Raw genomic sequence first — 56,104 nt, forward strand, 5'->3', positions numbered from 1 at the left:
CGGTGCCTCGGGCGGCGCCGTGGCGTGCATGGTCACGATGTCGTCGTTCACCTCGACGTGGATGTACACCGGCGACTGGCATTCGGCGACGCGCTCGTACATCTCCGGGTGGGCAGCTACCTCGTCGGACACGTCAGGGAGCTCGTCGGAGAACTCGAGCAGCAGGAGGAGACGATCGGACTCGGGGGTCTCCAGGAAACCGTCGCGGATCTCCGCGAGGGCGTCAGGAAGGTCGCTTGTGGTCATCCCTGTCATTGTCACATGTTCAGAGGGTGCCGGGCTCTGAGCCGGTGACGATCGGCACACGCACCGCGCTGCCCCACTCGGTCCAGGACCCGTCGTAGTTGCGCACGTTCTCGAAGCCCAGAAGGTGCCTGAGCACGAACCAGGTGTGGCTCGAGCGCTCACCGATGCGGCAGTACGCGACGACATCGTCCCCGTCCTTCAGCCCGGCCCCGTCGCGGTAGATCGCGTCAAGCTCGGCACGGCTGCGGAAGCCGCCGTCCTCGGCGACCGCCTTTGCCCACGGCACGCTCTGCGCGGTGGGGATGTGGCCGGCACGCAGCGCGCCCTCGTCGGGGTACGCGGGCGCCGTGGTGCGCTCACCGGTGTACTCCTCGGGAGAGCGGACGTCGATCAGCGGGCTGCCGATATGGGCGAGAACGTCTTCCTTGTACGCGCGGATGAGGGAGTCGTCGCGCTCGACGACGGGATACGCCGTGGCCGGACGGCTGGTCGCCTCACGCGTGAGCTCGCGTCCCTCCGCGATCCAACGGTCGCGTCCGCCGTCGAGCAGACGCACGTCCTCGTGACCGAAGAGGGAGAAGACCCAGAGGGCGTAGGCGGCCCACCAGTTGTTCTTGTCGCCGTAGATGACGACCGTGTCCGAGCGATCGATGCCCTTGCGGCTCAGCAGCTCGGCGAAGCCCTCGCCGTCGACGTAGTCGCGCACCACGGGGTCGTTGAGCTCGGTGTGCCAGTCGACCTTCACCGCTCCCGGGATGTGGCCGGTCTCATAGAGCAGGACGTCTTCATCGGACTCGACGACCACCAGGCCCGGCGTTCCCAGACGCTCCGCGAGCCACTGCGTGGTCACGAGGCGGCCCGGTTCGGCATACTCGGCGAACTTGGGGGAGGAGGAATCGAACTCGATGGCCATGGGATCTCCGAAGCGTTGAGCGGACGAGGGGGCGGTGGCAGACGGCGTAGTGTTGATCCGTCCCTTCGACGATAGATCCCCGCCGAGCACCCTGCGCCCGATTCGTAAGACTTCGACACAGGTGAGCACCTGATTCAGGACTGTGATGACCGACCAGACCAGCCGCACGGGAATCGTGCACCTCACCGAGCGTCAGCCGACCGTCAGCGGACCCGAGATGCTGGCGAGCCTGGTGCCGCCGCCGCAGTTCGACTCCGCGACGTTCGACAGCTACCGCGCTGATCCGGCCTATCCCTCGCAGGAGGAGGCGAAGGAGACGCTGATGCGCTTCGCCGGGCGCGGTACGCCCGCGAAGCGCGGCGGTCTGTTCAGCCGCGCGAAGAAGGAGCCTGAGCTCAAGCCCGGCGTCTACCTGGACGGCGGGTTCGGCGTGGGCAAGACGCACCTTCTGGCGTCGATCTACCACGCGATGCCTGCGCGTCGGAAGTACTTCGGCTCGTTCATCGAGTACACCGCGCTCGTCGGCGCGCTCGGGTACAAGAACACCGTCGATCTGCTCAAAGGTGCCGACCTGCTGTGCATCGATGAGTTCGAGCTGGACGATCCGGGCGACACGATGGTGATGACCCGTCTGCTGGGGGAGCTCGTGCCGACCGGCACCCGGCTCGCCGCGACCTCGAACACCCCGCCGAACGCCCTCGGCGAGGGACGCTTCGCCGCACAGGACTTCCTGCGGGAGATCCACGCCATGTCCGACAGCTTCCAGACGCTGCGCATCGACGGCGTCGACTTCCGCCAGCGCGCTCTCGACGGGCACGCGGTCGTGCTCGACGACGCGGCGTACGCGGACGCGGTCGAGAAGGCGGGCGCCGCCGGTGCGACATCCGATGATCGGTTCGACGATCTGATCCGCCACCTCGCACAGGTGCATCCGTCGCGGTACATCAGGCTCATCGACGGCGTCGCCCGCGTGGGGCTGCGCGGGGTGCGCCAGCTCACCGATCAGTCGGAGGCGCTGCGATTCGTGGCGTTCGTCGATCGGGTGTACGACGCGCAGATCCCGATCCTCGCCACGGGGCTCGGGCTCGACTCCGTCTTCTCCGACGAGATGCTCGCCGGCGGTTACCGCAAGAAGTACCTGCGCGCCATCTCTCGGCTCAACGCCCTCACACATTCTGCGTAAGCCCGCAGAATCGCGTAACGCGATGTTCACGGGCGGAGCCGCGCTGTAACCGCGGGGAAACAAACCTCACGCATTGACGAAACCGCAGGTCGTCACACTGAAGCTCTCAATTACTTCGGATGTGAGGTTTTCCTATGGATGCTCCCGGCAACATCTCGTGGGCGATCACCGCGACAGCTCTGGTCTTGCTCATGACGCCCGGCGTCGCCTTCTTCTATGGCGGTCTCGTCAAGGCGAAGAGCGTCGTCAGCATGATGATGATGAGCTTCGGCTCCATCGGACTCGTCGCCGTGCTGTGGATTCTCTTCGGGTTCTCGATGAGCGCCGTCGACAGCCCGACCGCCTTCGCGGGCAACCCCTTCGCCGACATCGGGCTCTCGAGCCTGGCTGCGGGTGAGGGCTCGAACGTCGCGCTCCTGGGAGTCGCCTACGGCGCCACCTTCGCCATCATCACCGTGGCGCTGATCTCCGGAGCTATCGCGGATCGTGCGAAGTTCGGCAGCTGGCTGATCTTCGCCGGCATCTTCGCGACCGTCGGCTACTTCCCGGTCGCCGCGTGGGTCTGGGGCGGTGGCTGGATCATGAACCTCGGCACCACGCTCTTCGGCGAGGACAGCGGCATCGGTGTGATCGACTACGCCGGAGGTACCGCCGTGCACATCAACGCGGGCGCCGCGGCCCTCGCCCTCGCGCTGGTGCTCGGCAAGCGCATCGGCTTCCAGAAGGGCATCCTGAAGCCCCACAACGTGCCTCTGACGCTCCTCGGCGCCGCGCTGCTGTGGTTCGGCTGGTTCGGCTTCAACGCCGGCGCGGAGTGGCTCGCGGAGGACATGGGCGGGGTCGGCCTCATCGGTCTGAACACCCTGGGCGCGACCGCTGCCGCCATCCTCGGCTGGATCCTCGTGGAGAAGATCAAGGACGGCAAGCCCACCTCGGTCGGCGCCGCCTCCGGTGCGGTCGCCGGTCTGGTCGCGATCACCCCGGCGTGCGCCAACCTGACGCCGGGCTGGGCTCTGCTGCTGGGCGCACTCGCCGGAGTCGTGTGCGCACTCGCGATCGAGCTGAAGTTCCGTCTCGGCTTCGACGACTCCCTCGACGTCGTCGGCATCCACCTCGTCGGTGGTCTGATCGGAACGGTGTACCTGGGCTTCTTCGCCACCGAGACCGGCCTCTTCGTCGGCGGCGACGCCCGTCAGCTCGCGGTGCAGCTGATTGCCGCGCTCGGAGTGCTGATCTACTCCTTCGTGGTCGCCTTCATCATCGGATTCGCGATCGAGAAGACGATCGGATTCCGTGTCACGAACGAGGACGAGATCGCCGGTGTCGACCAGGTCGTGCACGGCGAGGAGGGCTACGCACTCGCCGACGCGTGATCTGCGGTTAGGGTGACCGTGTGAGCAAGACCAACGGCATCCTGGCAGCACTCGCGGAGATTCTGCTCAAGTCAGTGGGCTCCGGCCGGGCGTCTCGGACAACAGATCCGAGACGCCCGGACGCGCGTCTGCGCACCCCGCAGGAGACCTCCGCCCCCGCCGGCACCGAGACCGCCCGCATCGATCCGGACCGGATCAGAGATCTGAGGGTCGACTATGCGCCGCAGCGGGACGGTGCCCCGGATGCCGGCGAGATCGTCTGGACCTGGGTGCCCTACGAGGAGAACGATGGGCGCGGCAAAGACCGTCCCGTGCTCGTGATCGGTCGGCAGTCAGCGGATCGCGTGTACGCGGTGCGGATGACCAGCAAGCCGCACGACGGGGAGCAGGACTACCTCTCGATCGGGACCGGGGCCTGGGACTCTCAGGGACGCGAGTCCTGGGTCGACATCGAGCAGCTGTACAGCGTCCACGAACGCGGACTGCGACGGGAAGCGGCGGTCCTCGATCGCGGCCGCTACGACCGCGTCGGAACGGCTCTCACGCGGCGCTACGGCTGGTCCGTCGCGGGCTGAGCATCGGGAAAGCCTGCAGCACCATATCGACGAGCTCGGCCAGCGGGCGTGTGAGCGGGTCGGTCGCGGGGAGCCCGGTGCGCAGCTCGATCTCGTCGATCGCGGTGGCCAGCTGCTCTGTCGAGAGGTTCTCGTGGTTGACGGTCACACCGATCACCGTCGTGTCGGCGAACGCCTCGATCAGGGCGATCTCGCTCGTCACGGTGGGCATCGCGACCATGGGGAAGTCGCCGAGGACCTTGCGTCCGGGGGCGTGCTGCACGATCACGCCTGCGGGCTGGCTGCCGCGGAGGATGTGCGCGGAGGTGATGTAGGCGGGATGGCTGAGTGCGCCTTGTCCTTCCACGATGATCACATCCGGGTTCTCGCCCTCGAACGCCGCGACGACCTGATTCTCGACCTCGCCGGAGCAGAACTGCGGAACGAGGGCGTCGAGGGCGACACCGTAGCGCCCGCCCTGGATGATCGTGGTCTGTCCGGTGCCGACCATCACAGCGTGCACGCCGCGCTCATTGAGCGCCCGCACGAGGATCGTCGCCGTGGTGCGCTTGCCGATCGCTCCGTCGGTGCCCAGGATCGTGATGCGCGGGCAGGTCACGTCGAAGATGCGACCGGAGAAGAGGTGGAGATCCTTCTTGTCCCGCGGGCGACGGATGTCGGTGATCGTGACCTGGGCGAGAAGCGCCGCGGCGACGAACTCGGCGTCGTCGGTGAGGAACTCGTGCAGGCCGTTGATGATGTGCATTCCGCGGGCGATGCCGTCCAAAAGCACGGTGCGCTGATCGGCTGAGAGCAGGCCGTCGGCGGGAGCGACGCCGCAGATCAGGTAATCGGGGACGTGCCCGGCGTGCGCGATCGCGGTGGGGAGGCCGTCGAGGATCGGGATGTCGTTCACCCGTCCGTCCAGAAGCATCCCGGCATCCGCTCCCGCGTGGGTGCTGTCGATGACGCTGAGGATCTCGTACTTCTCGGAGTGGCGGACCAGGCCGTTGGCGGTCTTGCCGTCCTGCTCGCCGAACTGGCCTTCGCAGTACACGATCGCGGTCGTCCCCGAGGGGAGGCCGATCGGGGCGGCCCAGTCGTGCGCGGGGTCGATGAAAGAGGGAACGGACGGGGTGGGCATGATGCTCCTCGGGCTCGCACAGAGGAGGCGACGGAGAACGAAATGACCGATGAGGCCCGTTGGTCGACGAGAAGTCTTCCCTGATGCCGGCAAGATACCGGCACCCTCACCGTAGCAGTGGTGTCTGGGACCGGGCCGCGAAGATCCGGGGCGATCGACCGCGGTGTCCCCCCCCCCCGGTGCTCGGTGGGCCGCCGGGAGGCGCGTGAGGAGCAATCCGATCCGCATCGGGCTTCGAACCAGTGGTGAGTCGCGCACCGCGGCGCCACACAAGGAGGAATCATGCGTTTCATCCCCACCAAGGTCCATGGAGTTCTCGACTACATCGTCGGCGTCGCCCTGATCGCCGCGCCCTGGCTGTTCGGCTTCGCCGGCATGGGGGGAGCAGCGGTGATCATCCCGATCGTCCTCGGCATCGGTCTCATCGTGTACAGCCTGTTCACGAAGTACGAATGGGGTCCTTTCGGATTCATCCCGATGCCCGTCCACCTGGTCTTCGACATCGTCGCCAGCCTCTTCCTCGCACTCTCGCCGTGGATCTTCGGATTCGCGGGTGAGGCGCCGAACGTCTGGCTTCCGCACGTCGTGGTGGGTGCCGCGGTCATCGTCGTGGTGCTGTTCTCGCAGCCGCAGCCTGCGACCACCCGGGGTCGGGCCGCCACAGCCTGATCCTTCCCGAGACGCGGTGCCGGGTGACTGGACTTCCCGAAGCAGTCGCCCGGCATCGTCATGTCACAGCTCGGGTGCCGCGGCGTCGATACCGCGCAATGCTCCGCTCAGCCAGCGTCCGTACAGCGGCCACGGCTCGCCCTCTTCCTGGAGGGCAGCGACGTGCGCCCGCAGCTCATCCGTCCAGGTGAACCACTCACCGCCCTCACGGATCGCGGCGAACTCGCGATGTCGCTGCTGTTCGACGGCGCGACCGCCGCGCTCGAAGGCCAGGAGCTCGTCGTGCCTGATGCTGGCCAGCCGCTGTCGCGGACGCCGGCTCGTGCCGATCTTCACGCGACGGTCGAATCGGATGTAGTACACGACGTCGACACGGGGGAGGGGGAGGTCGGGATCGGGGGCGTCGCCGACGCGCCATCCGCAGGAGGCGCAGCACCACGAGCCCTCCGTGCGTACTCCCCGTGTGCCTCCGCAGAGCGCGCAGGGGCCGGGGAGAAGTTGATTCGTCGACACCGTGGCAGGCTACGCGGCCCCTCGGACACACGCCTCTTCTGCGCCGCGCGCAGCGCGTCTAGTGTCGAACGCAAGGCGAGGGAACGGTGATGAGGACGACGCGGCGAGGGTTGAGGGCATCGGCCGCGTTGTGCGCCGCCGGGATCGCTCTCGTCGCGTGCGCGCCGACACCACCTGCTCCGCCTTCGCCGACGCTGTCCGAGGGGTCCGTCAGCATCTCCCCGGAGCAGAGGAAGACGATCGTGCAGGGCTTGGAAGCCCCCTGGTCCATCGCGTTCTCCGGGAGCACCGCGTTGCTCAGCGAACGCGACACCGCCCGCATCGTCGAGGTCTCGGATGCAGGTGAGACGCGCGAGGTCGGCGTGATCGAGGGCGTCGAGCCGCGCGGGGAGGGCGGCCTGCTCGGTATCGCCGTGCACGAGGGCGACCTGTACGCGTACTCGACGGCCGCCGACGAGAACAGGGTGCAACGATTCGTCCTCTCGGGCGCACCGGGGTCGATGGAGATCGGTGAGCCCGAGACGATCCTCTCCAGCCTCCCCGCCGCCGGAAATCACAACGGCGGCCGCATCGCATTCGGCCCTGACGGGATGCTCTACGTGACGGTCGGCGACGCCGGCGATCGTGAAGGCGCTCAGGATCTCGGATCTCTCGCGGGGAAGATCCTCCGCGTCACACCGGATGGGCGCGTGCCCGAGGACAACCCCTTCGAGGGCTCGCCCGTCTACAGCCTGGGCCACCGCAACCCGCAGGGGCTGGCGTGGGACGAAGAGGGAACCCTCTACGCGAGCGAGTTCGGTCAGGACACCTGGGATGAACTCAACGTGATCGAGCCGGGCGGCAACTACGGATGGCCGAGGGTGGAAGGCATCGCTGGTCGTGCGGATTTCATCGATCCGGTGCAGCAGTGGGCTCCCGGCATCGCGAGTCCGAGTGGCATCGCGATCACCGCGGGGTCGATCTTCATCGCGAACCTCCGCGGAGAGCGGATCCGACAGGTGCCGCTCTCTGACCTCCGCGCCTCCGGCGAGTTCCTCGTCGGGTCGCTCGGGAGGCTTCGGGACGTCGCGGTCGCACCGGACGGGGCGCTGTGGGTGCTGACGAACAACACCGACGGTCGGGGAGACGCGGACGAAGGCGACGACCGCGTCGTGCGTACCCCTGTCGGGTAGCGCGACGGCAGGTCGACCGGCAGACGCGCGCGAGGGAACCGGGAGGTCTGCGGCCCGGGGCGGTGGAGGAAAAGAAAAGAACCCCCGAGTGGATCGGAGGTTCTGTGGTGGGCGATACCGGACTCGAACCGATGACCTCTTCCGTGTGAAGGAAGCGCGCTACCAACTGCGCCAATCGCCCATACCCGCGGGGTACGTCAACCGATACTACCGGACGCTCAGAGGCCCTGTGGACCACTCGGCGAGACACGCGCGAGATTCGCTGCCGGTTTGGCGGAGTGCGGATCTTCGGCTAATGTTTCATGAGTGCCCGGGACAACCGGGAACGAAATGCGGATGTAGCGCAGTTGGTAGCGCACAACCTTGCCAAGGTTGGGGTCGCGAGTTCGAGTCTCGTCATCCGCTCGAGTGCAGGAGATCTTCTTCGGAAGATCTTCCGCACGTGGGGTCAATCCACACGGTGGCGTGGCCGAGCGGCTAGGCACCGGCCTGCAAAGCCGTTTACACGGGTTCGAATCCCGTCGCCACCTCACGGGAAAACTGAATAGCCCCAACGGGCGCGATTGGCGCAGCGGTAGCGCGCTTCCCTGACACGGAAGAGGTCACTGGTTCGATCCCAGTATCGCGCACAGACAGAAACCCCCGGTTCTCCGGGGGTTTTTTCGTGCCTGGAGTGCGACCGGGAGGATGCGATCCGTATCGGCCGGGGTTACTGTGGGGCGATCCGCGAAGATGCGGACCCACGCCAAGGAGATCGATCATGGGATCGCTTCGATACTCGATCAATATCACGCTCGACGGCTGCTGCGATCACGAGGCCGGCGCCGCGCCGGATGAGGAGTCGATGCGGTACTGGACCGCGGAGATGGAGCGCGCCGACGCCCTGCTCTTGGGCCGGGTGACCTACGAGATGATGGAATCCGCGTGGCGCAAGCCCGCGACGGGTGTCTGGCCGGACGGGATGAGCGCGTGGGAGATCCCCTTCGCCGAGGCCATCCACGGGGCGAAGAAGTACGTCGTGTCGAGCACGCTGAGCGAGGTCGACTGGAACGCGGAGCTGGTTCGCGACGACCTCGAGCGTGCGGTTCGACGTCTCATCCTCGAGTCCCGCGGAACGGTGTGGGTGGGCGGCGTCACGCTTCCCGCGGCGTTGGCCGACCTGGGATTGATCGACGAGTACGAGTTCGTCGTCCAGCCGGTGATCGCCGGACACGGGCCCGCGCTCCTCTCCGGTCTGCGCGAGCGCATCCCGCTCGAGCTCATCGGCCGCCAGGAGTTCCGTTCCGGCTCGATCGCCCTGCGATATCGACCCGTACGGGAACAGGTGCGGTGACGGCTCGTCCGCCGCAGGTGGTGTCCTGACCGTGCCCGGCCGGCGCCGGGCACGGTCGGAGTCTCAGTCGAGGAGGGTCTCGCCGATGAATCCGCCCTCAGCGCACCCGGGTGGGATCGCGAAGACGGCCGACCCGATCGGAACCGTCCACTCGTTGAGCAGGTCGAGTTCGTCGAGTCTGCGCTGCATCGGGACGAACTGCCGCTCGACATCGGCTTGAAACGAGACGAAGATCAGGCCGGACTCCGACACCTCGGTGCCGACAGGTCGCTCGTCGTAGTTGTACGCGCGGCGGAAGATGTGTTCCTTCCCCTCGCCGCGGGCGCGTCGGATGTGTGCGAACGGCGCGATCACGGGGAAGCCGATCGCCGTCGTCGCCTCGAAATCGGGTTCGTCGAACTCCTCGGTCCCGGTCAGCGGGGCGCCGTTGGCGAGCGTCCTCCCCACGGATGCGTCGCGTCCGCTGCGATCCAGTCGGTCCCACTTGTCGAGATCCATGCGGATGCGGCGGATCACCATCCCGGTGCCTCCGGCGAGCCATCCGTCTGCGCTCCACACGACCTCGTCGAACTGCTCCGTGCCCGGTTCCGGGTTGGTCGTGCCGTCCACCTGCCCGAAGAGGTTGCGCATCGTCGTGCCGGGGCGTTCTGTGCCATGGGCCCGGCGGAAGCCCTGCTGTGTCCACCGGATGCTCGCGAAGCCGCGGGCGTCCTTGAGGAGCATCCGCGTCGCGTGGGCGACGGTCAGCGGATCGTCTCCGGCGACCTGCACGAGAAGGTCGCCGTCCGAGAATTCGGGCCGCAGCTGATCCACACGGAAAGCCGGAAGGGGAGCGAGCCAGGAGGGTCCTGCTCCGGCGGCTCGTGCGACGAGCCCTGGACCGAACCCGAAGGTGATCGTGAGCCGCGCCGGGGAGAGGGCGAGCTCCGGCTCGGAGTCGGCGAGGGCCGGCAGCCCCTGCGTCAGACGAGCCGCGTCGTCCGTCAGGATGCGCATCAGGCGGGTGAGGCCGTCTCGGTCGACATCCTCGCGGAGATCGAGGCCGAGGAAGACGCCGTGGGCCTGTGCTGCGGTATCGACACCGGCCTGGTGGACTCCGAAGAACGGCACTGTGAGCTCACCGTTCATCGGGGCGGAGACCGGTTTCGCTGCGCTCTCCTGGCGGTTCAGGGCGAGGTCCACTCCCACAGCCGCGACCGCGCCGACTCCGGCGACAGCGCCTCCGAGGAGGAACTGCCGCCGGGTCGACCCGGCGCGGCGGGAGCGGGCGCCCTCAAGGGGCGCCGACATCAGTGATCCATACCCTCGTGCTCTTCGCCGCCCTCGTAGTTCTCGTTCGCGCCGGAGTAGTCCTTGACGGGAGCGGTGAACTCGTACGTGGAGTCGTCGGAGAACGTGAGAGTGAAGGTGACGTCGCTGCCCGCGGCGAGAGGACCGGACAGTCCCATCAGCATGATGTGGTTCGCTCCCGGCTCCAGGGCGAGCTTCCCACCGGCGGGGATGACGAATCCGCCGTCCTTCTCGCGCATGACCATCTCGCCGGCTTCGTTCTCGACCGTCTCGTGCAGCTCGATCATGTCGGAGGCCTCGGACGTGACGGAGACGACCGTCACGTCGTCGTCACCGCTGTTGAGGAGGGTGCCGAAAGCGGCGGACATGCCCTCGTCCGCCGCCTTCACCCACGCATCCTCGATGGTGACGGTCTCGCCTGCGGGGCGGGACGCGGACGCGGAGGTGCTGCTCTCCGGCGTGCACCCGGTGAGCGCGAGCAGGGAGACCGCGATCACAGCGGCGAGGCGGGGGAGGTTCTTGGTGGTGTTCACAATGGTGCCTTTCACAGGTCATCTGCCGCGGATCCGCCGTCGTGTGGCGGAGCGGCTGCCGTCCGAGGACGACGAAGGAATCGAATGAGGACGAGGGCGAGGACGGCCGCGGCCGCTCCACCCGCGCCGATGAGCAGCACCCTGAGGGCGCCGCCCGAATCTGCTGCGATCTGATCCTGCTGTTCTGCCGAGGCCGAGGGGGTCGCTGTCGAGCCGCCGGAGGTGGGGCTCTGAAGCGGTTCGGCGTCGCCGATCGTGAAGGGGATGACCCCGGCGATCGGATGACCGTCTTCCGACACGACCTGCCAGCGCACCTGGTAGCCGGCGGTCGGCATTCCCGGTTCGAGCGCGGCGGTGACCGTGCGCCCGGCGACTGTCGCATCGCCGGAGACCCAGTCCTTACCTGACGCGTCCACGACCAGGACGACGGCCCCGGTCAGTGACTCATCGAGCACCAGGAGCTCGCCGGAGAACGTCATGGCGATGCTCTCCGGCGCGGCAGCCAACTGCTCATCGGCGGCCGGCGTGCTGGACATCAGTTGGTCGTGGGCGGACGCGGGCGTGGCGATCGCGAGGGTCGCGACCGTCGCCAACACCAACCCGGCCGCAATCCTGCGGACAGGGGACATGGGAATGGCCTCTCATCAGACGTCGCGTGCGCGACGTTCATGCAAGCGTTCAGAAACCCGCGCGCATCGATGGCGCACGGCGGTGACGCACCACAGGACCGGTCGAGCCGGTACAGGGCGCGGATCAGATCGCAGCGGAGAGAGGCGGAGCGCGACCCCTGAGGGTGGCGAGGAGGACGAGGCCCACGGCGCGCTCGAGATCGAACCGACCGCGCAGGCGGCCGGCGACCGGGGCGACCGGAAGCACGAGGACGTGATCGACGCGGCGACGCAGCCAGCGGACCACCTGCACGGCGAGATCGCGGAGGGCGAAGACCAGGCGCTCGCCCCGATGAAGCGCGGCGACCGTCAGAAGTGCGGCGATCGCGTGTCCGAGCCACATGGACGCATCGGCGGTGACGGCCTCGGGGACACCGGCCGTCGCCGGGATCACCAGGGGCGCCCCATGCACGTGCGGGGTGGCGACGCCGGACGGCGTGACGGTGCCGAGCACGAACAGCGTGTGGAACAGGAACTGGCTGACCGCGACGGAGATGCTCAAGCGGATCAGTGACAGAGAACGACCGGCGAGCAGCACGCAGACCATGAACGAGAACACCCACGGGACGGCGATGCCGAGCGCTCCGGGCATCTGCCCGCCGCCCGAGACGTGACCTGCGAGAGCGACGAAGATCGCCAGTGACGAAGCAGCGAAGCCGCGAACGACGGCTGGCTTCCTGGAATCGGTCACGACTCCAGTCTGGCATGGACGGCGTCGGCGACTCGATTCGTCCATCCGGTCGTGGGCGCCGCTCTCGTCAGCCGCGTCCTGTGCGCGGTGCGCGCTTGACCTGCTCGTAGGCGGCGAGCGCGACCTTCCGCGTCTCGGCCAGGTCCACGATCGGCTCGGTGGGGGCATCGGCGGCCCAGCGCGAGATGTAGAGGCTCTGCGGGTCGAACTTCTTCGCCTGGAGCTCGGGGTTGAACACGCGGAAGTAGGGCGCAGCGTCGGCTCCGGAGCCGGCGACCCACTGCCAGTTGAAGGGGTTGTTGGCCTCGTCGGCGTCGACGAGCGTGTCCCAGAACCACTCCTCTCCGAGGCGCCAGTCGATGAGCAGGTTCTTCACGAGGAAGGATGCCACCACCATGCGGACCCGGTTGTGCATGTAGCCGGTGCGCCAGAGCTCACGCATGCCGGCATCCACGAGGGGAACGCCCGTCTCTCCGTGCTGCCACGCGTCCAGGTGGGCGGGGTTCAACGGCGGCCAGGGGAAGGCGTCGAACTCCGGCCGCAGATTCTCGCTCGCGAGATCGGGGGAGTGGTACAGCGTGTGCCAGGCGAACTCGCGCCAGCCGACCTCGGAGAGGAATCCACCGGCGCCTTCGACGCCGACCGCCTCGTGCCAGACCGTGAACGGGCTGATCTCTCCCCATCGGAGGTGGGGGGAGAGCAACGAGGTGGCCCCGGCGGACGGTTCGTCCCGCGCGCGGTCGTATGACGGAAGGTCATGCTCGAGGAAGTCCTTCAGCCGCTGTCGCGCGGCGGGTTCTCCCGGCTCCCACGTCTCGCGCAGCCCCTCGGCCCAGTCAGGGGTCGTGGGCAGGAGATTCCAGTCGTCGAGCGTGTCCGATGGCGGCATGTGCGTCGGACCGAGGATCGACCGAGGCTCGGGCAGAGGGGAACGCGGCGCCGGCAGCGCGAGGCAGGCCCGCCAGAACGGCGTGAACACGGAGTAGTGCGTGCCGCCTCCGGTTCTGACCGTCCAGGGCTCGTGGAGGAGCGAGCCGGCGAAGGAGGCGACCTCGAGTCCATCGGCCCGGAGCGAGCTTTTCAGCGCCGAGTCGACTTCGCGCTCCGGACCCCCGTACCGGCGGTTCCAGAACACGGCACCCGCTCCGACTTCGGTCACCGTTTCGCGGACGAGGCGCTCGGCCGGGCCGCGACGCAGCACGAGGGCACCACCACGGTCGCGGAGACGCTCGTCGAGAGAGGCCAGCGAATGGTGCAGCCACCAGCGGGCTGCGCCGCCGATGGCACGGATGCCCGGCGACTCCTCGTCGAAGACGTACAGGGCGATGACCGGTTCTCCTCGGTCGATCGCTGCCCGCAGTGCGGGGTTGTCTGCGAGTCGGAGGTCATCGCGGAACCACACGATCGAGGGGGACGTCATGGGACCATTCTCCTGGAATGCGTGGTCATGGTGGGTCGCTCAGCCCCGACGGCGGTTGCCACGACGCGGGGCGTCGCCGCCCGTCGACCACAGCGCCCACAGCACGAGGAGCGGCTGCAGGAACAGCCTGCCGAAACGCCGGGCATCCGTGTCGAGTCCCGGCGTCGAGCGCCGGGTTCGCCACTGGTGGATGTTCCCCGGCATCACGGCGACGAAGAAGGCCGCGGTCGCCCAGCCGATGCGGCGGCGCTCCTTCGGCAGGGCGAGCAGTCCGGCGGCGAGCGCGGCTTCGGCGGCACCGGATGCGATCACGATCGTGTCCTTGTCGAGCCTGGTGAGGCGCGTGGCCCAGTCCGGCACCACCACGCGGAATCCCCGGGTGCTCAGGAAGTGGCCGACTCCGATCGCGCCGAGCGCGATCGCCAGGATCCATCGTGCGACTGCTCTGTCCATCCGTTCACGTTACGTGATGTTCGCCTGCTCGCCGCTTCCGCCGCCTCACCTGCGCGGGGACACGTCATTGGGTGGCGGACATCCGTGTGCGCTCCCAGGAGCGGAACTCGTCGACGATCCTCGGGGCGTGGGTGTGATGGAGGTAGTGCTCTCCGTCGAGCGGCACCACCGTGCCGTCGGCGACCGCCTCGGCCTGCTCCTCGTGCAACCGCAGCCACGTGGGGACGGACGGGTTGTCGGCGACGACGAACAGCAGCAGGGGGAGATCCTCAGGAAAGCTCGTGCCGAGCGCATCCTCGAAGTTCGCCGGAAGCAGAGACATCGCATTCAGGTAGGTGGGGCTCAACGTGTTCCGGTCGGTGAGCAGGGCGATCTGCTCCCGTGCCCTCGCGGAGTAGACGGATTCGTCGTAGCCCGTGCCACGGAAGGAGGCGATGAGTCGAACCAGTCCCAGGTTCTTCGCGGCACCGAAGAGTCCGACCGGCAGCTCGGTGTCCGAGCCGGGCTGGCCGGGCACGCTGCTGTCGATGCCCACGAACGCCCTGACCTCATCGGGATAGCGGTTCGCGAACTGGATGCCGTAGATGCCGGCGATGGAGTGTCCCATCAGGACGTAATCGTCGACGCCGAGCTCCTGCAGGGCGGCGTGCGTCTCCGTCACGATGTTGTCGGTGGTGCGGGCGCGGTCCGTGCCGTCGCTCAGCCCGTAGCCGAACGGCTCCACCACGATGACGCGATGATCGCGCGCGAGATCGGTGACGAGCGGCTCGAAGTCGAGCACGGGCGATGCGGTGCCGAACCCCGGCAGGAGCACGATGTCCTCTGGACCCTCACCGGTGATCATGACGTTCATGTCGTGCCCGTCCACGGTGACCTTCTGGCCGTAGGGCTCGATGCGATCCTGTTCGATCGTGGTGGCCACCGCATTGCCGACGGTGGTGGCCGTCAGACCGAGCGCGATCACGGCCACGACGGATGTGAGCGCGACGAGCACCCTCTTGACTGGCTTCTTCATGCCGACCCCTCTCGGCGCACGCGATGTGCGCCCTCATCCAGCGTGCCGTCTGGCATCCGTCCGCGCGTCGCCCTACCGCGGACACTCGTGTACTGCGAGCGCAGTACACGCAGCTCATCCCGTCGGGGGATCCCCGTGCCAGCGTCGCGAGGAATACTGGTGTGATGTCGGCACCTCGTCCTCCGCGAATCCCGGCGCCGGTCGGCGACGCGATCGCCGTGGTCGTGGTGGTCCTGTTCGCCGTGTCCCCGTTCCCGGACGACGCTTTCCGTGCGAGCGGCTGGATGCTCGTCACAGCCCTCGTCCCCGCGGCCGCGATGCTCTTCCGTCGCCGGTTCCCCCTTGCCATGCTCGCTCTCAGCCTGCTGTGCGCGGTGGTCCTGGCGCTCACGGGCGTCATGTCGCCGAGCGCGCTCATCGCCACCGCGATCAGCGCCTACGCCGTCGTGGACCGCCGTGGACGACTCGTCGGGATCATCGCGGTGAGCGCGGCGACGGTGCTCGTCTTCTTCGTCAGCGCGGTCCCGCTCGGCGGAGACCTCCTCGATGCCCGCGCGCTGCAGTTCGTCTTCATCATCGCCCTCGCCGGGGCGCTGGGAGACGCGGCCAGGTCGCGACGCGAGTTCGTGCGCGCCATGACGGAACGAGCGGAACGCGCCGAGCAGGGGCGAGATACGGAAGCACGGCGTCGGGTCGCGGAGGAACGGGTGCGCATCGCCAGGGACCTCCACGACGTCGTCGCCCATCAGATCTCGGTCATCAGTCTCAATGCAGGCGTCGCGTCGTCCGCATTGGAGGTCCGTCCAGAGCGTGCGCGCGAGGCCCTGACGACCATCCGACGTTCCTCCCGTACCGTGCTCGCCGACATCGGCGGACTGATGGCGCTGCTGCGCTCCGACGATCCGGACGACGTGCGCGACCTGCGCCCGCAGGTCGGGCTGGCCGGTCTCGATGGGCTGGTCAGGCGGTTTCGCGAGGCGGGGCTCGACGTCGATCTGGACGATGATCTCGACCGACCCGCCCTGTCGCCGGCCAGTGATCACGTCGCCTACCTCGTGGTCCTCGAAGGTCTGACGAATGCGCACAAGCATGGGGCGGACGGCTCGGCGCGCGTTCGTCTCCGGGTGGAGGACGATGCGCTCCGCCTCGTCGTCGTCAATCAGACGCCTGCGCAACCGGGCTCCGTGTCGGATGCCGGTGGCCACGGGCTGCGCGGGCTGCGCGAGCGGGTCGTCGCCGTCCGCGGAGACGTGCAGGCCGGCACCGCCGACGGCGCGTTCCGTCTGGACGTTCGGATCCCCCTCGAGGGAGGCGCACGATGATCCGGGTGCTCGTCGTCGATGACCAGCCGCTGGTGCGGCAGGCCGTGAGCGACATCCTCGCCGACGGCGGCATCGAGGTGGTCGGCGAGGCGGCGAACGGGCGGGAGGCGGTCTCCGCGGTGAGCCGATGGATGCCGGACGTCGTCGTGATGGACATCAGGATGCCGGAGCTCGACGGCATCGCCGCTACCGCGCAGATCATGAGCGCGCCGCTGGCCACGGCGCCGCGCGTGCTCATCCTGACGACCTTCGAGGAGGACGACTACGTCGAGGCCGCCCTCCGTGCCGGCGCCAGCGGGTTCATCGGCAAAGGTGCGGAGCCGGAGGACATCGTCGGTGCCGTGCGAGTGGTGCATCGCGGAGAGGCGCTCCTGTCATCGGCGGCGACGCGGTCGCTGATCGAACGCTCGGTGCTGCCACAGCATCCACGCGCCGAGGCCTGGAACAGCGAGCCGTTGCGCCAGCTCACGGAACGCGAACGGGAAGTGCTGCTCCTCGTGGCGGGCGGAGCTTCGAATCAGGACATCGCGGACGACCTCGTGATCTCACCGCACACGGCGAAGACCCATGTGAATCGCATCATGTCGAAGCTGCAGGCGCGCGATCGGGCGCAGCTCGTGATCGACGCCTACGAGTCGGGAATCGTGATCGCGTCGGGCGGAGCCGATCGCCGGGGCTGAACCCGCCGGAGAGGCACATCCGTGCCGGTGATCTTCGCCCGTGTGGCGGTCAGGAGGGCCCTGCCGGGCGAGTAACCTGGTACCGACCCAGATGGAGAGTTTCTGTGCCTGAAAACGCCCGGCCGAATGACGGCTTCGCCCTGTTCACTGACCGAAACGTCGTCGCGATGCGCGTCAACGGCGATCTCAAGGATCTCGCCACGACCGTGACCGACACCGACGTGATCGAACCGGTCACGATCGACAGCGCGGATGGGTTGAGCATTCTCCGTCACTCCGCTGCCCACGTGCTGGCTCAAGCCGTACAGCGCATCAACCCGCAGGCGAACCTCGGCATCGGTCCGCCCATCACCGACGGGTTCTATTACGACTTCGGCGTCGAGACCCCGTTCACGCCCGAGGACATCAAGGCCATCAGCAAGGAGATGCAGCGCATCGTCCGCGAGGGCCAGCGTTTCGTCCGCCGTGTCGTCACCGACGAGGAGGCTCGTGCCGAGCTCGCGAACGAGCCGTTCAAGCTCGAGCTCATCGGGCTCAAGGGCGCCCAGGAGGCCGCCGAGGGCGCGTCCGTCGAGGTCGGCGAGGGTGAGCTGACGATCTACGACAACACCACCCGCGACGGCGAGGTCGTCTGGAAGGACCTCTGCCGCGGTCCGCACCTGCCGAACACGCGCATGATCGGCAACGGCTGGGACCTCACCCGCATCGCCGCCGCGTACTGGCGCGGCAGTGAGAAGAACCCGCAGCTGCAGCGCATCTACGGCACGGCCTGGCCGACCAAGGAAGAGCTGCGCGCCTATCAGGAGCGCATCGCCGAGGCGGAGCGCCGCGACCACCGCAAGCTCGGTGCCGAGATGGACCTGTTCTCCTTCCCGGACGAGATCGGCTCCGGACTCGCGGTGTTCCATCCCAAGGGCGGCATCATCCGCTACGAGATCGAGGAGAACCTGCGCAAGCACCTGCTGCGCAACGGGTACGACCTCGTGAACAGCCCGCACATCACGAAGAAGGATCTCTTCATGACGTCGGGTCACCTGCAGACCTATGCAGACGGCATGTTCCCGCCGATGCACCTCGACGAGGTCGTCGATGAGGAGGGCAACGTCACCCGGCAGGGGCAGGACTACTACCTGAAGCCGATGAACTGCCCGTTCCACAACCTCATCTTCCGTTCGCGCGGGCGCTCCTACCGCGAGCTGCCGCTGCGACTGGCCGAGTTCGGCACGGTCTACCGCTACGAGAAGAGCGGCACGCTGTCCGGCCTGACCCGCGTGCGCGGCCTGACGCAGGACGACGCGCACATCTACGTCGCTCAGGACCAGGTCAAGGAAGAGCTCACCACCAACCTGAACCTCGTCCTCGACCTGCTCCGCGACTACGGACTCAACGACTTCTACCTCGAGCTGTCGACGAACGAAGAGGGCAACCCGAAGTTCCTCGGCGAGCCGGAACAGTGGTCGACGGCGATCGACACGCTGCGTGAGGTTGCGATCGAGTCCGGGCTCGAACTGGTCGCCGACCCCGGCGGAGCGGCCTTCTACGGTCCCAAGATCTCCGTGCAGGCGCGTGACGCGATCGGCCGCACCTGGCAGATGTCGACGATCCAGCTCGACTTCAACCAGCCGGACCGGTTCGAACTGGAGTACACCGGTCCCGACGGCCAGAAGCACCGGCCGGTCATGATCCACCGTGCACTCCTCGGCTCCGTCGAGCGGTTCTTCGCGATCCTCCTCGAGCACTACGCCGGCGACTTCCCGCTCTGGCTCGCACCCAGCCAGGTGGTGGGTGTGCCGGTCGCGGAGCAGTACGGCGACTATCTGGACGACGTCATCGCGCAGCTGCGCGCGGCGGGGGTCCGGGCCGATGTCGACCACTCGGACGACCGCATGCAGAAGAAGATCCGCACCCATACGACGGCGAAGGTCCCCGTCATCCTCATCGTCGGGGAGCAGGATCGTGCCGCGGGGACCGTGTCGTTCCGCTTCCGCGACGGCACACAGGAGAACGGTGTCCCGGTCGAGGATGCGGTGCGTCGTATCGGCGCCGCCATCGCGTCCCACGCGCTCGTGCTGAAGGCAGGGGATCTGGCGTGACCGAGGGGGCGCAGCCGCTGGAGGATGCCGGAGTGCTCGCAGGAGTCCCGGACGAGTTCCAGCGGCTGTGGACCCCGCACCGGATGGCGTACATCCAGGCAGGGCCAGAGCCGCTTCGCGAGGAGTGCCCGTTCTGCGAGGCGCCGAAGTTCCCGGATGCGGAGCGGCTGGTCGTCGCCCGGGGAGAGACGGCCTACGTGCTGCTGAACCTCTTCCCCTACAACTCGGGACATCTGCTCGTCTGCCCCTACCGCCACATCGCCACCTACGACCAGGCCACGGCTGAGGAGGTCGCCGAGATCGGCGCGCTGACGCAGACGGCCATGCGGGTGCTGCGCGAGGTGTCACGCTGCGACGGCTTCAACCTCGGGATGAACCAGGGTGCGGTGGCCGGAGCGGGCGTCGACGCCCATCTGCATCAGCACGTGGTACCGCGCTGGACGTCGGATGCGAACTTCTTCCCGATCATCGCGAAGACCAAGGCGCTTCCGCAGCTCCTCGGCGAGGTGCGCGAGGCCGTCGCGGCGGCCTGGCCGGAATCCGGCAGCTGAGACCGACAGCCCCGCTCGCCCGACAGGCCAGGGGCCGTCGGGCGAGCGGTGAGCGAGCCGACGGGGTTCAGCGCACCTGACGTGCCGTGAACTGCATCCGCGGGTGGGCGTAGAACTCCTGGGCCTCGACGAGCTGCAGTTCGCGCTCACCGGATTCGAGCGTCGCCTTGAGCAGGTCGTACACACTGGACGCCGTGCGCTCGAGAGCGATCTTCGCGCTTCCGGTCTCGACGTAGTGTGCGGTGAACAACGCTGCGGTCACATCGCCGGAGCCGTTCGCCTTCATCGGCAGGTGCGGGGTCTGCACGACCCACGCGCCGTCGTCGTCGGCGGCGAGCATCTCGATCGTGCCCTCTTCGCGGTCGGGGCGTTCGACACTCGTCACGAGCACGGTGCGTGGACCCATGGCGCGTGCGAGATCGACAGAGGCGAGGGTGGACTCCAGCGTGTCCGGCTCGGTGTCGGTGAGGAAGCCGAGTTCGAACTGGTTCGGCGTGATGATGTCGGCCACCGGGACGACGCGCTCCCGCAGCAGCACCGGGATGGCGGGTGCGACGAAGCAGCCGGACTTCGCGTTGCCCATGACGGGATCGCACGCGTAGACGGCGTTCGGGTTTGCGGCCTTGACCCGTGCGACGGCGTCGATGATGACGTCGCCGATGCCCTCACCACCCTGGTAGCCGCTGAGGACCGCGTCGATCCGGTCGAACACGCCGCGCTCCTCGATTCCCGTGATGACCTCGCGCACGTCGTCGGGCGCGATCAGCGGGCCGCGCCAGGCGCCGTAGCCGGTGTGGTTGGAGAATGTCACGGTGTAGACCGGGAGCACCTCGACGCCGATGCGCTGCAGCGGGAACACGGCGGCGGAGTTGCCGACGTGCCCGTAGGCGACGGCTGACTGGATGGAGAGGATCTTCATTCTCCGGCTCTTTCGTTCTGGGCGGGCCGATGCCCGCCGTGGATGGTCATCGCCCCGCGGCGACGAGATCTGCGACCAGGGACTCGGCCTCGTCCTCGGAGAGGTCGTGCACGGTCAGGCGCAGGTGGTGCGAGGGCTCGGCCTTCTCGTCGAGGGCGAAGTCGTCTCCGGTGCGGGCGAGCCACCCGCGCCGCATGAGCCGATCGGCGACGGCGCGTGCGGGCTGGCGGAACCGCACCCACAGGCTCAACCCGTCGGATGCCGTGGCCTCGATGCCGTTCGCGCGCAGCCGGGCGGCGAATGCGGCGTTCCGCTGCGCGTAGTGCGCCGCGGCAGAGGCGACTTCTGCCCGCACCGTCTCGTCGGTGAGCTGGGTGAGGGCGAGACGCTGCAGGAGGTGGCTGACCCAGGTGGTGCCGGGGCTCAGCCGCATCGCGAGGCGCTCGGCGGTCTCGGCGTCGGTCGCCGCGATGGCCAGGCACATATCGGGTCCCAGGAACTTCGACACGGAGCGCACGAGAGCGAACCGTCGGTGGTCCGGCCCGATGAGCGACTCGTACGGCCGCTGCGAGAGCATCGAGAAGTGATCGTCCTCGATGATCAGGACGTAGGGATGGTCGGCGAGCACGCCGCGCAGTTCAGCGGCCCGGGATGCGGTGAGGCTCGCTCCGGTCGGATTCTGTGCCCGTGGCGTGCAGATGATGGCGCGGACTCCGGCCGCCAGCGCGGAACGCAGGCCGTCGACCGTCATCCCCTCGGCATCGACGGGCACGGGAATCGCGCGGTACCCGCCGAGTCGTACCGTATGGATGCTCGCCAGGAAGCAGGGGTCTTCCAGCGCGACGGCGTCATCGCGCATCAGGGCCTGCGCCAGCAGGCGCTCGACCGCATCGACCGCGCCGCTCGTGATCGTGATCCGGAAGTCGTGTTCCGCGAGATCGCGGGTGATCCACCGGCTCGACCACTGCTCGAGGCCTTCGTCGATCACGGGTTCGCCGTAGAGCACCGGACGCGATGCGATGGTCATCAGCGCGGGCGCAGGGTCGGGGATGAGCCGTGGATCCGGGTTCCCGGTGCCGATGTCGCGGAGCACCGTGTCGGAGGCGTACCCCTCCTGCGCCACCGCTTCGAGGCCGGCGACGACGGTGCCCGCGCGGCCGCGAGAGATCACCAGACCCGCCTGGGCGAGCTGTCGATAGGCCGCGACGGCGGTGTTCCGGTTCACGCCCAGCGTGGCCGCGAGCTCCCGCACCGGGGGGAGGACTGCACCGGCGTGGAGGATTCCGCGATCGCGCAGGGAACGCACGCTGTCGGCGATGTCCGATGCGGTGGTGCCTGTGATCTGGTCGCTCATGGTCCTCCTCAGCGATTCTAGGTCGAATCGGACAGTGCTATGTTTGACCTAGATCAAAACCGACTTCGGTGCATCCGACAGGAGTTCCCCATGGCAGAGCAGACAACCACCGGATCCTCGCGCGTCAAGCGCGGACTCGCCGAGATGCTCAAGGGCGGCGTCATCATGGACGTCGTCACGGCAGAGCAGGCGAAGATCGCCGAAGACGCCGGCGCCGTCGCCGTCATGGCGCTCGAGCGCGTGCCGGCCGACATCCGTGCGCAGGGCGGCGTCTCGCGCATGAGCGATCCCGACATGATCGACAGCATCATCGACGCGGTGTCGATCCCCGTCATGGCAAAGGCCCGCATCGGGCACTTCGTCGAGGCGCAGGTCCTGCAGGAGCTCGGCGTCGACTACATCGACGAGTCCGAGGTGCTCTCGCCCGCCGACTACGTGAACCACATCGACAAGTACGGCTTCACTGTGCCGTTCGTGTGCGGTGCGACCAACCTCGGCGAGGCGCTGCGTCGCATCAATGAGGGCGCGGCCATGATCCGCTCCAAGGGTGAGGCCGGTACCGGTGATGTCTCGGAGGCGATGAAGCACATCCGCAAGATCCGCGGCGAGATCGCCGCGCTCACCGCGCTGCCCAAGGACGAGCTGTTCGTCGCAGCCAAGGATCTGCAGGCACCCTACGAGCTCGTGGCCGAGATCGCCGAGACCGGAAAGCTCCCCGTCGTGCTGTTCGTGGCCGGCGGAGTCGCGACCCCTGCGGATGCGGCGATGATGATGCAGCTCGGCGCCGACGGCGTGTTCGTCGGATCCGGGATCTTCAAGTCGGGCAACCCCGCCGAGCGCGCGAAGGCGATCGTCAAGGCGACGACCTTCTTCGACGACGCCAAGGTCATCGCCGAGGTCTCGCGGGGTCTCGGCGAGGCCATGGTCGGCATCAATGTCAGCGACCTCCCGGCACCGCACCGCCTCGCCGAGCGTGGCTGGTAGCACTCGGGTCGGTGTCCTCGCGCTGCAGGGCGACGTGCGCGAGCACGCCGCCCTGCTCACGGGCCTCGGCGCCGACGTGGTTCTGGTGCGTCGTCCCGACGAGCTGTCGTCGGTGGGTGGCCTCGTGATCCCGGGTGGAGAGTCGAGCGTGATCGACAAGCTCTCCCGTATCTTCGGGATGCAGCAGCCGATCCGCGACGCGATCGCGGCAGGGATGCCGGTGCTCGGCACCTGTGCGGGACTGATCATGCTCGCCGATGACATCGTCGATGCGATCGACGGGCAGGAATCGTTCGGCGGGCTCGACGTCGTCGTCCGCCGCAATGCCTTCGGACGTCAGGTGGAGTCCTTCGAGGCCGAGCTCGACGTCCCCGCTCTCGGTGTGGAGCCCGTGTCTGCGGCGTTCATCCGCGGCCCCGTGGTCGAGTCGGTCGGTCCGCGTGCCCAGGTGCTGGCGGCGTTGCCGGACGGTCGCGTCGTCGCGGTGGAGCAGGGAGAACTGCTCGGGCTGAGCTTCCATCCCGAGATCACGGGCGAGAAGCGCTTCCATGAGCGCTTCCTCGCGCGGGTCGAAGCGCGCCGACGCGCGATGGTGACACCGCGCGTCTGATCAGAGCAGCGTGGCGAGCCAGTGCAGCGCCGGAACCGCCTGCGCGCGCTGGAAAGCGCGAAGGCCAGGGAGCTGCGGAATCTCCGGCTGTGCCTGTTGGTACCAGAGGAACGACGCGAACGCGGAGATCACGGGGAGCAACTCGGTCTGCGACGGCGCATCGTGGTCTTCGAAGACAGCCCACGCCTCTTCGCAGGTCGGCCCACCCGACGCCTCGATGCTCGGCAGCAGACAGGGCAGGTCGACCCACGCAGCACCCCGGCGCGCATGCGGCCAGTCGAGCAGGTGCGCTCGTGCGCCGCGGATGAGGATGTTGTCTGCGCGCACGTCGTCATGCACGATGACGTCGCCGTGCAGGGCGTCGCCGAGGTGCTCCTCGATCCGCAGGAGCTGCGGCATCCGCGCCGGCAGCTCGTGGGGCAGAGCGTCGAGGAGACGCGGATCCGCGGCGATCTCCGCCCACCGGGTGAAGCCGGGGATCATGCGGTCTTCCGCTCGCGGCATCTCCGACGGCGCGGCGGTGGTCGAGAGCGTTCGCAGAGACTCAGCCACGGCGTGCAGATCTTCGACCGTCCATGGTCGACCGGGGTGGTGTCCATCGATCGCCTCGATGACGAGTGCGGCACCCGCGGCGTCGTCGAAGGCGGCGAGGAGGCGCGGAGCGACCGAGGACGGCAGCTGGACGAGCGTGCGCATCTCCTCGCGGAGGAAGTGCAGCGAGTCCGCGTGCCAGTCGGCACCGCAGGCCTTGACGAAGGCATGACCCGCCGTGGTCGTCACGACGCCCGCATAGGAGGCGCTGAAGCCGCCGTGAGCGGGCCGGTCGGTCACGAAGTCGCCTCCGAGCGCCCTGACGATCTGTGCGCGCAACGACGGAGGAAGCGCCGTCCATGCGGGCCGGAGGCGATCAGCTCCTGTGTTCATCGTGCGGTGCCCTCGGAGTCGGGATCGTTCCGGCGGTGCGAGAGCAGCCAGTGGTAGAACTCGGGGTTCGCGTACGTCTCGGTCCAGGAATCGTGACCGACGCCCGCATATCGCGTGAACCGCACGTCGGCGTCCAGCGACCGGAGCTCGGTCACGATCTGCTCGGTGGCGGAGATCGGCACGACGTCGTCGGCGTCGCCGTGGAACGCCCAGACGGGCAGGCTGCGCACAGGCGCGGCGCTCTGCATCCACAGTCCGCCGCAGATCGGTGCGATCGCGGCGAACCGCTCGGGATAGCGCACCGCCAGGCTCCAGGTCCCGAACCCGCCCATGCTGAGTCCGGTCACCGATATGCGCGCCGGGTCGATGCGGTGCGCTGCGACGACCTCGTCGAGCAGTGCGGACAGCGTCGAGACCTCGGCGACCCACTGACTCGACTCCGCGCACTGGGGCGTGACGAGGACGAAGGGGAACTCGCGGCCGGCATCCGCCAGCATCGGGGGGCCGTGCACGGCGGCGAGATCGATGTCGGAACCTCGTTCTCCGGCACCGTGCAGGAACAGCACGAGGGGCCAGAGCTTCTCCCGATCGGCGTCGTAGTCCTCCGGCAGATGGACCAGGTAGCGCAAGGCGTCGGCCGGTGTCGGCTCGCCGTCGCGCACCTGCGAGGAGAGCCGTGCAGGAGCGATGTGTCGTGATCTGCGCATTCCTCCATCCTGCGCCACCCGCGCCGTTCGATAGAATGGACGACGCGCTGAGCGCGAGCTCACGCGGATACGACGAGCGGAGACTTATGTCCGGGCATTCCAAGTGGGCGACCACGAAGCACAAGAAGGCCATCATCGACTCCAGGCGCGCGAAGTCCTGGGCCAAGCTCATCAAGAACATCGAGGTCGCCGCGAAGCTCGGCGGGCCTGACCTGGCGGGCAACCCGACGCTCTTCGACGCGGTGCAGAAGGCGAAGAAGACCTCTGTCCCGAAGGACAACATCGATCGCGCGGTGAAGCGCGGCGCAGGTATCGGCGGCGAGGCCGTCGAGTACCTCTCGATCATGTACGAAGGCTACGGTCCCAACGGTGTCGCGCTCATGATCGAGTGTCTGACCGACAACAAGAACCGCGCGGCCGCCGAGGTGCGCACGGCTCTCAGTCGCAACGGCGGCACGCTGGCCGACCCCGGCAGCGTGGCCTACAACTTCAGCCGCAAGGGCGTCATCGTCGTCGGCTCCGAGGGCACCTCTGAGGACGACGTCATGATGGCGGCGCTCGAGGCGGGTGCCGAGGAGATCGAGCCGCACGCCGAGGGCTTCGAGGTCATCACCGAGGCGACCGACCTCGTGGCCGTGCGCAGCGCGCTCCAGGAAGCGGGGATCGACTACGAATCGGCCGACGTCGAGTTCGTCCCGAACCTCAAGGTCGAGATCGACGCCGACACGGCGCGCAAGATCTTCCGTCTGATCGACGCCCTGGAAGACAGCGAAGACGTGCAGAACGTGTTCACCAACTTCGATCTGACCCCCGAGGTCCAGGCCGAACTGGAGAACGACGAGGCGTAGGCGCGCCGAGCGGCCGGTGTCGGTCCTGCGGCTTAGCCTGGGGGAGTGACCTCCTCTCTGCGTGTGCTCGGCATCGATCCGGGGCTCACGCGGTGCGGTGTCGGCGTGGTCGACGTCGACGGCTCGCGCCGCGGGACTCTGGTGCACGTCGGTGTGATCAGGTCATCGCCGGACACGGAGATCGGCGATCGTCTCTCGATCGTCGCCGCCGGGATCCGCGCCGTGATCGCCGAGCATCGTCCGCACGCGGTGGCCGTCGAGCGCGTGTTCGCCCAGCAGAACACGCACTCGGTCATGGGAACGGCGCAGGCCAGCGGCGTCGCGCTGCTGATCGCCTCCGAGTCCGGCTTGCCCGCTGCGACCCACACTCCGAGCGAGGTCAAGGCGGCTGTCACGGGATACGGCGCAGCCGACAAGCGACAGGTGCAGACCATGATCGCGCGCATCCTGCGCCTGGACGAGTTGCCGCAGCCGGCCGATGCCGCCGACGCCCTGGCGATCGCCCTCTGTCACGCGTGGCGCCGCGGCGGAGCCGCATCATCTTCCGGCCAGGCGGCGCTGACTCCCGCACAGCGCGCCTGGGCCGATGCCGAGAAGCGTGTCGGTCGAACATACTTACGAGCGACACCGTAGGCTGAGGGGATGATCTCCTCTCTGCACGGTGTCGTCCTGCATGCGACATCCGATCAGGTCGTCATCGACGTGGGCGGGGTCGGATTCGCCGTCGCCGTCCCCGCTGACGTCGCGCACACAGCGGTCGTGGGGGAGAAGCTCCTGCTGCACACCAGCCTCATCGTGCGGGAGGACTCCCTGTCGCTGTTCGGATTCGCCGACCGGGGGGAGCTGGAGATCTTCGGACTTCTCATCAGCGTCACCGGCGTCGGTCCGAAGTCGGCGCTGGGCGTGCTCTCGCACCTCACTGCCGATCAGATCGCCGAAGCGGTCACGGCCGAGGACGACGCCCCGTTCCGGCGCGTCTCCGGCATCGGGCCCAAGACGGCCAAGCTCATCGTCCTGCAGCTCGCCGGTAAGGTGCAGGCCTTCGCGGCGCCGTCGAAGCCGGCCGCCGCGGGCGGAACCGACGTCGTGACGCAGGTGGCCGCAGCGCTTGTCGGCCTCGGCTGGTCCGAGAAGGTCGCCGCGGAAGCCGCGGCCCAGACGGCGGCAGAGGCCACGGATGCGGAGCGCGCATCGGTCGCCTCGCTCCTGCGACGCACGCTCGCCCTCCTCGGCCCGGCCCAGGGGGGACAAGCGCGTGTCTGACCATCTCGACGCCAGCGAGCCGTCCGACGAGACCGAGCTCGCGATCGAGGGCGCGCTGCGTCCGACCAGCCTGGGGGAGTTCGTCGGACAGCAGAAGGTCCGCGGTCAGCTGCAGCTCCTCCTCGAGGCCGCACGCATCCAGAGCCGCCCGGCCGACCACATCCTGCTGGCCGGGCCTCCGGGGCTCGGCAAGACGACGCTCGCGATGATCGTGGCACACGAGAGCGAGCGTCCACTGCGTCTGTCCAGTGGTCCGGCGATCCAGCACGCCGGAGACCTCGCCGCTCTGCTGTCGAGCCTGGTGCCAGGCGAAGTCCTGTTCATCGATGAGATCCACCGGATGGCGCGCTCCGCGGAGGAGATGCTCTACCTCGCGATGGAGGACTACCGCATCGACATCATGGTGGGCAAGGGTGCGGGGGCGACGAGCATCCCGCTCGAGCTCTCGCCGTTCACCCTCGTCGGCGCGACGACGCGCTCCGGTCTGCTGCCGAACCCCCTGCGTGATCGCTTCGGTTTCACGGGGCACCTGGAGTTCTATGAGGAGTCCGAGCTCGAACAGGTGATCGCCCGCTCGGCGGCCGTACTCGGTGTCGATCTGCCGACGGATTCGCTCTCCGAGATCGCCCGCCGCTCGCGCGGCACACCACGCATCGCCAACCGCCTGCTCCGCCGTGTGCGTGACTACGCCCTGGTGCACACGGGGGGAGTGGCGACCATCCGAGAGGTCCGTGCGGCGCTGGAGCTCTACGACGTCGATCCGATCGGCCTCGACCGCCTGGACCGTGCCGTGCTGGAAGCCCTGGTGCGTCGATTCCGTGGGGGCCCGGTCGGGCTCAGCACACTCGCGGTGGCGGTCGGCGAGGAGGCCGAGACGGTGGAGAGCGTGGTCGAGCCCTACCTCGTGCGCATCGGGTTCCTCGGACGCACTCCCCGTGGCCGTGTCGCGATGCCGGAGGCGTACGCGCATCTGGGCGTCGCTCATCCGGACGGGATGCTTACGTTGGATGACCTATAATCGCTGGAGACTTCCCGGTTACCTTCGCGCGCCCAAAGGCTGGAGCGTGCACCTGAGAAAGGCGCTTCCCCCATGCCCATGGAATTCCTGCTCTTCGGCCTTCTTGCCGTCCTCCTCGTCTTCATGATCTTCAACACGCGCAAGCGCACGAAGCAGATGAAGGCAGAGCAGGAGGAGAAGGCCACCAAGACTGTTCCGGGCGCCAAGGTGCTCCTGCAGGGTGGCATCTACGGGACGATCGTCGCGTACGACCCCGAGGACCTCGACACGCCGGCGCTGGTCGAGATCGCTCCCGGCACCATCATCGACGTCCACAGCCAGGCCATCCTGCGCGTCGTCGAGCCCAAGGACGCCGTCGTCGACGCGTCGGCCGATGAGATCGTCGAGGAGCAGGTCGCCGACGAGTCGATCGCTCCGGCCGTCGAGACTCCCGAGGAGACCCGCGCCCGCCTCGAGCGCGACGCCGACGACAAGTAAGCCCGGGGCCGACGCGGCCGCTCGGATCTCCGTCCTTCCAGAAAGCTGAACACACGTGGCTTCATCCTCTCCCGTCCGTCACGCCTGGCGGGTCCTTCTCGGCCTGCTCCTCGTGACGGGCGTGCTCTTCGGCATCAACGCGCTGGGCGTGTACGTCTTCAAGGACAGCAACGGGGAGGCCGCGAGCTCGTGGTCGCCTGAGCTGGCCCTCGACCTCCAGGGCGGCACGCAGATCGTCCTGAGCGCGGAGACCGAGGACGGCGCCGCCCCCTCGACCGAGCAGCTCGATCAGGCCGCGGCGATCATCCGTCAGCGCGTCGACGCCTCGGGTGTCGCCGAGGCCGACATCACCACCGAGGGCGGACAGAACATCGTCGTCCAGATCCCGGGTGAGGCCGATGCGCAGACGCGGGAGCGGATCCAGTCGAGCGCTCAGCTCGAGTTCCGCCCCGTTCTGTACACCACGGCGGCGACCAACGAGTTCGTCGGCGAGGACGGCAACTCCACGCCGTATCCGAGCCCGGACCCGGGGCTCAACTCGACTCCGACGGCCGAGCCGACCGATGCGAGCGACCTCTCCTGGGTCACGGACAAGCTGGCCGCGGAGTTCCAGGCGTACGACTGCGCGAACCCCGACAACAACGCCGCGAAGGCGCCGAAGGATCAGCCGCTCATCGCTTGCTCGGCGGACGGGACGGCGAAGTACATCCTCGGACCTGCCGAACTCGACGGCACGGCCATCACGGATGCCTCGGCCGGTCGCGATCCGAAGTCGGGTGCGTGGCTCGTCCAGCTCACGATGAACGGCGACGGGGCCGATGCCTTCGGCAAGGTCAGCACCCGTCTGAACCAGAACCGCATCGACGGGCTCACGCCGCGCGATCAGTTCGCGTTCGTGCTCGACGGCAACGTGATCAGCGCGCCGCGCATGAACGGCCAGATCCTCGACGGCAAGCCGAGCATCTCGGGCAGCTTCACACAGGAGTCCGCGACCACCCTCGCAGACCAGCTCAAGTTCGGTGCTCTTCCGCTCAGCTTCACGGTGCAGAGCTCCGACACGATCTCGGCCACGCTGGGCACTCAGCAGCTGCAGATCGGTCTGATCGCCGGACTCATCGGTCTCGCGTTGGTGGCGATCTACTCGCTGATCGTCTATCGCGCGCTCGGGTCGGTGATCATCGCGTCGATCGCGGTGATGGCGATCCTCACCTACATCATCATCTGCATCCTGGCGTGGCGCATCGGCTTCCGCCTGTCGCTCGCCGGTGTCGCCGGTCTGATCGTCTCCATCGGTTTCACGGCCGACTCATTCATCGTGTACTTCGAGCGAATACGAGACGAACTCCGTGATGGAAAGTCGATCACCTCTGCGGTGGAAGACGGCTGGGGTCGCGCCAAGCGCACGATCTACATCTCGAAGTCCATCAACATCCTCGCGGCGCTCGTGCTCTACATCCTGGCCGACGCCACGGTGAAGGGCTTCGCGTTCACGCTCGGCCTCACGACGCTCATTGACGTGTTCATCTTCGTGATCTTCACGCATCCCGTGATGCAGTTGCTCGCACGCACGCGGTTCTTCGGCGGAGGCCACAAGCTCTCCGGTCTCGACCCCGAGGCTTTGGGCGCCGTGTACCGCAGTCGCTCGCAGTATCGCGAGGTGACCACGGCATCCGCAGGGCGGGGCGCAAAGAACGCCCGCTCCCGCGGTGAGGCGGATCGCAGACAGACCATCGCCGAACGCAAGCGCGCCGAGGCCCTCGCGGGTGACAGACCCACCAACGCCGGAAGTGAGGGAGATGCCTGATGCCTTCCATGAATGAGTTCGGCAACAACCTCTACTCGGGGAAGACCTCTTTCCCGTTCGTCGGCAAGCGGCGTCTGTGGTTCATCATCGCGATCGTTCTCGTGGTCGGATCGGCACTCGTGCCCCTGATCCGCCCTATCCAGTTCTCGATCGAGTTCACCGGGGGATCGCAGTTCACCGTCCAGGCGCCGGACAGCGTCGAACAGGACACCGCGACCACCGCGGTGCAGTCGGTCGTGCCCGGAGCGGCGACGAAGGTCGTCGTGGTCAACGGCACGGACATCCGCGTCCAGACCGACCAGATGAGCGCCGCGGAGACCCAGCAGGTCGGCGAGGCGCTGGCGAAGGCCTACAGCGTCGAGCCGTCTGCCGTCACCTCCTCCTTCATCGGCCCGGCCTGGGGCGAGAACGTCACGAAGCAGTCGCTGTGGGGTCTTGCGATCTTCCTGGCGCTGACCTTCCTGATCCTCGCGATCTACTTCCGCACGTGGAAGATGTCGGCCGCGGCCATCATCGGTCTGCTCGACGTGCTCGTGATCACGGTGGGCGTCTACGCGCTGGCCGGCTTCGAGATCTCGCCCGCGGCGGTGATCGGCTTCCTGACGATCCTCGCGTACTCGCTGTACGACACCACGGTCGTGTTCGACAAGATCCGGGAGAACACCACGGAGGACGGGGAGAAGTCCGCCCGTCTGTTCGGTGAATCGGTGAACCTCGCCGTGAACCAGACGCTGGTGCGCTCCATCAACACCTCGGTCGTCGCAGCGCTGCCGGTCGGCGCCGTGCTCTTCATCGGCGCTTTCTGGCTCGGTGCGGAGTCGCTCACCGACATCTCGCTGTCGATCTTCGTCGGCATCCTGGTGGCGACCTACTCGACGCTCTTCGTGGCTGCTCCGCTCTACTCGCTGTTCCGCGAGAACGAGCCGCAGCTCAAGGCACGCGACGCCCGCATCCGCGAGAGCCGCAGCAAGGCGTCGGTCGAGGTCTGACCGGTCGGCTCAGCGGGAGCTCGTCCCGCCCAGCACGCGTAGGATGAACTGATCGGGAGGTGAGTTGATGGCGGAACCGCAGACGTCATCGCAGGGCTCGAGTCTGCGACGGCTGGTTCCCCGCATCTTCTCCCGCGCGTCCAGGATCAACGACCTCGACAACCTGATCCGCACGGTGCGCGCGAATCACCCCAAGGGTGACTTCTCGGTCATCGAGAGGGCCTACGCGGTCGCCAAGGAGAAGCACGAGGGCCAGAAGCGCCAGAGCGGCGAGCCGTACATCACGCACCCGCTCGCGGTCGCGCAGATCCTCGCGGAGCTCGGCCTCGGACCGCGGGCGATCGCGGCCGCACTGCTGCACGACACGGTCGAGGACACGGGGTATGCGCTGACCGACCTCACCGCCGAGTTCGGCGACGAGGTCGCGATGCTCGTCGACGGCGTCACCAAACTCGACAAGGTCAAGTACGGCGAGAGCGCTCAGGCCGAGACCGTCCGCAAGATGATCGTCGCGATGTCGAAAGACATCCGGGTGCTGTTGATCAAGCTCGCCGACCGTCTCCACAATGCGCGCACCTGGGGTTTCGTCCCGCCCGAGAAGGCGGCGAAGAAGGCCAAGGAGACGCTGGAGATCTACGCGCCGCTGGCCAATCGCCTCGGTATCCAGGCGATCAAGTCGGAGCTCGAGGATCTCTCCTTCGCGGTGCTGCACCCGAAGATCTACAACGAGATCCACAGCCTCATCGCCCAGCGCACCCCGCAGCGCGAGAAGTACCTGACCCAGGTCGTCGAGGAGATCGACGAGGATCTGCGCGATCTCCGCATCCGCGGCAAGGTGGTCGGTCGACCGAAGCAGCTCTACTCGGTGTACCAGAAGATGGTCATCCGCGGTCGCGAGTTCGACGACATCTACGACCTGATCGGCATCCGGGTACTCGTCGCCTCGGTGCGCGACTGCTACGCCGTGCTCGGTGCGATCCACGCGCGCTGGACTCCGCTGCCCGGCCGGTTCAAGGACTACATCGCGACGCCCAAGTTCAACCTCTACCAGTCGCTGCACACCACCGTGATCGGTCCCGCCGGCCGCACGGTCGAGATCCAGATCCGCACGCACGAGATGCACCAGCAGGCCGAGTACGGTGTCGCGGCGCACTGGATGTACAAGGAGCGGATGAACGGCGGCGGCAAGACCGAGGTGCGCGCCTCCGACACCGACATGGCGTGGCTCGCGCACATCTCCGACTGGCAGGCGGAGACCGCCGACCCGGGTGAGTTCCTGGAGTCGCTCCGGTTCGAGATCGGGGCGAAGGAGGTCTACGTCTTCACCCCGAAGGGCCGCGTGATCGGACTCCCGTCGGGTGCGACACCGGTGGACTTCGCGTACGCGGTGCACACCGAGATCGGCCACCGCACGATGGGTGCGAAGGTCAACGGTCGTCTGGTGCCGCTGGAGTCCGAGCTCAAGAGCGGCGACGTCGTCGAGGTGTTCACCTCGAAGAACCCTGACGCAGGTCCCAGTCAGGACTGGCTCGGTTTCGTCGCGAGCACCCGCGCCCGCAACAAGATCCGCGGATGGTTCACGAAGGAGCGCCGCGAGGAGGCGATCGAGCAGGGCAAGGAGGCCATCGCTCGTGCGATGCGTCGACAGAATCTGCCGCTGCAGCGTCTGATGAGTCATGACTCGTTCACGGAAGTGGCGCGGGGCATGCACTACGAGGACGTGTCCGCACTCTACGCCGCCGTCGGTGAGGGTCACGTCTCCACCCAGTCGGTGCTGGAGAAGGTCACCGCTCTCGTGGCGGCGAGCGACCCCACGACGGGTGCCATCGATCTGCCTGGCAGCGCTCCGAGCCGCGAGCCACGATCCGGGGACTCCGGTGTGCTTGTTCGTGGAGCCAACGACATCCTGGTGAAGCTGGCCAAGTGCTGCACACCCGTTCCCGGGGATCAGATCGTCGGTTTCGTGACCCGTGGCAGCGGCGTCTCGGTGCATCGTGCCGACTGTGTGAACGTCAAGGCCCTCGGCAGCGAGCAGGACCGGTTCGTCGAGGTGTCCTGGGCGCCGACCACCAAGAGCGTGTTCCGCGTGCAGATCCAGGTCGAGGCCCTCGACCGCTCCGGGCTCCTCTCGGACGTCACCCGCGTTCTGAGCGAGCACCACGTCAACATCCTCTCGGCGACGGTCACGACCACCGATGAGCGCCTGGCGTTGAGTCGCTTCGTGTTCGAGATGGGTGACGCCGTTCACCTGGACCGTGTGCTCAACGCGGTGCGCCGGATCGATGCCGTCTACGACGTGTACCGCGTCACCTCTTCTTGAGCGAGAGTCGCTCCAGCACGGCCATTCCGACGCGACTGCCGGGAACACGGCTCATGTCGCGCAACGCGTCTCCCGCGGCCTCGGGCGCCTCGGGGAACACGATGGCGAGTCGGTCCATCCACGTGAGCACTCGGGGGTCGCGGTGCAGCGTCGTGGCGAGGTCGAGCATCGTCCGCATCGGCGTCGAGACCAGGACTCCGCCGATCCGCTGAAGGTCGGACGACGGCACCACCGTGTCGTGGAAGACGAGTCGTGAACTGGTGACGGCTCTGATGCGCCTCTCGACGCAGCGCCTGATGTGATGCACGGCGGGCGGGGCGTCACCGGCGCCGTGTATCCAGGCGGCGGTCGGACCCGAGGCTGCGGTTCCCGGCCGCACCAGAGTGGCGATCGCGCTGGCTCTGACATCGGGCCCCTCGATGAGGTCAGCGGGGACGTAGGCGTCGCCCACCTCGACCACATGACCGTCGATCCGCGCGGCGCTCAGCTCCGACTGGCTCAACCGCTCACCGGGGACATAGAGAAAGGCGGGGTGCATCACGCCAGTCTGGCGCAGTGCACCCCGCCTCCTCAGAGCTCGCGGGTGAGCTGTGGAGAACGGATCAGCTGCCGAGGGCGCTCAGCCAGGCGCGTCGCGCTTCGAGTGCGTCGGAGGCGGCCTTGGCGGCCTTCTTGTCGCCCGCCTTCTCCGCCGCGGCGACCTCGGCCTCGAGCTTCTCGATCGCCTCGAGCAGCTGCGAACTCATGTCGTTCGCGCGTGCCTTGGTCTCGGGGTTGTTCTTCTTCCAGTCCACGTCTTCGCGGCCCTTCAGAGCCTGTTCGATCGCGCGGAGCTTGTCATCGAGTGCACGCTCCTTCTCCCGGGGGAAGACGCGGCCGATCTCGTCCCACTGCCGCTGGATGCGCGTGAGAAGTGCACGGGCGCGCTTGATGTTCGACTCATCCGCGACGGCCTTCGCCTCTTCGAGGAGAGCTTCGCGAGCCTCGATCTTCGGAGCGGAGTCCGCCTCCTCCGCAGCGGCCTGCTCGGCACGCGCGGCGTAGAGCGCGTCGCCGGCGGCCTTGAAGCGCGCCCAGAGGGCATCGTCGGCCTTGCGTCCGGCGCGCCCGGATGCCTTCCACTCGTCGAGGAGGTTGCGATACGCGGGGATGCCGTCCGTGCCACGGGGGGCGAGTGCCTCGGCGCGTTCGACCAGACGGGTCTTCGCGTCGCGCGCTGCCTTGTGCGCATCGTCGAGCTCGGAGTAGAACGCACGGCGCTGCTTGTCGACGATCGCACGGGCGTCGCGGAACCGCTTCCAGAGCTGCTGGGAGATCCCCTTCGACAGGCGCGGTCCGTTCTGCTGCTGCGCCTGCCAAGCGTCGAACAGCTCGCCGAGCTCGGCGGTGACCTGCTTCCACTGCACCTTGCTGAGGTCGCGGGCGGCGATCTCCTCGGCGCGCTCGACGAGGATCGTGCGTTCGGCTATCGCCTTGTCGACGAGTTCCTTGGCCTGCTGCGCCTCCTGCTCGGTCGCTTCCGACAACGACGAGGTGAGCGCGTTGAGCCGATCGCGCAGTCCTGCGAGATCGCCGACGGCGGCGGCGTCGGTCGCCTCCTCGATCAGGTGCGCAGCCTGCTTGGCCAGGTCGCCAGCAGAAGCTCCGCCTGCCTGGTGGCGCTGCTCGAGCGTCTGCACCTTGAAGGCGATGTCGTCGAACTTGCGGACGAAGTAGGCGAGGGCCTCGTCGGGAGTGCCGTCGGGGTACTGGCCGACGACGCGCCAGGCATCGCCCTCCTTGACCTCGACGGTGCCGTCTTCGGACACACGACCCCATTCGGCGGAGGTCGAGGATGCGGCCGGCACCGATGCGACGGGCGCGACGGCGGCCGGTGACGGCGCCTTTCGCGGCATCGGCATCGGCACGGCGGGGGGTCCGGGGACGGGGGGAGTCGGCTTCGTGGGCTCGTTGGCAGACACGTGATTCTCCTTGCGCGGTCGGGCCGCGGGAGGCGGAAAGGACGAGGCTCAGCCTAGTACGCCGGAGCACCGCGGGTGAGGCCCCGACTTCTCGCGTGACCGTTACCGTTTCGTGACGAGAACGTTCGATCCGGGGAGCACTCCTCGTCATCTGCAGGTAACACGATCCTCCTATCGTCGCCAGGACGACAGCCTTCCGGTCGACAGGAGCAGCATGAAGGACACCACATCGCCGCCGAGCGACATCCTGGTCGTCGGAGCGGGGATGGCGGCGCACCGCTTCGTCGAGAGTCTGCTCCGCGACCCCGGTGCGGCTGTGCGGGTCACCGTGATCGGCGATGAAACCCACGGTCCGTACGACAGGTCCGCCCTGGTCGGAGTCCTCTCCGGGCGCGATGCCGCGGAGCTTCGGCTCGATCGCTCCGTCTTCCGCGACGACCGCGTGCGCCTTGTCCGTGATGATCGTGTGCTGCACATCGACAGGTCGGCACGCGCGGCCCGTACGCGCGCACGACGCACGTACCCGTACGACGTGCTGGTGCTGGCGACGGGGTCTTTCGCAGCGCGTCCGGTCGTGTCGGGAGGTCGTCTTCCCGGGTGCTTCGTCCTGCGCACGATCGAGGATGCGGAATCGGTGCGGGAGTTCGTCGACGCCCGATCCCGCAGCCTCGGTCGTCCGCTGCGCGGCGTCGTGATCGGAGGGGGACTGCACGGCGTCGAGACCGCCCTCGCGCTCGACGAGGCGGGTGTGGGCACGACTCTCGTGCAGTATGCGGACCGCCTGCTGCCGGCGCTGTTGGACACGGACGGCGCCGCGGTGCTGCAGGAGGGCCTCGAAGCGCGCGGCATCGCTGTGCGGACCCGAACCAGGACGACCCGACTCGACGCCGACGACTCGGGTGCGGTCACGGCGCTGGAGTTCCAGGACGGCTCCTTCCAACGCGCCGATGTCGTGGTCTTCACCGTCGGCGTGCGGGCACGGGACGAACTCGCGCGCAACGCCGGGCTCGACGTGCACCCGCTCGGCGGCGTGATCGTCGACGACACTTGCGCCACGTCCGATCCGCGCATCCTCGCGATCGGAGAGGTCGCGAACTTCGACGGGCGCGGCATCGATGCGGCACCAGCAGCGCGCGCCATGGCGGAAGCGGCGGCGTCGCAGCTGTGCGGGGGAGCGGAACGCTTCGTCGGGCACGTGGACGGCGTGCACCACACCGTCGCCGGAATCGACGTCGTGAGCTTCGGGGAGTCGCAGCCCTGCACCGCAGACCGGATCGAGGTCGTCACCGAGCGTCGTCGTGGCGCAGGCGTGTACCGCAAGGTCGTTCTCACGGACGACGCGCGCACGCTCCTCGGCGCGGTTCTGGTGGGCGACACGAGCGGTCATGCCTCGCTTCGCCGGCTCGTCGGTGTCGGACCACGGGGGCAGCTGGCGGCCGAGCTCTGCCGGGCGACGCACGAAGACGACGCCCCGGTCTGCGTCCACATCGGCATGTCACAGCGAGCGCTTCTCACGGCGCTCCGAGGGGAGGGGCTGCTCACGTTCAGCGGCGTCGGCGCGCGATTCGGCCGGGAGCCGGGGTGCGAGCGGTGCACACTGGCCGTGGCTCGCGCCCTCACTTCGCTCGCCGGAGAGCCGGTCCCGCAGCACACGCCTCACCGGCAGGGAGAGGGCGAGCAGCCGGAGGAGCACGTCCGAGCCGACACGACCCGTGCCGTGGTCTCGCCGGTGTCAGGAGGAGCCCTCACGCCCGAGCAGCTCATCGGCATCGGGCGCATCGCGCAGGATCTCGGCCTGCACCCGCGGATCATCCGCTCCCGGATCGAGTTGCAGGGAGTGGGTCGGAGCCAGCTCCCCGTGCTCCGGGACCGGCTGAGCGCTGCGGGGCTCGAATGCCGCACGCCCCTCCTCGACAGCGGAATGCGGATCTCCGAGGAGCCTCTGCCGCTGACGGAAGAGCACGCTTCGGCTGCACGGAGGGGATCCGACGAGCCGCACCGGGGCCGAGGCGCGACCGGGGCGATCGCATGGGGCGAGCGACAACGCGACGGTGCGCGGCATCGCTGTTCCCCGCGCCGTGCGGACAGCCCCGCATGAGGGCCGGGCGTTCGGGGGCGCGCCCGGTCCTCGCAGGATGCAGGATCATCGTCTCGGTCGACACCAGGGCCGCGGGCGCCTCACTCGTCGCGAGTCGTGCGGCCGGCATCGACGACCTCGATCGTGCACTCCGCACGGCGGGAGCGGATGTGACGCGGGTGCCAGGGCGTCGTGCAGCGGCTCCGTCTCCGGCTGTGCTTCGCCGTGCCGTGCATCGCGCGGGCTTCGGCGGTGCCGACGCGGTGCTCTTCACCGCGTCCGCCGCCTCATGGGTCGGGGCGGCGGTGAGCACAGGGACCCTGGACGCGAATCGCCGAAGAGCCGAAGCGGGGCGGTTGCTCCTGATCGCGATGGACGAGGAGGAGGTGGGTCGGCTTCGGGCTGCCCGCCTGCCCGTGCGATACGTCGCGCCGTCGGCGCCCGGAGGACTGACGGGCTGCGTCCTGTCGCACTATCGAAGCGGTGCACGATCGCTTCTCACCGAGGTCGGGCGTCTCGACGTGCGCAGCGGTGGTGTGCTGCTCGACGGGCGCTTCATCCCCCTGCCCCGTGGAGCTGCCGGAGTGATCGATGCTCTCTTCCTCGCCCGTGGTCGGGTGCTGTCGAGGGCGGAGTTGGCGAGGATGCTCCCCGGCGGCGAACGCAGCGGTCATGCGGTGGAGGCCGCCGTGGCCCGACTGCGTGAGGCGCTGGGCTCGATAGACCTCGTCCAGACGGTCGTCAAGCGGGGCTATCGCCTCGCCGTGATCGATCCGTGAGCCGGGGAGGACGACGAGCGCAGCGGTGGAGGGAGCTGCCGATCACTCGGCTGGCGCGTCCGAGGGGACGGGTTCGGGGGTCTCCGTCGGCGCCTCGGTCGGAGCGGTGGATGGTTCGACCGAGGGCGTGGGGGTGGGTTCCGGTTCCGGGGCCGTGACCTGGGCGTGCACGACCTGGCTGCCGATCGCCGCGACCACGATGAGACCGCCGACGACGGCGGCGATCGTGTTGTCGCGCACACGACGGCGGATCTGCCCCTCGTGCCACTGGGTGCGCGCGGCGTGCAGTCGTGCGCGCTCCGCCGACGTGCGCGACTGTGCGTTCTTCGAACCGCGTGCGGCCATGCCCTGGTCTCCCATCCGGACGCCGCTCCACGGCGTCGCCTGAGAGCCTACCGGGAGGGCACAGGTTCGCCGAAGTGTCGGAGACCGCCGTTAGCCTGGGATGATGACGTCCCCTGCCGCGCTGCTCTCCGGGCAGACGCCCCTCGCCGTGCGCATGCGCCCTGTTTCCCTCGCCGAGGTCGCCGGGCAGCGTCATCTGCTGCGCGCCGGCTCTCCGATCGTCGCCCTCGCCGATCCCGAGGCGACCGCGCCCGGGGCCGTGTCGATCATCCTGTGGGGCCCGCCGGGCACAGGGAAGACGACGCTCGCGCAGGCCATCGCCCGCTCGTCGGGTCGTCGCTTCGTCGAGCTCTCCGCGATCACCGCCGGGGTGAAGGACGTGCGCGAGGTCATGCAGGAGGCCGTGACGCAGCGCGACCTCTACGGGCAGACGACGATCCTCTTCCTCGATGAGATCCATCGGTTCACGAAGGCGCAGCAGGACGCGCTCCTTCCCGGTGTCGAGAACGGCTGGGTGATCCTGATCGCCGCGACCACCGAGAACCCGTCGTTCTCGGTGATCTCGCCGCTGCTCTCGCGTTCGCTGCTGCTGACGCTGCAACCCCTCACCGACGACGACATCGGTCTGCTCGTCGACAGGGCGGTGACCGACGCCCGCGGCCTCAACGGAGCAGTCGCCCTCAGCGACGAGGCCCGGTCAGCCCTCGTCCGGCTCGCTTCGGGCGATGCCCGTCGTGCCCTCACGGGGCTGGAGGCAGGCGCCGCGGTCGCGCTGTCCCACGCGACGGCCGCGGAGGCGGACGCCGACGACGCGGACGAGATTCAGGGTGTGCCAGAGGTGTCCGCCGACGACATCTCGCAGGCTGTCGACAAGGCGCTGCTGCGCTACGACCGACAAGGCGACGAGCACTACGACGTCATCAGCGCGTTCATCAAGTCGATCAGGGGGTCCGACCCCGATGCCGCGCTGCACTATCTCGCCCGCATGATCGAGGCGGGGGAGGACCCACGCTTCATCGCACGGCGTCTGGTGATCTCCGCGTCCGAAGACGTCGGCCTCGCCGACCCGCAGGCACTCGCGATCGCGGTCGCCGCCGCCGACGCCGTGGCGTTCATCGGCATGCCGGAGGGACGCATCCCTCTCGCTGAGGCAACGGTCTACCTGGCGACCACCGCCAAGTCGAATGCGGCCTACGTGGGCATCGACGCGGCCATCGCCGACATCCGTGCCGGCGGTTTCGGTCGGGTGCCGCTGCACCTGCGGGATGCGCACTACCCGGGGGCCAAGCGCCTCGGGCACGGTCGGGGATACGTCTACTCGCACGACAGCGAGTTCGGGATCGTGCCGCAGCAGTATCTGCCGGACGAACTCGACGGGCGGCACTACTACGAGCCGAAGAATCTCGGGGCCGAGCGCGACATCGGCGCCCGTCTCGAGCGCATCCGCCGCATCCTCGGCGACCGCTGATCGCGCCGATCCGGCGGATGAGGGCGATCTGTTAGACTTGAGCGGCTCGAAACCGAGTTTTCGGGCATCTCCTCGTTCACACCCCACCTTGCTGGCGCCCCGGCGTGCGCTCCAAGGCAGAACGCGGACGATACGTCCGTGAGTCGTGAAAGACGCGACCACGTCATCGGAAGGAACACTTCGTGACCACGAAGTCCCAGGACCGCCGCAAGGTGCGTCTCAGCCGCGCCCTCGGCGTCGCTCTCACCCCGAAGGCCGCCCGCTACCTCGAGAAGCGTCCCTACGCTCCGGGCGAGCACGGCCGCACCAAGCGCAAGGCAGACAGCGACTACGCCGTCCGTCTGCGTGAGAAGCAGCGTCTTCGCGAGCAGTACGGCATCCGCGAGAAGCAGATGCGCAACACCTTCAACGAGGCTCGTCGTCAGGACGGTCTGACCGGTGAGAACCTGGTCGAGCTGCTCGAGATGCGTCTCGACGCTCTCGTCGTGCGTTCGGGCTTCGCCCGCACCACCGCGCAGGCTCGCCAGCTCGTCGTGCACCGTCACATCCTGGTCGACGGACAGCTCGTCGACCGCCCGTCGTTCCGCGTGAAGCCGGGTCAGCTCATCCACGTCAAGGCCAAGAGCGAGGGCACCGAGCCCTTCCAGGTGGCAGCAGCCGGCGGTCACGCCGAGGTTCTGCCCCCCGTTCCGGGCTACCTCGAGGTCGAGCTCGACAAGCTCCAGTCGCGTCTGGTTCGTCGTCCGAAGCGCGCCGAGGTCCCCGTGACCTGTGAAGTGCAGCTCGTCGTCGAGTACTACGCAGCTCGCTGATCCAGCGATAGAGCAATCAGACAGGAGGCGTCGGGATTCCCGACGCCTCCTGTCGTTTCCGCATACGATGGTGACACCGCGCCTTCGCGGATCAAGGGCAAGGATGACGTCATGAAGAGCATGCAGTGGTTCCTGATCGGTGTGATCGGTGGCTTCGTCGCCGCGCACTTCATGAACAAGGACCCCCGCGGCCACGACATCCTCGCCGAGGTCGATGCCCGCATCAACGGGTTCACCGCGATCATCGGCGACGCCTACCGCGAGCAGGAGGCACGGCTCACGGAGCCGGGCAAGAACTGAACCATCGCCGCGCTTCGGCGCAGCATCTTCACGCAAGGACACCCGGCACCCCATGAAAACTGCGGAGATCGCGCAGCGTTACCTCGACTTCTTCGAGAAGAACGACCACCTCATCGTCCCCTCTGCCTCCCTGGTCAGCGACGACCCGTCTCTGCTGTTCACGGTGGCCGGCATGGTGCCGATGATCCCGTATCTCACCGGCGTCGTGCCTGCGCCTCACCCGCGCATCGCCGACGTGCAGAAGTGCATCCGCACCAACGACATCGAAGAGGTGGGGCGCACGGCGCGCCATGGCACGTTCTTCCAGATGCTGGGGAACTGGTCGTTCGGCGACTACTTCAAGGAAGGCGCGATCCGGTACGCCTGGGAGCTGCTCACCAGCTCCGAGTCGGACGGCGGCCTCGGCTTCGATGAGAAGGACCTCTGGGTCACGGTCTACGAGACCGACGACGAGGCCGAAGCGATCTGGCGCGACATCATCGGTTTGAAGCCCGAGCGCATCCAGCGCCTCGGACGCGCCGACAACTACTGGAACACCGGCCAGCCCGGGCCCGGCGGACCCGACTCGGAGATCTTCTTCGACCGAGGTCCCGCGTATGGCAAGGACGGCGGTCCCGCCGTCGACGACTCGAGGTTCCTGGAGATCTGGAACCTCGTGTTCATGCAGGACTTCATCGAGAACATCCGCGGCAAGACGGAGTTCGACATCGTCGGCGAGCTGCCGATGAAGAACATCGACACCGGCATGGGTCTCGAGCGCGTCGCGTTCATCAAGCAGGGCGTCGAGAACATGTACGAGTCGGACCAGGTGCGTCCGGTGCTGGACCGCGCGATCGAGCTGTCCGGCCGCTCCTACGGCGCCCAGCACGAGGACGACGTGCGCTTCCGCGTGGTCGCCGACCATGTGCGCTCCTCGCTCATGCTCCTCTCCGATGGTGTGCGCCCCTCCAACGAAGGTCGCGGCTACATCCTGCGCCGTCTGATGCGCCGCACGGTCAGGGCGATGCGTCTGCTCGGTGTCGACGAGCCCGTGTTCCCCGAGCTGTTCGCCGCCTCGCGCGACGCGATGAAGTCGGCATACCCGGTGCTCGAGAAGGACTGGTCCGTCCTGTCGTCGTCCGCCTTCGCCGAGGAGGAGACGTTCCGTCGCACTCTCGTCGCCGGTTCGACGATCCTCGACCTCGCGCTCGACGAGACCAGGAAGAGCGGCGGGAAGACGCTCAGCGGACCCGAGGCCTTCCTGCTGCACGACACCTACGGCTTCCCGATCGACCTCACCCTCGAGGTCGCAGAGGAAGCGGGCCTCGATGTCGACCGTGCCGCTTTCGACACGCTCATGCAGGAACAGCGTCAGCGTGCCAAGGACGACGCCCGCAACCGCAAGCGGCAGCTCGCCGACGTGTCGGTCTACCGTGAGCTGCGTGCCCTGGGCGAGACCGAATTCGACGGCTACACCGCGCTGGAGGTCGAGTCGCGTGTGCTCGGGCTCCTCGTCGACGGTGCTCCGGTGCGCAGCGCATCCGAGGGCCAGATCGCCGAGGTCGTGCTCGCCGAGACGACGCTGTACGCGGAGTCCGGTGGACAGGTGGCCGACAAGGGCACCATCGTCGGTCCCGGTTACGCGCTCGAGGTGATCGATGTGCAGAAGCCGGTCCCCGGCCTGATCAGCCACACCGTCGAGGTCACGCGCGGAACCGTCGCCGTCGACGACATCGCCACGACGGTCGTGGACGCCGCCAACCGCCGTGCCGCGCGTCAGGCGCACTCGGCCACGCACCTCGTGCACGCCGCACTCCGTGACACGCTCGGTCCGACCGCCACGCAGGCGGGCTCTTTGAACCGCGCCGGCTACATGCGCTTCGACTTCTCCTGGTCGCAGGCCCTCTCGGCCGACACCCGCAGCGAGATCGAGGAGATCACGAACCGCGCGGTGCAGGACTCCCTCGAGGTGACCACGCGCATCGTCTCGCTCGACGAGGCCAAGGAAGCCGGAGCAATGGCTCTGTTCGGCGAGAAGTACGGCGACGTCGTGCGCATGGTCGACATCGGCGGCCCTTGGTCGCGAGAGCTCTGCGCCGGCACGCACGTGAGCACGAGCGCGGAGATCGGTCTGGTGAGCCTGGTCGGAGAGTCCTCCGTCGGAGCCTCCAACCGACGCATCGAAGCGCTCGTCGGTGCTGATGCCTTCCGCGAGCTGGCGGCGGAGCGGGCGATCGTCTCGCAGCTGACCAGCTCGCTGAAGACCCCGCGTGAGCAGCTTCCCGAGCGCATCGCCGATCTCACGGCGAGCCTGAAGGCGGCGGAGAAGCGCATCGCGCAGTTCGAGGCGAAGGAGCGCGCCGGACAGGTTCCCTCCATCGTCGAGGCGGCGACGCGCGTCGGAGCGTTCCGCCTCGCGGCGCAGAACCTCGGCGATGTCGCCTCCGCGGATGATGTGCGCGACCTCGTGAACGGCGTCCGCGATCGACTGGGTTCGGATGCTGCGGTCGTGGCATTGGGTGCCGTGGTCAACGGGCGTCCGGTCGTGGTCGTGGCCACCAACGATGCGGCACGCACGGCGGGCGCGAAGGCAGGGGCGCTGGCGAAGCGCGCCGCAGGCGTGCTCGGTGGCGGTGGCGGCGGTCGCGACGACGTCGCGCAGGGTGGTGGCGCGGATGCCGCGGCCCTTCCCGCGGCGCTCGAGGCCATCTCACAGGAGATGCACAGCGCGTGAGCGGCTTCCGCCGCGGTGTGCGGCTCGGCATCGATGTCGGCAGGGCGAGAGTCGGTGTCGCGCGCTGCGACCCTGACGGGATGCTCGCCGTCCCGGTCGAGACCGTGCCGCGGGATGACCTATCGATCGATCGCCTCGTGCAGATCGCGGGGGAGTACGACCCCCTGGAATTCGTGGTCGGCCTCCCCGTGAACATGCAGGGTGCCGACACGGCATCGACCATGGATGCGCGGGAGTTCGCCGCTGCCCTTCACGCGAGAAGCGGTGTTCCCGTACGGCTGGTGGACGAGCGTCTCAGCACCGTGAGCGCCCACGCCGCTCTGCGTAGCTCGGGGAGATCTCAGAAGAACTCTCGTAGCATTGTGGATCAGGTCGCCGCCGTGGTGCTTCTGCAGCAGGCGATCGACATGGAGAAGAGCACCGGAAACCCGGCCGGTGCCACCATCTCGCCCGACGAGGAGCACGCCTGACGATGTCTGAACGCGACAGCGCCACCCCCCGGAACGACCCCGATTCCCGCCTGGGCGACCTGTTCGGGAATCTGCCCGATCCCACGAGACAGATCCCGACCGTCGACACCAGCGCCCCGGCGCCGGGGTCGCGCCGCGCCGCTCGTGAGGCCGCTGCCGGCGAGGGGAGCGCGACACCGGCCAGGGGAACGGACGGCACACCCGCTGAGCCTTCGCCCGTTCCGGTGCGTGCCTCGGCCGACGACGCGGTCGCCTCGGACGCGGACGGTCCCTCTCCGACCCCGGTGCGCGCATCGGCCGACGCCGCAGACACCCCGACCCGCGCCATGCCGCAGGTCGCGCCCGCAGCCATGCCGGCGCCCGCGACCGCTGCCCCGGAACCGGTGATCGGCGGCGGACTCGACGATCTCTTCGCTCCGCACGACGACCACGTCGAGGCGAAGCCGAAGAAGAAGAAGCGCCGCAAGGGATGCCTGATCGCACTGATCATCGTGCTCGCGGTCTTCGGTGGCATCGCCGCAGGTGGCGCCTGGGCATGGAGCACCTACGGCGACAAGATCAGCGACGCCCTGGGGTGGGGCGAGTCGAAGGACTACGAGCCGGGGCTCGCGAACGGTGAGGCTCTCGTCACCATCAAGCAGGGCGACACGGGTGGGCCGGTGTCCACCGCGCTCTACGAAGCCGGTGTGACGAAGACCGAAGACGTCTTCTACGACTACATCGTCGACGAGAACCTCGCGGTCACGTTCTATCCGGGCGTGTACCGGCTGCAGAAGAAGATGACGGCGGAGGCTGCGCTCGCGGCTCTCAAGGACGATGCCAACAAGATGGCGAACGCCGTCTCGGTCGCCGAGGGTGGCACGATCGTGTCGTCGCTGCCCGACATGGCGGAGACTCTCGGGCTTCCGCTGGCCGACTTCGAGGCGGCCGTCCAGGATCCCATGGCCTATGGCGTCGACGCGCCGAGCCTGGAGGGCTGGCTCTTCCCCGCGGTCTACGAGTTCGATCCGGGAGTCACCGCGCCCCAGGTCATCCAGCGCATGGTCGATCGCACCCGCGAGTCGCTGAGTGCGGCCGGTGTGCCCGACGCCGACGCCGAACGCATCCTGACGATCGCCTCCATCATCCAGCGCGAGGGGCGTCTCGAGGACTTCCCGAAGGTGTCGCGGGTCATCCAGAACCGTCTCGACATCGACATGAAGCTGCAGATGGATTCCACCGCGCAGTACGGGTACGGTTCCCTGCACGAAGGCGTCGTGTCCAGCTCCAAGGAAGCGCTCGAAGACGACAACGACTGGAACACCTACGTGCGCACCGGTCTTCCCGCGACACCGATCGCCAGCCCGAGCGATGCCGCCATCAAGGCGGCGATGCAGCCCGCAGACGGTCCGTGGCTGTACTTCGTCACGATCAACCTCGCCACGGGGGAGACGCTGTTCACTCAGACCCTGGCCGAGCACGAGCAGGGGATCGAGAAGTGGCGCGAGTGGTGCCGGGCGAACCCCGATGGCGGCTGCTGAGACGGTGACGCGCTCTCGATTGGCGGTCTGGGGCGACCCGATCGCGCATTCCAAGTCCCCGGATCTGCATGCCGCCGCCTACCGCGTGCTCGGACTCGGCTGGGAGTACGGGCGACGCCAGGTGTCGGCCGACGACTTCGCGCCGGTGTTCGCTCAGCTGGACGACACCTGGCGCGGTCTCTCGCTGACGATGCCGCTGAAGGAACAGGCATTCCGTGCCGCGGCGACGCGGGATCGTCACGCGGAGCTCACCGGTGCCGTCAACACGCTGCTGATGGGGGAGCACCCCGCCGGGTTCAACACCGATGTGGGCGGGATCGTCGACGCCCTCGCCGAAGCGCAGGTCACCGACGTCGACCGCGTGCGGATCCTCGGCGCCGGGGCCACCGCGGCGTCGGCGCTGGTCGCCGCGTCCGAGATCGGCGCGACGCGCGCCGATGTGCGGGCTCGGCGACCCGCGCCCGCGGCGGCACTGGCGGAGCTGGGGGAGAAGCTCGGCATGGTCGTCGACGTCCGATCCTTCGACGCGTCGTCGGAGACCGTCGAGCTGACCTTGGCGACCCTGCCCAGCGGCACCATGCTCCCCGCCGAGACGGCGACGGCCCTCGCTGCACAGGGCGGGGTGCTCTTCGACGCCGCCTACGCGCCGTGGCCGTCTGCCCTCGCAGCGCGATGGGCCGACGGCAGCACGATCTCCGGACTCGGGATGCTGCTGCACCAGGCGGTGCGTCAGATCCGCATCTTCCTGCACGGTGACCCCACCGCCGAACTGCCGGATGAAGCCGCCGTGATCGCGGCCATGCGCGCCGCCATCTGACTCGATCGGCGTCGACGACGAAACGCGGCGCGGCGGGGGTGTGAACCCGTGGGAGACTGGAGCAATGCTCCGCGTGCTCACGGCCGGCGAATCGCACGGCCCAGAACTCATCGCCGTCATGGAGGGTCTGCCCTCCGGCGTCCCTGTGTCCTCCGAGGCCATCCAGGCCGACCTCGCTCGCCGCAAGCTCGGCTACGGCCGAGGCTCGCGGATGAAGTTCGAGCAGGACGAGCTGACGATCTCCGGCGGTGTGCGCCACGGCAAGAGTCTCGGCAGCCCGATCGCCCTGCGCATCGGCAACACCGAGTGGCCGAAGTGGATCGAGGTCATGAACCCCGAGCCGGTCGAGCTCACCGACAGGTCCCGCGGACGCAGCGCTCCTCTCACGCGCCCGCGCCCGGGGCACGCCGACCTCGTGGGCATGCAGAAGTACGACTTCGACGAGGCACGTCCGATCCTCGAGCGTGCGAGCGCCCGTGAGACGGCGGCCCGCGTGGCTCTCGGCGCGATCGCCCGCTCGTTCCTCGGCGAACTCGGCATCCGCCTCGTCAGCCACACGCTCTCGATCGGTCCGGTACGCGTGCCCGAAGGCTCGCCGCTGCCCACCCCGGACGACGTGGACGCGCTCGACGCCGATCCGTTGCGCTGCTTCGACGCAGCCACCTCCGCACTGATGGTCGCCGAGGTCGACGATGCGAAGAAGGACGGCGACACGCTCGGTGGTATCGTCGAGGTACTCGCCTACGGGCTGCCCCCGGGGCTCGGCTCGCACGTGCACTGGGACCGCCGCCTCGATGCACGTCTCGCGCAAGCGCTCATGAGCATCCAGGCGATCAAGGGCGTCGAGGTCGGCGACGGCTTCGAGACCACGCGTCGTCGCGGTTCCGCGGCGCACGACGAGCTCTTCGCCACCGCCGACGGCATCACCCGCGGCTCCGACAGGGCCGGCGGGACCGAGGGCGGCATGTCGACCGGCACCGTGCTGCGTGTGCGCGCCGGGATGAAGCCGATCGCCACCGTCCCGCATGCCCTGCGCACGATCGACGTCGCCACCGGAGACGACGCCACGGCCCACCATCAGCGCTCCGACGTGTGCGCCGTGCCGGCAGCCGGCGTCGTCGCCGAAGCGATGGTCGCAGTCGAGGTGGCCAACGCCGTGCTGGAGAAGTTCGGCGGCGACAGCATCCGCGAGACCCGTCGCAACCTCGACGGCTACCTGGCCGGCATCCCGGCCGAGCTACGCACGACACCCGCGTCCGAGGCGGCGCTCATCGCGCATGACGAGCGCGGCTGATCCGCTGACGCTGGTGCTGGTGGGCCCGATGGCCGCCGGCAAGACCAGCGTCGGAAGACGCGTCGCGCGTCGGCTCGGCGTCGCCTTCATCGACACCGACAAGCGCATCGTCGCCGCGCACGGGTCCATCCCCGCCATCTTCGAGGAGCACGGGGAGGCGCACTTCCGCGACCTCGAGCGCGCCGCCGTCGCCGAGGCGCTGTCCGAGGGCGGAGTGATCTCCCTCGGCGGTGGTGCCGTGACGGAGGCGGCCACGCGGGAGCTGCTCACGGAGCATCCGGTCGTGTTCCTGACCGTCAGTCCCGATGCGGTCGCCGACCGGCTGCGGGGCAGCAACCGCCCGCTGCTGGCGGGAGAGGATCCGCTGGAGCGCTGGAAGAAGGTCTTCGAGGAGCGTCGGGGGTGGTACGCCGAGGTGTCATCGGCGACCTTCGACACCTCACGTCGTCCGATGCAGAAGATCGCGGACGAGATCGTGGCATGGAGGAGAGAGCAGCGATGAGCACGACGACCATCAACGTCACCGGAAACGACGCCTACGACATCACGATCGGACGGGGGATCCTCGACCGGGTCTCCGCCGCCGTCGCGCCGGGGGTGCGCAAGATCCTCGTCGTGCACCCGCCGACGCTCGCCGCGCGAGCCGCGGAACTGCGCGATCGTCTTCTCGCCGACACCTCCGACGGGCCGCGCGATGTGCTGCTCGCCGAGATCCCGGATGCGGAGCAGGGCAAGCGCATCGAAGTCGCCGCGTTCTGCTGGCAGGTCATGGGTCAGGCTGATTTCACACGCAGCGACGCGGTCATCGGGTACGGCGGCGGCTCTGTCACCGACCTCGCCGGCTTCGTCGCGGCCACCTGGCTTCGCGGCGTGCAGCTCATCCAGGTGCCGACCACGGTGCTCGGACTCGTCGACGCCGCCGTCGGAGGCAAGACCGGGGTGAACACGGCCGAGGGGAAGAACCTCGTCGGCGCGTTCTGGGCGCCGCGTGCGGTGATCGGCGACCTCGACGAGCTCGCCAGCCTGAGCCCGAACGAGGCGACGGCGGGCTTCGCCGAGGTCGTGAAGGCCGGGTTCATCTGGGCCCCGGAGATCCTCGACATCATCGAAGCAGACCCTGCTCGCGCTGTGGACCCGACGACCGATGAGTTCCGTCGCGCCATCGAGCTCGCGATCGACATGAAGGCCAAGGTCGTGTCCGACGACTTCCGCGAGGCCGGCCTTCGCGAGATCCTCAACTACGGCCATACGCTCGGGCACGCGATCGAGCACGCCGAAAGGTACCGCTGGCGTCACGGTGCCGCCATCTCGGTCGGCATGCTGTACGCCGCAGAGCTCTCCCGCCTCGCCGGCCGGTTGTCCGACGACGCGGCCGAGCGCCACCGCACCGTCCTCGAGTCCTTGGGTCTTCCCACCTCGTACCGTGCCGGTGCCTGGCCGCAGCTGCTCGCCACGATGCAGCGCGACAAGAAGAGCCGCGGCGGGATGCTGCGCTTCATCCTTCTCGACGACATCGCCAAGCCCACCGTGCTGCAGGCTCCGGATGAGTCGCTGCTGTTCGCGGCCTACCAGGAGGTGGGGGAGTGAGCCGGCGGATCCTCCTCGTCAACGGGCCGAATCTGAATCTCCTGGGCACCCGCGAGCCCGAGGTGTACGGCACCGCGACGCTCGCCGACGTGGAACGGATCACCGGTGCGGCGGCGGCCGAGTTCGGCTTCGAGGTGCGTGCCGTGCAGAGCAATCACGAGGGGGTGCTGATCGACGCGATCCACGCCGCACGGGACGACTGTGCGGCCATCGTGATCAACCCCGGGGGACTCACCCACACCTCGGTGGTGCTCCGCGACGCGCTCACCGGAGTGTCTCTGCCGTTCGCCGAGGTGCACATCTCCGATGTCTACGCGCGTGAGCAGTTCCGCCACCACTCGTACCTCGACGACGTCGCCGCCGTGCGCGTCGTCGGGCGCGGTGTCGACGGCTACGCGGACGCCGTGCGTCAGCTCGCAGCACTCATCCCTTAGAATCGACTGTCGGTCTCGTCCGACCCCGCAGACACACGAACGGAACTCGCAGCGCATGGCATCTACCGCAGACATCAAGAACGGCGTCGTCCTCAGCATCGACGGGCAGCTCTGGAGCGTCATCGAGTTCCAGCACGTCAAGCCCGGCAAGGGTGGTGCCTTCGTGCGCACCAAGCTGAAGAACGTCGTCTCGGGCAAGACCGTCGACCGCACCTACAACGCCGGCGCGAAGATCGAGATCGAGAACGTCGACCGCCGCGACTACACGTACCTGTACACCGACGGTGATGGCTACGTCTTCATGGACCAGACCGACTTCGACCAGATCACGGTCGGCGCGGCGACCGTCGGCGACGCGAAGCACTTCCTGCTCGAGAACCAGCAGGTGACGATCGCGATGAACAACGGCAACCCGCTCTACATCGACCTCCCGGCTTCCGTGATCCTCGAGGTCACCTACACCGAGCCGGGCCTGCAGGGCGACCGCTCCTCGGCCGGCACCAAGCCCGCCACGCTCGAGACCGGCTACGAGATCCAGGTGCCGCTGTTCCTCGAGACCGGCACCAAGGTCAAGGTCGACACCCGAACGGGTGACTACCTCGGCCGCGAGAAGTAAGGCGTGGGCGCCCGGACGAAGGCGCGCAAGCGCGCTCTCGACATCCTCTTCTCCGCCGACGTGCGCGGTGACGATCTCGCCGTGACGCTCGCCGCTGAAGCCAAGCGCGCTGCGAGCGAGCCTGCGCGTGAGGCCTCCTGGCTCTATGCGCGCGAGATCGTCGACGGCATCATCGACTCCCGTGACGAGATCGACGAGCAGATCACGACGCACAGCAGGGACTGGAAGCTGGAGCGGATGCCTGCGGTGGACCGCGCGCTGCTGCGCATCGCGGTGTGGGAGATCCTGCATAACGACGAGGTTCCGACCGCGGTCGCGATCGATGAGGCCGTCGAACTCGCCAAGGAGTTCTCGACCGACGACTCCGGTGCGTTCGTGCACGGTGTCCTCGCACGGGTGGCCCGCTCCGCCTGATCCGTCCGAGACGGGGCGCTGTCGGCGGTGTGATTGTCGGCGGTGCCGGAGAGGATGGCAGCATGTCTCTCTCCCGTGATCCTTCCCCTCTGGAGGGATCGGCGGCGGATTGGCGGAGCATCCTCGGTTCCGCGCGCGATGACGCCGACACGGCGCTCGCGCTCGGCGTCGAGCTCCGCGTGAGGGACGGTCGCGGGGCCAACCCGTGGGCCTCGCGTCCGCAGCGCACGGCGACCGCCCGCGACGTCGCGAAGCGCACGGGCGAGATCCTGCTCGGCATCCGCCCGCTCGAGCGGAGCGCGTCGACCGGTGCCTGGGTGCAGGGTGCGGCCACGTGGGACGCGGTGCGGCGTTCCCCCACGCAGTACGGGCGCGATCGCTCGCGGTGGTTCGCAGACCTGCTCAGCATCGCTCGCGACACGCTGCTCTCGGGCACGGCCGGTGATTGGCTGGTCGCCGATCTGATCGAGTCCGGACTCTTCTGGGGGCACCTGCGCGCCGGCGCGGAGGTCGGCATCCCCCTCGTCGCCACGCAGAAGAGCACCACTGTCGTGCTCGCCGGCGACGCCGCGATCCGGGCGACGGTCGGGCGAGACGACGGGGGCGGGATCGTCGTGCGTCCCGACATCACGATCGATGGTCGCCCTGCAGAGCCCTTCGCCGTCCAGACGATCGGCCACAGCGGCGTGTACGAGATCGCGCAACAGGGGAGCAGCATCCGGGTGACCCTCGCCGAGGTGCCGATCAGCGAGCCCGTCCATGCCCTTCTCACCGCCAGGACCGGGCTGGCGGTGCCGGCCCGTGACGAGGATGCCTTCTTCCGCGATGCGTATCCGCTGCTCGCGCGCCGCATCGAGGTGCGCCCTGTCGGCCGGATCGAGCTGCCGGCGCTGCCCGCACCCCGAGCGGTGATCGCACTGTCCTTCCGCCGCGGCGACACGGTCACGTACACCCTCGAGTGGGAGTATCGCGGTTTCGGGCGGGTGCCGCTCTCTCCCAGCGGCGACGCGGTACGCGACATCGCGGCCGAGGATGCCCTCCGGGACACGCTGCGGACGGTGTGGAGAGAGCACCTGGGCGAGGAGCTCTCCGCGACCGGCTCCTTCCACGACGTCGCCGCCGCCGAGTTCGTCACCCGCACGGTGCCTGCGCTCGAGGCCGAGGGCGTCACGGTCAGCGTCGAGGGCCGTCGCAAGAGCTACCACGAGCTCACGGGCGAGCCGGAGATCACCGTCTCGACCGTCGAGAGCAGCGATCCCGACTGGTTCGATCTGGGGATCCTGGTCAAGATCGACGGGCGCACCATCCCGTTCGAGCCGCTGTTCACGGCGCTCAGCAAGGGGCGCAAGAAGCTCCTCCTGGTCGACGGCAGCTACTTCTCGCTGAATCACCGTGCGCTCGATCGCCTCCGGGAGCTGATCGACGAGTCCGGCGCGCTCGACGAGTGGGAGACCGGTCCGCGGATCAGTCGGTATCAGACCGATCTCTGGGAGGAGTTCGAAGACCTCGCCGATGAGGCGATCCCCGCCGTCTCTTGGCGTGCGACCGCTGACGGTCTGCGCGCGGCCACCTCGGTGCCCCCGGTCGCTGTGCCGTCGGGCATCACGGCCGAACTCCGCCCCTATCAGAAGGAGGGGCTCGACTGGCTCGCCTTCCTGTGGACCCATCGCCTGGGTGGCATCCTCGCCGACGACATGGGGCTCGGCAAGACCCTCCAGCTCCTGGCCCTCATCGTGCATGCGCGAGAGGCGGGGGAGCGGCGGCCCTTCCTCGCCGTCGTGCCGACATCGGTCCTCGCCACCTGGCGTAGCGAGGCCGAGCGTTTCGCGCCCACGCTCCGGGTGCGGCTCCGCGGAAACACCCAGGGGCCGTCGGTCGACGCGAGCATCCGCGACGTCGACCTCCTCATCACCACCTACGCCGTCGCCCGGCTCGACGAGGCCGAGTACGCGCGCGTCGAGTGGGCCGGACTCCTCCTCGACGAGGCGCAGTTCGTCAAGAACCCGGCGACCAAGCTGCACCGCGCCATCGCCTCGTTCCGCGCGGATGTGACGTTCGCGATCACCGGAACGCCGATGGAGAACAGCCTGAGCGAGCTGTGGGCGCTGCTGAAGCTCACCGCTCCGGGTCTCTTCGCCTCGGCGCGGAAATTCCGCGAGCAGTACATCCAACCCATCGAGCAGGGGAAGGTCCCCGAGAACGAGGAGGGCGGCGCCTACCGTCAGCGTCGCCTCGAGCAGCTTCGTCGGCGGATCCGGCCGCTGCTGCTGCGACGCACGAAGGAGCTGGTGGCACCCGACCTGCCAGCGAAGCAGGAGCAGATCCTCGAGGTCGAGCTCAGCTCCTCCCACCGGGCGCTCTACGACGTCGTGCTGCAGCGCGAACGGCAGAAGGTGCTCGGCCTGCTGGAAGATCTCGATCGCAACCGCTTCATCGTGTTCCGATCGCTCACCCTGATGCGCATGCTCAGCCTGGCCCCGGGGCTCATCGACGCCGCGGACGCGAAGATCGGCTCGCGCAAGCTCGATGTGCTGCTCGAGCGCGTGATCGAGTTGCAGGCCGAAGGCCATCGCGCGCTCGTGTTCAGCCAGTTCACGTCGTTCCTCGACCTCGCCGCTGCCCGCCTCGACGCCGCCGGCATCCCCTACGCGCACCTGGACGGGGCGACGCGCCACCGCCAGAAGGTCGTCGAGAGCTTCACATCGGGAGTGCAACCGGTCTTCCTGATCAGCCTCAAGGCCGGCGGATTCGGCCTCACCCTGACCGAGGCCGACTACGTCTTCCTGCTCGATCCGTGGTGGAATCCGGCGGCCGAGGCGCAGGCCGTCGATCGCACGCACCGCATCGGCCAGGACAGCCAGGTGTTCGTCTACCGGATGATCTCCGCCGGCACGATCGAGGAGAAGGTGCTCGAACTGCAGCGCCGCAAAGCGCGGCTGTTCACGGCCGTGCTCGACGATGAGGCGCTGTTCGCGCAGTCGCTCTCCGCAGACGACATCCGTGGCCTGTTCGAGGACTGACCGGATTACTCACGGCCGGGTCGACCGGGCGCACAGGGAGCCGTCGGTACAATCGAACGGTTCACATTCGGGAGGAATGCAATGCGGATCACGGGACTCGGCCACGCCGGGATGTTCATCGAGACGGTCGGCGGGAACATCATCTGCGACCCGGTCCTCGGACCCTCGTTCTACGGATCCTGGTTCCCGTTCCCCGACAATCGCGGTCTGGACTGGGAGCGCTTCGGACGCGAGGCCGATTTCCTGTGGATCTCGCACCGGCACCGCGACCACTTCGACCCGCGGCTCCTGGAGCGCTACATCCGCAAGGACATCGAGGTGCTGCTTCCGGAGTATCCGACCGACGACCTCGAGAAGGACATCCGCGCCCTCGGCTACACGAACATCACCTACGCTCCTGCGGGCCAGGTGATCCAGCGCGGTGACCTCAAGATGATGATCACGCCGCTGCGCGCGCCCAGCGACGGCCCCATCGGCGACTCCTCCCTGAGCGTCGACGACGGCACCGGCTCGATGCTGAACCAGAACGACTCGCACCCGCTCGACCTCGAGAAGCTGCTCGACTTCGGCAAGCCCGACGCCTACTTCACCCAGGTGTCCGGTGCGATCTGGTGGCCCATGGTCTACGACCTGCCGCTGGACGCCAAGCAGAACTTCGCCCGGCTCAAGCGCGAGGCGCAGAACAAGCGAGCGATGTACTACATCGAGAAGGTCGATGCCCCGCACGTCTTCCCGATGGCAGGGCCCCCCATGTTCCTGCGCGACGACCTGTTCGACTTCAACGGTCTCGGCAAGAACGGCGAGTCGATCTTCACGGACCAGAAGCAGTTCCTCGCGCACATGAAGGAGCTCGCGCCGCAGTACGACGGTCAGCTCTTCATCCCCGGTACGGTCGTCACGATCGACGGGGGAGAGGTCACGAGTGAGCAGACGCTCTACACCGAGGCCGAGATCGCGCACATCTTCGATGAGAAGTGGGAGTACCTCGAGGAACAGCGCGCGAGCCGACAGCAGGAGATCCGCGACGAGGAGGCATCTCGTGCCGAGATCATCCCGCCCGCAGAGATGCTCGAGGCGATCAAGACCTGGTGGGAACCGCTGCTGAAGAAGTCCCGCACCATCCGGCTCGGTGTCGGCGGTTGCGTGCGCTTCCGCATCGGCGAGCTCGACATGGTGGTCGACTTCCCCCGCGCGAAGGTCCGCGAGTACGCGGGCGAGGAGTGCGTGTACTGGTACACGATCCCCGCCGACCTGGTCTCGACGAACATCGTCGATCACGAGATCGACTGGTCCAACTCGATCTTCCTCTCGATGCAGTTCTCGGTGGGCCGCAGCGGCAAGTTCAACGAGTTCCTCACCACGTTCCTCAAGTGCCTCTCGGTCGATCGGATCGAGTACGTGGAGAACTGGTACCAGGAGCAGACCGACCAGACCGAAGATGCCG

At 68.3% G+C, this 56,104-nt stretch carries 55 protein-coding genes and 4 tRNA genes (2 of these 59 only partly in view); 40 read left to right on the forward strand and 19 right to left on the reverse strand.

Annotated elements, in window-relative coordinates:
* A protein-coding gene (locus D514_RS32225) for a SufE family protein (protein ID WP_017830505.1) crosses the window boundary here: on the reverse strand, positions 1–246 show its 5' portion. Its footprint begins 186 nt before the window's first position; 246 of the gene's 432 nt are visible here — the first part of the coding sequence; its start codon is at positions 244–246; its stop codon lies off the left edge, out of view.
* Positions 247–265: 19 nt separating this feature from the next.
* A complete protein-coding gene (locus D514_RS32230) occupies positions 266–1,159 on the reverse strand; it encodes a sulfurtransferase (protein ID WP_017830506.1) in 894 nt (297 codons plus the stop codon).
* A 145-nt stretch (positions 1,160–1,304) separates the two neighbouring features.
* Here D514_RS32230 and zapE point away from each other — a divergent pair, with 145 nt between their 5' ends.
* The 3 genes from zapE to D514_RS32245 all read left to right on the forward strand — a co-directional run bounded on the left by zapE (position 1,305) and on the right by D514_RS32245 (position 4,290).
* Positions 1,305–2,342, forward strand: coding sequence for a cell division protein ZapE (gene zapE / locus D514_RS32235; protein ID WP_017830507.1), 1,038 nt, complete (start codon positions 1,305–1,307; stop codon positions 2,340–2,342).
* A 134-nt stretch (positions 2,343–2,476) separates the two neighbouring features.
* On the forward strand, positions 2,477–3,715 hold the full coding sequence (locus D514_RS32240; protein WP_017830508.1) for an ammonium transporter: 1,239 nt from the start codon (positions 2,477–2,479) through the stop codon (positions 3,713–3,715).
* Positions 3,716–3,735: 20 nt separating this feature from the next.
* Positions 3,736–4,290, forward strand: a complete 555-nt coding sequence (locus tag D514_RS32245; protein WP_017830509.1) for a type II toxin-antitoxin system PemK/MazF family toxin — start codon at positions 3,736–3,738, stop codon at positions 4,288–4,290.
* Here D514_RS32245 and D514_RS32250 read toward each other — a convergent pair.
* Positions 4,256–5,413 (reverse strand): DUF1611 domain-containing protein, encoded by a 1,158-nt coding sequence (locus tag D514_RS32250; protein WP_017830510.1) that lies wholly within the window; start codon positions 5,411–5,413, stop codon positions 4,256–4,258. The genes D514_RS32245 and D514_RS32250 overlap by 35 nt on opposite strands.
* A gap of 282 nt (positions 5,414–5,695) precedes the next feature.
* Between D514_RS32250 and D514_RS32255 the strand changes: the two genes are divergently transcribed.
* Positions 5,696–6,082, forward strand: a complete 387-nt coding sequence (locus D514_RS32255; protein ID WP_017830511.1) for an SPW repeat protein — start codon at positions 5,696–5,698, stop codon at positions 6,080–6,082.
* 63 nt (positions 6,083–6,145) lie between these two features.
* Here the strand turns inward: D514_RS32255 and D514_RS32260 are convergent, their stop codons facing one another.
* Positions 6,146–6,595, reverse strand: a complete 450-nt coding sequence (locus D514_RS32260) for a GIY-YIG nuclease family protein (protein WP_031206109.1) — start codon at positions 6,593–6,595, stop codon at positions 6,146–6,148.
* Positions 6,596–6,684: 89 nt separating this feature from the next.
* On the opposite strand from D514_RS32260, the gene D514_RS32265 reads away from it, so the two are divergent.
* Complete coding sequence (locus D514_RS32265; protein ID WP_031206111.1) at positions 6,685–7,767, forward strand: sorbosone dehydrogenase family protein; 1,083 nt, start codon at positions 6,685–6,687, stop codon at positions 7,765–7,767.
* Positions 7,768–7,872: 105 nt separating this feature from the next.
* Here the strand turns inward: D514_RS32265 and D514_RS32270 are convergent.
* A tRNA-Val gene (locus D514_RS32270) sits at positions 7,873–7,948 on the reverse strand.
* Positions 7,949–8,099: 151 nt separating this feature from the next.
* On the opposite strand from D514_RS32270, the gene D514_RS32275 reads away from it, so the two are divergent.
* The 4 genes from D514_RS32275 to D514_RS32290 all read left to right on the forward strand — a co-directional run bounded on the left by D514_RS32275 (position 8,100) and on the right by D514_RS32290 (position 9,100).
* Positions 8,100–8,172: transfer RNA gene (locus D514_RS32275), tRNA-Gly, on the forward strand.
* A 54-nt stretch (positions 8,173–8,226) separates the two neighbouring features.
* Positions 8,227–8,297 (forward strand) — tRNA-Cys (locus D514_RS32280).
* Positions 8,298–8,324: 27 nt separating this feature from the next.
* Positions 8,325–8,396, forward strand: a tRNA-Val gene (locus D514_RS32285).
* A gap of 131 nt (positions 8,397–8,527) precedes the next feature.
* Positions 8,528–9,100: a dihydrofolate reductase family protein gene (locus D514_RS32290; protein WP_017830515.1), complete on the forward strand. Its 573-nt coding sequence runs from the start codon at positions 8,528–8,530 to the stop codon at positions 9,098–9,100.
* 63 nt (positions 9,101–9,163) lie between these two features.
* Here the strand turns inward: D514_RS32290 and D514_RS32295 are convergent, their stop codons facing one another.
* The 7 genes from D514_RS32295 to D514_RS32325 form a co-directional block, all read right to left on the reverse strand.
* Positions 9,164–10,390, reverse strand: a complete 1,227-nt coding sequence (locus D514_RS32295; RefSeq protein WP_017830516.1) for a Dyp-type peroxidase — start codon at positions 10,388–10,390, stop codon at positions 9,164–9,166.
* Complete coding sequence (locus D514_RS32300; RefSeq protein WP_017830517.1) at positions 10,390–10,923, reverse strand: copper chaperone PCu(A)C; 534 nt, start codon at positions 10,921–10,923, stop codon at positions 10,390–10,392. Before D514_RS32300 ends, D514_RS32295 begins: the two co-directional genes overlap by 1 nt.
* An 11-nt stretch (positions 10,924–10,934) precedes the next feature.
* Positions 10,935–11,552 (reverse strand): copper resistance CopC family protein, encoded by a 618-nt coding sequence (locus tag D514_RS32305; RefSeq protein ID WP_036323491.1) that lies wholly within the window; start codon positions 11,550–11,552, stop codon positions 10,935–10,937.
* Between the two features lie 124 nt (positions 11,553–11,676).
* Positions 11,677–12,282, reverse strand: coding sequence for a hypothetical protein (locus tag D514_RS32310; RefSeq protein WP_017830519.1), 606 nt, complete (start codon positions 12,280–12,282; stop codon positions 11,677–11,679).
* A gap of 67 nt (positions 12,283–12,349) precedes the next feature.
* Complete coding sequence (locus D514_RS32315; RefSeq protein ID WP_017830520.1) at positions 12,350–13,702, reverse strand: deoxyribodipyrimidine photo-lyase; 1,353 nt, start codon at positions 13,700–13,702, stop codon at positions 12,350–12,352.
* Positions 13,703–13,741: 39 nt separating this feature from the next.
* Complete coding sequence (locus D514_RS32320; protein WP_017830521.1) at positions 13,742–14,155, reverse strand: hypothetical protein; 414 nt, start codon at positions 14,153–14,155, stop codon at positions 13,742–13,744.
* Positions 14,156–14,219: 64 nt separating this feature from the next.
* Positions 14,220–15,170, reverse strand: a complete 951-nt coding sequence (locus D514_RS32325; RefSeq protein ID WP_017830522.1) for an alpha/beta fold hydrolase — start codon at positions 15,168–15,170, stop codon at positions 14,220–14,222.
* A gap of 164 nt (positions 15,171–15,334) precedes the next feature.
* Here D514_RS32325 and D514_RS32330 point away from each other — a divergent pair, with 164 nt between their 5' ends.
* The 4 genes from D514_RS32330 to D514_RS32345 all read left to right on the forward strand — a co-directional run bounded on the left by D514_RS32330 (position 15,335) and on the right by D514_RS32345 (position 19,816).
* Complete coding sequence (locus tag D514_RS32330; RefSeq protein ID WP_017830523.1) at positions 15,335–16,492, forward strand: sensor histidine kinase; 1,158 nt, start codon at positions 15,335–15,337, stop codon at positions 16,490–16,492.
* On the forward strand, positions 16,489–17,172 hold the full coding sequence (locus D514_RS32335) for a response regulator transcription factor (RefSeq protein ID WP_017830524.1): 684 nt from the start codon (positions 16,489–16,491) through the stop codon (positions 17,170–17,172). The genes D514_RS32330 and D514_RS32335 overlap by 4 nt, the downstream gene beginning before the upstream one ends.
* Positions 17,173–17,339: 167 nt before the next feature.
* Positions 17,340–19,265, forward strand: coding sequence for a threonine--tRNA ligase (gene thrS, locus D514_RS32340; RefSeq protein ID WP_236610988.1), 1,926 nt, complete (start codon positions 17,340–17,342; stop codon positions 19,263–19,265).
* A complete protein-coding gene (locus tag D514_RS32345; protein ID WP_017830526.1) occupies positions 19,262–19,816 on the forward strand; it encodes an HIT domain-containing protein in 555 nt (184 codons plus the stop codon). The genes thrS and D514_RS32345 overlap by 4 nt, the downstream gene beginning before the upstream one ends.
* A gap of 67 nt (positions 19,817–19,883) precedes the next feature.
* On the opposite strand, the gene pdxY is transcribed toward D514_RS32345, so the two are convergent.
* Positions 19,884–20,735: a pyridoxal kinase PdxY gene (gene pdxY / locus D514_RS32350; RefSeq protein ID WP_017830527.1), complete on the reverse strand. Its 852-nt coding sequence runs from the start codon at positions 20,733–20,735 to the stop codon at positions 19,884–19,886.
* Between the two features lie 46 nt (positions 20,736–20,781).
* Positions 20,782–22,089, reverse strand: a complete 1,308-nt coding sequence (locus D514_RS32355; RefSeq protein WP_017830528.1) for an aminotransferase class I/II-fold pyridoxal phosphate-dependent enzyme — start codon at positions 22,087–22,089, stop codon at positions 20,782–20,784.
* A gap of 90 nt (positions 22,090–22,179) precedes the next feature.
* Here D514_RS32355 and pdxS point away from each other — a divergent pair, with 90 nt between their 5' ends.
* Positions 22,180–23,073, forward strand: coding sequence for a pyridoxal 5'-phosphate synthase lyase subunit PdxS (gene pdxS / locus D514_RS32360; protein WP_017830529.1), 894 nt, complete (start codon positions 22,180–22,182; stop codon positions 23,071–23,073).
* Positions 23,063–23,683, forward strand: coding sequence for a pyridoxal 5'-phosphate synthase glutaminase subunit PdxT (gene pdxT / locus D514_RS32365; protein ID WP_031206114.1), 621 nt, complete (start codon positions 23,063–23,065; stop codon positions 23,681–23,683). Before pdxS ends, pdxT begins: the two co-directional genes overlap by 11 nt.
* Here pdxT and D514_RS32370 read toward each other — a convergent pair whose 3' ends face one another.
* Both D514_RS32370 and D514_RS32375 read right to left on the reverse strand, forming a co-directional pair.
* A complete protein-coding gene (locus D514_RS32370) occupies positions 23,684–24,607 on the reverse strand; it encodes a phosphotransferase (RefSeq protein ID WP_017830531.1) in 924 nt (307 codons plus the stop codon).
* Positions 24,604–25,314: a PHB depolymerase family esterase gene (locus D514_RS32375; protein WP_017830532.1), complete on the reverse strand. Its 711-nt coding sequence runs from the start codon at positions 25,312–25,314 to the stop codon at positions 24,604–24,606. The genes D514_RS32370 and D514_RS32375 overlap by 4 nt, the downstream gene beginning before the upstream one ends.
* 86 nt (positions 25,315–25,400) lie before the next feature.
* Here D514_RS32375 and D514_RS32380 point away from each other — a divergent pair, with 86 nt between their 5' ends.
* The 8 genes from D514_RS32380 (at position 25,401) to D514_RS32415 (ending at position 34,033) form a co-directional block, all read left to right on the forward strand.
* Positions 25,401–26,162 (forward strand): YebC/PmpR family DNA-binding transcriptional regulator, encoded by a 762-nt coding sequence (locus tag D514_RS32380; RefSeq protein ID WP_017830533.1) that lies wholly within the window; start codon positions 25,401–25,403, stop codon positions 26,160–26,162.
* Between the two features lie 45 nt (positions 26,163–26,207).
* Positions 26,208–26,795, forward strand: a complete 588-nt coding sequence (ruvC, locus tag D514_RS32385; RefSeq protein ID WP_031206117.1) for a crossover junction endodeoxyribonuclease RuvC — start codon at positions 26,208–26,210, stop codon at positions 26,793–26,795.
* Between the two features lie 9 nt (positions 26,796–26,804).
* Positions 26,805–27,425 (forward strand): Holliday junction branch migration protein RuvA, encoded by a 621-nt coding sequence (gene ruvA, locus D514_RS32390; protein ID WP_017830535.1) that lies wholly within the window; start codon positions 26,805–26,807, stop codon positions 27,423–27,425.
* Positions 27,418–28,443 carry a Holliday junction branch migration DNA helicase RuvB gene (gene ruvB, locus D514_RS32395; protein WP_017830536.1) on the forward strand — a complete coding sequence of 342 codons (1,026 nt, stop codon included), beginning with the start codon at positions 27,418–27,420 and terminating at the stop codon, positions 28,441–28,443. Before ruvA ends, ruvB begins: the two co-directional genes overlap by 8 nt.
* A 72-nt stretch (positions 28,444–28,515) precedes the next feature.
* Entirely contained in the window at positions 28,516–28,920 is a 405-nt protein-coding gene (yajC, locus tag D514_RS32400; protein WP_229778902.1) for a preprotein translocase subunit YajC, read from the forward strand.
* 55 nt (positions 28,921–28,975) lie between these two features.
* A complete protein-coding gene (gene secD / locus D514_RS32405; RefSeq protein WP_017830538.1) occupies positions 28,976–30,724 on the forward strand; it encodes a protein translocase subunit SecD in 1,749 nt (582 codons plus the stop codon).
* Positions 30,724–31,713, forward strand: coding sequence for a protein translocase subunit SecF (gene secF / locus D514_RS32410; protein WP_017830539.1), 990 nt, complete (start codon positions 30,724–30,726; stop codon positions 31,711–31,713). Before secD ends, secF begins: the two co-directional genes overlap by 1 nt.
* Before the next feature lie 67 nt (positions 31,714–31,780).
* Positions 31,781–34,033: a bifunctional (p)ppGpp synthetase/guanosine-3',5'-bis(diphosphate) 3'-pyrophosphohydrolase gene (locus D514_RS32415; RefSeq protein WP_017830540.1), complete on the forward strand. Its 2,253-nt coding sequence runs from the start codon at positions 31,781–31,783 to the stop codon at positions 34,031–34,033.
* On the opposite strand, the gene D514_RS0119555 is transcribed toward D514_RS32415, so the two are convergent.
* Positions 34,020–34,571 carry a type IV toxin-antitoxin system AbiEi family antitoxin gene (locus D514_RS0119555; protein WP_017830541.1) on the reverse strand — a complete coding sequence of 184 codons (552 nt, stop codon included), beginning with the start codon at positions 34,569–34,571 and terminating at the stop codon, positions 34,020–34,022. The two genes, D514_RS32415 and D514_RS0119555, sit on opposite strands and share 14 nt — an antisense overlap.
* A 64-nt stretch (positions 34,572–34,635) precedes the next feature.
* Positions 34,636–35,994, reverse strand: a complete 1,359-nt coding sequence (locus D514_RS32420) for a DUF349 domain-containing protein (RefSeq protein ID WP_017830542.1) — start codon at positions 35,992–35,994, stop codon at positions 34,636–34,638.
* A gap of 214 nt (positions 35,995–36,208) precedes the next feature.
* Between D514_RS32420 and D514_RS0119560 the strand changes: the two genes are divergently transcribed.
* Positions 36,209–38,092, forward strand: coding sequence for an FAD-dependent oxidoreductase (locus tag D514_RS0119560; RefSeq protein WP_051056602.1), 1,884 nt, complete (start codon positions 36,209–36,211; stop codon positions 38,090–38,092).
* On the forward strand, positions 38,089–38,850 hold the full coding sequence (locus tag D514_RS32425) for a winged helix-turn-helix domain-containing protein (protein WP_017830543.1): 762 nt from the start codon (positions 38,089–38,091) through the stop codon (positions 38,848–38,850). The genes D514_RS0119560 and D514_RS32425 overlap by 4 nt, the downstream gene beginning before the upstream one ends.
* 42 nt (positions 38,851–38,892) lie before the next feature.
* Here the strand turns inward: D514_RS32425 and D514_RS32430 are convergent, their stop codons facing one another.
* Entirely contained in the window at positions 38,893–39,195 is a 303-nt protein-coding gene (locus tag D514_RS32430; RefSeq protein WP_036323661.1) for a hypothetical protein, read from the reverse strand.
* A 103-nt stretch (positions 39,196–39,298) separates the two neighbouring features.
* On the opposite strand from D514_RS32430, the gene D514_RS32435 reads away from it, so the two are divergent.
* The 15 genes from D514_RS32435 to D514_RS32505 form a co-directional block, all read left to right on the forward strand.
* Positions 39,299–40,663: a replication-associated recombination protein A gene (locus tag D514_RS32435; protein ID WP_081603940.1), complete on the forward strand. Its 1,365-nt coding sequence runs from the start codon at positions 39,299–39,301 to the stop codon at positions 40,661–40,663.
* 182 nt (positions 40,664–40,845) lie between these two features.
* Complete coding sequence (gene rpsD, locus D514_RS32440; protein ID WP_017830546.1) at positions 40,846–41,475, forward strand: 30S ribosomal protein S4; 630 nt, start codon at positions 40,846–40,848, stop codon at positions 41,473–41,475.
* Between the two features lie 111 nt (positions 41,476–41,586).
* Positions 41,587–41,775: a hypothetical protein gene (locus D514_RS32445; RefSeq protein WP_017830547.1), complete on the forward strand. Its 189-nt coding sequence runs from the start codon at positions 41,587–41,589 to the stop codon at positions 41,773–41,775.
* A 52-nt stretch (positions 41,776–41,827) separates the two neighbouring features.
* Positions 41,828–44,488, forward strand: a complete 2,661-nt coding sequence (alaS, locus tag D514_RS32450; protein ID WP_017830548.1) for an alanine--tRNA ligase — start codon at positions 41,828–41,830, stop codon at positions 44,486–44,488.
* Positions 44,485–44,958, forward strand: coding sequence for a Holliday junction resolvase RuvX (ruvX, locus tag D514_RS32455; protein WP_017830549.1), 474 nt, complete (start codon positions 44,485–44,487; stop codon positions 44,956–44,958). Before alaS ends, ruvX begins: the two co-directional genes overlap by 4 nt.
* A 2-nt stretch (positions 44,959–44,960) precedes the next feature.
* A complete protein-coding gene (mltG, locus tag D514_RS32460; protein ID WP_017830550.1) occupies positions 44,961–46,478 on the forward strand; it encodes an endolytic transglycosylase MltG in 1,518 nt (505 codons plus the stop codon).
* Positions 46,465–47,295 carry a shikimate dehydrogenase gene (locus D514_RS32465; RefSeq protein ID WP_017830551.1) on the forward strand — a complete coding sequence of 277 codons (831 nt, stop codon included), beginning with the start codon at positions 46,465–46,467 and terminating at the stop codon, positions 47,293–47,295. The genes mltG and D514_RS32465 overlap by 14 nt, the downstream gene beginning before the upstream one ends.
* Positions 47,296–47,359: 64 nt before the next feature.
* Complete coding sequence (gene aroC / locus D514_RS32470; RefSeq protein WP_017830552.1) at positions 47,360–48,589, forward strand: chorismate synthase; 1,230 nt, start codon at positions 47,360–47,362, stop codon at positions 48,587–48,589.
* Positions 48,573–49,091, forward strand: coding sequence for a shikimate kinase (locus D514_RS32475; RefSeq protein WP_017830553.1), 519 nt, complete (start codon positions 48,573–48,575; stop codon positions 49,089–49,091). The genes aroC and D514_RS32475 overlap by 17 nt, the downstream gene beginning before the upstream one ends.
* On the forward strand, positions 49,088–50,176 hold the full coding sequence (gene aroB, locus D514_RS32480) for a 3-dehydroquinate synthase (protein ID WP_017830554.1): 1,089 nt from the start codon (positions 49,088–49,090) through the stop codon (positions 50,174–50,176). The genes D514_RS32475 and aroB overlap by 4 nt, the downstream gene beginning before the upstream one ends.
* On the forward strand, positions 50,173–50,610 hold the full coding sequence (locus D514_RS32485; protein ID WP_017830555.1) for a type II 3-dehydroquinate dehydratase: 438 nt from the start codon (positions 50,173–50,175) through the stop codon (positions 50,608–50,610). The genes aroB and D514_RS32485 overlap by 4 nt, the downstream gene beginning before the upstream one ends.
* Before the next feature lie 55 nt (positions 50,611–50,665).
* On the forward strand, positions 50,666–51,226 hold the full coding sequence (gene efp / locus D514_RS32490; RefSeq protein WP_017830556.1) for an elongation factor P: 561 nt from the start codon (positions 50,666–50,668) through the stop codon (positions 51,224–51,226).
* A gap of 3 nt (positions 51,227–51,229) precedes the next feature.
* Positions 51,230–51,640, forward strand: a complete 411-nt coding sequence (gene nusB, locus D514_RS32495; protein WP_017830557.1) for a transcription antitermination factor NusB — start codon at positions 51,230–51,232, stop codon at positions 51,638–51,640.
* A gap of 62 nt (positions 51,641–51,702) precedes the next feature.
* On the forward strand, positions 51,703–54,660 hold the full coding sequence (locus D514_RS32500; protein ID WP_017830558.1) for a DEAD/DEAH box helicase: 2,958 nt from the start codon (positions 51,703–51,705) through the stop codon (positions 54,658–54,660).
* Between the two features lie 81 nt (positions 54,661–54,741).
* Positions 54,742–56,104: the 5' portion of a Rieske 2Fe-2S domain-containing protein gene (locus D514_RS32505; RefSeq protein ID WP_017830559.1), read on the forward strand. 215 nt of this gene lie beyond the right edge of the window; the window shows 1,363 of its 1,578 coding nt (coding positions 1–1,363); its start codon is at positions 54,742–54,744; its stop codon lies off the right edge, out of view.

The organism is Microbacterium sp. UCD-TDU (genome assembly GCF_000340625.1).
Classification (GTDB): domain Bacteria; phylum Actinomycetota; class Actinomycetes; order Actinomycetales; family Microbacteriaceae; genus Microbacterium; species Microbacterium maritypicum.

Excerpts from the sequence above, each read along its gene's own strand:
- D514_RS32375 (WP_017830532.1), bottom strand. The coding sequence starts at position 25,314 with ATGCGCAGATCACGACACATCGCTCCTGCACGGCTCTCCTCGCAGGTG.
- D514_RS32425 (WP_017830543.1), top strand. The coding sequence starts at position 38,089 with ATGAGGGCCGGGCGTTCGGGGGCGCGCCCGGTCCTCGCAGGATGCAGG.
- aroB (WP_017830554.1), top strand. The coding sequence starts at position 49,088 with ATGAGCACGACGACCATCAACGTCACCGGAAACGACGCCTACGACATC.
- D514_RS32435 (WP_081603940.1), top strand. The coding sequence starts at position 39,299 with ATGACGTCCCCTGCCGCGCTGCTCTCCGGGCAGACGCCCCTCGCCGTG.
- D514_RS32295 (WP_017830516.1), bottom strand. The coding sequence starts at position 10,390 with ATGTCGGCGCCCCTTGAGGGCGCCCGCTCCCGCCGCGCCGGGTCGACC.
- D514_RS32430 (WP_036323661.1), bottom strand. The coding sequence starts at position 39,195 with ATGGCCGCACGCGGTTCGAAGAACGCACAGTCGCGCACGTCGGCGGAG.
- thrS (WP_236610988.1), top strand. The coding sequence starts at position 17,340 with ATGCGCGTCAACGGCGATCTCAAGGATCTCGCCACGACCGTGACCGAC.
- aroC (WP_017830552.1), top strand. The coding sequence starts at position 47,360 with ATGCTCCGCGTGCTCACGGCCGGCGAATCGCACGGCCCAGAACTCATC.
- D514_RS32320 (WP_017830521.1), bottom strand. The coding sequence starts at position 14,155 with ATGGACAGAGCAGTCGCACGATGGATCCTGGCGATCGCGCTCGGCGCG.
- D514_RS32370 (WP_017830531.1), bottom strand. The coding sequence starts at position 24,607 with ATGAACACAGGAGCTGATCGCCTCCGGCCCGCATGGACGGCGCTTCCT.
- D514_RS32500 (WP_017830558.1), top strand. The coding sequence starts at position 51,703 with ATGTCTCTCTCCCGTGATCCTTCCCCTCTGGAGGGATCGGCGGCGGAT.
- D514_RS32290 (WP_017830515.1), top strand. The coding sequence starts at position 8,528 with ATGGGATCGCTTCGATACTCGATCAATATCACGCTCGACGGCTGCTGC.
- D514_RS32265 (WP_031206111.1), top strand. The coding sequence starts at position 6,685 with ATGAGGACGACGCGGCGAGGGTTGAGGGCATCGGCCGCGTTGTGCGCC.
- ruvA (WP_017830535.1), top strand. The coding sequence starts at position 26,805 with ATGATCTCCTCTCTGCACGGTGTCGTCCTGCATGCGACATCCGATCAG.
- D514_RS32230 (WP_017830506.1), bottom strand. The coding sequence starts at position 1,159 with ATGGCCATCGAGTTCGATTCCTCCTCCCCCAAGTTCGCCGAGTATGCC.
- D514_RS32325 (WP_017830522.1), bottom strand. The coding sequence starts at position 15,170 with ATGAAGAAGCCAGTCAAGAGGGTGCTCGTCGCGCTCACATCCGTCGTG.
- D514_RS32330 (WP_017830523.1), top strand. The coding sequence starts at position 15,335 with ATGTCGGCACCTCGTCCTCCGCGAATCCCGGCGCCGGTCGGCGACGCG.
- D514_RS32465 (WP_017830551.1), top strand. The coding sequence starts at position 46,465 with ATGGCGGCTGCTGAGACGGTGACGCGCTCTCGATTGGCGGTCTGGGGC.
- secF (WP_017830539.1), top strand. The coding sequence starts at position 30,724 with ATGCCTTCCATGAATGAGTTCGGCAACAACCTCTACTCGGGGAAGACC.
- D514_RS32240 (WP_017830508.1), top strand. The coding sequence starts at position 2,477 with ATGGATGCTCCCGGCAACATCTCGTGGGCGATCACCGCGACAGCTCTG.
- D514_RS32380 (WP_017830533.1), top strand. The coding sequence starts at position 25,401 with ATGTCCGGGCATTCCAAGTGGGCGACCACGAAGCACAAGAAGGCCATC.
- zapE (WP_017830507.1), top strand. The coding sequence starts at position 1,305 with ATGACCGACCAGACCAGCCGCACGGGAATCGTGCACCTCACCGAGCGT.
- mltG (WP_017830550.1), top strand. The coding sequence starts at position 44,961 with ATGTCTGAACGCGACAGCGCCACCCCCCGGAACGACCCCGATTCCCGC.
- D514_RS32255 (WP_017830511.1), top strand. The coding sequence starts at position 5,696 with ATGCGTTTCATCCCCACCAAGGTCCATGGAGTTCTCGACTACATCGTC.
- alaS (WP_017830548.1), top strand. The coding sequence starts at position 41,828 with ATGAAAACTGCGGAGATCGCGCAGCGTTACCTCGACTTCTTCGAGAAG.
- D514_RS32315 (WP_017830520.1), bottom strand. The coding sequence starts at position 13,702 with ATGACGTCCCCCTCGATCGTGTGGTTCCGCGATGACCTCCGACTCGCA.
- D514_RS32415 (WP_017830540.1), top strand. The coding sequence starts at position 31,781 with ATGGCGGAACCGCAGACGTCATCGCAGGGCTCGAGTCTGCGACGGCTG.
- pdxY (WP_017830527.1), bottom strand. The coding sequence starts at position 20,735 with ATGAAGATCCTCTCCATCCAGTCAGCCGTCGCCTACGGGCACGTCGGC.
- D514_RS32335 (WP_017830524.1), top strand. The coding sequence starts at position 16,489 with ATGATCCGGGTGCTCGTCGTCGATGACCAGCCGCTGGTGCGGCAGGCC.
- D514_RS32250 (WP_017830510.1), bottom strand. The coding sequence starts at position 5,413 with ATGCCCACCCCGTCCGTTCCCTCTTTCATCGACCCCGCGCACGACTGG.
- D514_RS32305 (WP_036323491.1), bottom strand. The coding sequence starts at position 11,552 with ATGTCCCCTGTCCGCAGGATTGCGGCCGGGTTGGTGTTGGCGACGGTC.
- yajC (WP_229778902.1), top strand. The coding sequence starts at position 28,516 with ATGCCCATGGAATTCCTGCTCTTCGGCCTTCTTGCCGTCCTCCTCGTC.
- D514_RS32475 (WP_017830553.1), top strand. The coding sequence starts at position 48,573 with ATGACGAGCGCGGCTGATCCGCTGACGCTGGTGCTGGTGGGCCCGATG.
- D514_RS32445 (WP_017830547.1), top strand. The coding sequence starts at position 41,587 with ATGAAGAGCATGCAGTGGTTCCTGATCGGTGTGATCGGTGGCTTCGTC.
- D514_RS0119555 (WP_017830541.1), bottom strand. The coding sequence starts at position 34,571 with ATGCACCCCGCCTTTCTCTATGTCCCCGGTGAGCGGTTGAGCCAGTCG.
- D514_RS32355 (WP_017830528.1), bottom strand. The coding sequence starts at position 22,089 with ATGAGCGACCAGATCACAGGCACCACCGCATCGGACATCGCCGACAGC.
- pdxS (WP_017830529.1), top strand. The coding sequence starts at position 22,180 with ATGGCAGAGCAGACAACCACCGGATCCTCGCGCGTCAAGCGCGGACTC.
- D514_RS0119560 (WP_051056602.1), top strand. The coding sequence starts at position 36,209 with ATGAAGGACACCACATCGCCGCCGAGCGACATCCTGGTCGTCGGAGCG.
- efp (WP_017830556.1), top strand. The coding sequence starts at position 50,666 with ATGGCATCTACCGCAGACATCAAGAACGGCGTCGTCCTCAGCATCGAC.